61 protein-coding genes and 1 other annotated feature (1 of these 62 running past the window's edge) are annotated in these 57,671 nt (G+C 35.4%); of the genes, 15 read left to right on the top strand and 46 right to left on the bottom strand.

Features of this window, described 5'->3' with window-relative positions; all coding sequences use genetic code 11:
• Positions 1-479: the 3' portion of an ECF transporter S component gene (locus M2139_RS08615; RefSeq protein ID WP_280738369.1), read on the top strand. It extends 67 nt beyond the left edge of the window; 479 of the gene's 546 nt are visible here — the last part of the coding sequence; the start codon falls outside the window, past its left edge; the stop codon is at positions 477-479.
• 74 nt (positions 480-553) lie between these two features.
• On the opposite strand, the gene M2139_RS08610 is transcribed toward M2139_RS08615, so the two are convergent.
• From M2139_RS08610 to M2139_RS08590, 5 genes are all read right to left on the bottom strand, one after another.
• On the bottom strand, positions 554-2,308 hold the full coding sequence (locus tag M2139_RS08610) for an NADH-dependent [FeFe] hydrogenase, group A6 (protein ID WP_280738370.1): 1,755 nt from the start codon (positions 2,306-2,308) through the stop codon (positions 554-556).
• 13 nt (positions 2,309-2,321) lie between these two features.
• Positions 2,322-4,223, bottom strand: coding sequence for an NADH-quinone oxidoreductase subunit NuoF (gene nuoF / locus M2139_RS08605; RefSeq protein ID WP_280738371.1), 1,902 nt, complete (start codon positions 4,221-4,223; stop codon positions 2,322-2,324).
• A 57-nt stretch (positions 4,224-4,280) separates the two neighbouring features.
• Positions 4,281-4,790, bottom strand: coding sequence for an NAD(P)H-dependent oxidoreductase subunit E (locus tag M2139_RS08600; RefSeq protein WP_280738372.1), 510 nt, complete (start codon positions 4,788-4,790; stop codon positions 4,281-4,283).
• Positions 4,791-5,099: 309 nt separating this feature from the next.
• Positions 5,100-5,552: a hypothetical protein gene (locus tag M2139_RS08595; protein ID WP_280738373.1), complete on the bottom strand. Its 453-nt coding sequence runs from the start codon at positions 5,550-5,552 to the stop codon at positions 5,100-5,102.
• A gap of 283 nt (positions 5,553-5,835) precedes the next feature.
• Entirely contained in the window at positions 5,836-6,087 is a 252-nt protein-coding gene (locus tag M2139_RS08590) for a hypothetical protein (protein ID WP_280738374.1), read from the bottom strand.
• A gap of 332 nt (positions 6,088-6,419) precedes the next feature.
• On the opposite strand from M2139_RS08590, the gene M2139_RS08585 reads away from it, so the two are divergent.
• Positions 6,420-6,599: a hypothetical protein gene (locus M2139_RS08585; protein ID WP_280738375.1), complete on the top strand. Its 180-nt coding sequence runs from the start codon at positions 6,420-6,422 to the stop codon at positions 6,597-6,599.
• A 303-nt stretch (positions 6,600-6,902) separates the two neighbouring features.
• On the opposite strand, the gene M2139_RS08580 is transcribed toward M2139_RS08585, so the two are convergent.
• Positions 6,903-7,169 (bottom strand): terminase small subunit, encoded by a 267-nt coding sequence (locus M2139_RS08580; RefSeq protein ID WP_280738376.1) that lies wholly within the window; start codon positions 7,167-7,169, stop codon positions 6,903-6,905.
• A 266-nt stretch (positions 7,170-7,435) separates the two neighbouring features.
• Between M2139_RS08580 and M2139_RS08575 the strand changes: the two genes are divergently transcribed.
• On the top strand, positions 7,436-7,888 hold the full coding sequence (locus M2139_RS08575; RefSeq protein ID WP_280738377.1) for a type II toxin-antitoxin system HicB family antitoxin: 453 nt from the start codon (positions 7,436-7,438) through the stop codon (positions 7,886-7,888).
• Positions 7,889-7,931: 43 nt separating this feature from the next.
• Here the strand turns inward: M2139_RS08575 and M2139_RS08570 are convergent, their stop codons facing one another.
• The 14 genes from M2139_RS08570 to M2139_RS08505 form a co-directional block, all read right to left on the bottom strand.
• Positions 7,932-8,240: a hypothetical protein gene (locus tag M2139_RS08570; protein ID WP_280738378.1), complete on the bottom strand. Its 309-nt coding sequence runs from the start codon at positions 8,238-8,240 to the stop codon at positions 7,932-7,934.
• A 434-nt stretch (positions 8,241-8,674) separates the two neighbouring features.
• Positions 8,675-8,992: a hypothetical protein gene (locus tag M2139_RS08565; RefSeq protein ID WP_280738379.1), complete on the bottom strand. Its 318-nt coding sequence runs from the start codon at positions 8,990-8,992 to the stop codon at positions 8,675-8,677.
• Between the two features lie 139 nt (positions 8,993-9,131).
• Positions 9,132-9,452 carry a hypothetical protein gene (locus tag M2139_RS08560; RefSeq protein WP_280738380.1) on the bottom strand — a complete coding sequence of 107 codons (321 nt, stop codon included), beginning with the start codon at positions 9,450-9,452 and terminating at the stop codon, positions 9,132-9,134.
• Positions 9,453-10,213: 761 nt separating this feature from the next.
• A complete protein-coding gene (locus M2139_RS08555) occupies positions 10,214-11,044 on the bottom strand; it encodes an ATP-binding protein (RefSeq protein ID WP_280738381.1) in 831 nt (276 codons plus the stop codon).
• A 15-nt stretch (positions 11,045-11,059) separates the two neighbouring features.
• Positions 11,060-11,905 carry a phage replisome organizer N-terminal domain-containing protein gene (locus M2139_RS08550; protein WP_280738382.1) on the bottom strand — a complete coding sequence of 282 codons (846 nt, stop codon included), beginning with the start codon at positions 11,903-11,905 and terminating at the stop codon, positions 11,060-11,062.
• A 64-nt stretch (positions 11,906-11,969) separates the two neighbouring features.
• On the bottom strand, positions 11,970-12,263 hold the full coding sequence (locus tag M2139_RS08545) for a hypothetical protein (RefSeq protein WP_280738383.1): 294 nt from the start codon (positions 12,261-12,263) through the stop codon (positions 11,970-11,972).
• Positions 12,263-12,439, bottom strand: a complete 177-nt coding sequence (locus tag M2139_RS08540; RefSeq protein WP_280738384.1) for a hypothetical protein — start codon at positions 12,437-12,439, stop codon at positions 12,263-12,265. The genes M2139_RS08545 and M2139_RS08540 overlap by 1 nt, the downstream gene beginning before the upstream one ends.
• Positions 12,432-12,740 (bottom strand): hypothetical protein, encoded by a 309-nt coding sequence (locus tag M2139_RS08535; protein WP_280738385.1) that lies wholly within the window; start codon positions 12,738-12,740, stop codon positions 12,432-12,434. Before M2139_RS08535 ends, M2139_RS08540 begins: the two co-directional genes overlap by 8 nt.
• Positions 12,741-12,907: 167 nt before the next feature.
• The gene (locus M2139_RS08530) at positions 12,908-13,093 is read right to left on the bottom strand and encodes a CopG family transcriptional regulator (RefSeq protein ID WP_280738386.1); all 186 of its coding nucleotides are present in this window, start codon (positions 13,091-13,093) and stop codon (positions 12,908-12,910) included.
• A 232-nt stretch (positions 13,094-13,325) separates the two neighbouring features.
• The gene (locus M2139_RS08525; RefSeq protein ID WP_280738387.1) at positions 13,326-13,526 is read right to left on the bottom strand and encodes a hypothetical protein; all 201 of its coding nucleotides are present in this window, start codon (positions 13,524-13,526) and stop codon (positions 13,326-13,328) included.
• A gap of 1 nt (position 13,527) precedes the next feature.
• A complete protein-coding gene (locus M2139_RS08520; RefSeq protein ID WP_280738388.1) occupies positions 13,528-13,701 on the bottom strand; it encodes a hypothetical protein in 174 nt (57 codons plus the stop codon).
• Between the two features lie 101 nt (positions 13,702-13,802).
• Entirely contained in the window at positions 13,803-14,102 is a 300-nt protein-coding gene (locus M2139_RS08515; protein ID WP_280738389.1) for a DNA-binding protein, read from the bottom strand.
• A 12-nt stretch (positions 14,103-14,114) separates the two neighbouring features.
• Positions 14,115-14,822: a BRO family protein gene (locus M2139_RS08510; protein ID WP_280738390.1), complete on the bottom strand. Its 708-nt coding sequence runs from the start codon at positions 14,820-14,822 to the stop codon at positions 14,115-14,117.
• A 16-nt stretch (positions 14,823-14,838) separates the two neighbouring features.
• On the bottom strand, positions 14,839-15,027 hold the full coding sequence (locus M2139_RS08505; RefSeq protein ID WP_280738392.1) for a helix-turn-helix transcriptional regulator: 189 nt from the start codon (positions 15,025-15,027) through the stop codon (positions 14,839-14,841).
• A gap of 123 nt (positions 15,028-15,150) precedes the next feature.
• On the opposite strand from M2139_RS08505, the gene M2139_RS08500 reads away from it, so the two are divergent.
• The 3 genes from M2139_RS08500 to M2139_RS08490 all read left to right on the top strand — a co-directional run bounded on the left by M2139_RS08500 (position 15,151) and on the right by M2139_RS08490 (position 17,945).
• Positions 15,151-15,921, top strand: a complete 771-nt coding sequence (locus M2139_RS08500) for a helix-turn-helix transcriptional regulator (RefSeq protein ID WP_280738393.1) — start codon at positions 15,151-15,153, stop codon at positions 15,919-15,921.
• A gap of 121 nt (positions 15,922-16,042) precedes the next feature.
• The gene (locus M2139_RS08495; protein WP_280738394.1) at positions 16,043-16,711 is read left to right on the top strand and encodes a Fic family protein; all 669 of its coding nucleotides are present in this window, start codon (positions 16,043-16,045) and stop codon (positions 16,709-16,711) included.
• A gap of 85 nt (positions 16,712-16,796) precedes the next feature.
• Positions 16,797-17,945, top strand: a complete 1,149-nt coding sequence (locus M2139_RS08490) for a site-specific integrase (RefSeq protein ID WP_280738395.1) — start codon at positions 16,797-16,799, stop codon at positions 17,943-17,945.
• A gap of 86 nt (positions 17,946-18,031) precedes the next feature.
• On the opposite strand, the gene M2139_RS08485 is transcribed toward M2139_RS08490, so the two are convergent.
• The 4 genes from M2139_RS08485 to M2139_RS08470 form a co-directional block, all read right to left on the bottom strand.
• Positions 18,032-18,355 carry a DUF1292 domain-containing protein gene (locus tag M2139_RS08485; protein WP_280738396.1) on the bottom strand — a complete coding sequence of 108 codons (324 nt, stop codon included), beginning with the start codon at positions 18,353-18,355 and terminating at the stop codon, positions 18,032-18,034.
• 49 nt (positions 18,356-18,404) lie between these two features.
• Positions 18,405-18,827, bottom strand: a complete 423-nt coding sequence (gene ruvX / locus M2139_RS08480; protein WP_280738397.1) for a Holliday junction resolvase RuvX — start codon at positions 18,825-18,827, stop codon at positions 18,405-18,407.
• Positions 18,827-19,093: an IreB family regulatory phosphoprotein gene (locus tag M2139_RS08475; protein ID WP_280738398.1), complete on the bottom strand. Its 267-nt coding sequence runs from the start codon at positions 19,091-19,093 to the stop codon at positions 18,827-18,829. Before M2139_RS08475 ends, ruvX begins: the two co-directional genes overlap by 1 nt.
• A gap of 161 nt (positions 19,094-19,254) precedes the next feature.
• Entirely contained in the window at positions 19,255-20,019 is a 765-nt protein-coding gene (locus tag M2139_RS08470; RefSeq protein ID WP_280738399.1) for a DNA/RNA non-specific endonuclease, read from the bottom strand.
• Between the two features lie 291 nt (positions 20,020-20,310).
• Here M2139_RS08470 and M2139_RS08465 point away from each other — a divergent pair, with 291 nt between their 5' ends.
• Together M2139_RS08465 and M2139_RS08460 are read left to right on the top strand one after the other, a co-directional pair.
• On the top strand, positions 20,311-21,033 hold the full coding sequence (locus M2139_RS08465; RefSeq protein ID WP_280738400.1) for a GntR family transcriptional regulator: 723 nt from the start codon (positions 20,311-20,313) through the stop codon (positions 21,031-21,033).
• Positions 21,034-21,176: 143 nt separating this feature from the next.
• Complete coding sequence (locus M2139_RS08460; protein ID WP_280738430.1) at positions 21,177-21,533, top strand: thioredoxin family protein; 357 nt, start codon at positions 21,177-21,179, stop codon at positions 21,531-21,533.
• Positions 21,534-21,580: 47 nt separating this feature from the next.
• On the opposite strand, the gene M2139_RS08455 is transcribed toward M2139_RS08460, so the two are convergent.
• On the bottom strand, positions 21,581-22,207 hold the full coding sequence (locus tag M2139_RS08455) for a redox-sensing transcriptional repressor Rex (RefSeq protein ID WP_280738401.1): 627 nt from the start codon (positions 22,205-22,207) through the stop codon (positions 21,581-21,583).
• A 337-nt stretch (positions 22,208-22,544) separates the two neighbouring features.
• Here M2139_RS08455 and M2139_RS08450 point away from each other — a divergent pair, with 337 nt between their 5' ends.
• Together M2139_RS08450 and M2139_RS08445 are read left to right on the top strand one after the other, a co-directional pair.
• Positions 22,545-24,485: an ABC-F family ATP-binding cassette domain-containing protein gene (locus tag M2139_RS08450; protein WP_280738402.1), complete on the top strand. Its 1,941-nt coding sequence runs from the start codon at positions 22,545-22,547 to the stop codon at positions 24,483-24,485.
• Between the two features lie 109 nt (positions 24,486-24,594).
• Complete coding sequence (locus M2139_RS08445; protein ID WP_280738403.1) at positions 24,595-25,296, top strand: C39 family peptidase; 702 nt, start codon at positions 24,595-24,597, stop codon at positions 25,294-25,296.
• A gap of 187 nt (positions 25,297-25,483) precedes the next feature.
• Here M2139_RS08445 and sufB read toward each other — a convergent pair whose 3' ends face one another.
• The 7 genes from sufB to M2139_RS08410 form a co-directional block, all read right to left on the bottom strand.
• Positions 25,484-26,875, bottom strand: coding sequence for a Fe-S cluster assembly protein SufB (sufB, locus tag M2139_RS08440; protein WP_280738404.1), 1,392 nt, complete (start codon positions 26,873-26,875; stop codon positions 25,484-25,486).
• A gap of 193 nt (positions 26,876-27,068) precedes the next feature.
• Positions 27,069-27,710, bottom strand: a complete 642-nt coding sequence (gene lepB / locus M2139_RS08435) for a signal peptidase I (RefSeq protein ID WP_280738405.1) — start codon at positions 27,708-27,710, stop codon at positions 27,069-27,071.
• A gap of 166 nt (positions 27,711-27,876) precedes the next feature.
• On the bottom strand, positions 27,877-28,098 hold the full coding sequence (locus tag M2139_RS08430) for a YozE family protein (RefSeq protein ID WP_280738406.1): 222 nt from the start codon (positions 28,096-28,098) through the stop codon (positions 27,877-27,879).
• Positions 28,095-28,637, bottom strand: coding sequence for a peptide-methionine (S)-S-oxide reductase MsrA (msrA, locus tag M2139_RS08425; RefSeq protein ID WP_280738407.1), 543 nt, complete (start codon positions 28,635-28,637; stop codon positions 28,095-28,097). Before msrA ends, M2139_RS08430 begins: the two co-directional genes overlap by 4 nt.
• Before the next feature lie 33 nt (positions 28,638-28,670).
• Positions 28,671-29,348, bottom strand: coding sequence for a YpmS family protein (locus M2139_RS08420; RefSeq protein ID WP_280738431.1), 678 nt, complete (start codon positions 29,346-29,348; stop codon positions 28,671-28,673).
• A gap of 55 nt (positions 29,349-29,403) precedes the next feature.
• Positions 29,404-30,288, bottom strand: coding sequence for an SGNH/GDSL hydrolase family protein (locus tag M2139_RS08415; RefSeq protein ID WP_280738408.1), 885 nt, complete (start codon positions 30,286-30,288; stop codon positions 29,404-29,406).
• 205 nt (positions 30,289-30,493) lie between these two features.
• Positions 30,494-31,336 (bottom strand): DegV family protein, encoded by an 843-nt coding sequence (locus M2139_RS08410; protein WP_280738409.1) that lies wholly within the window; start codon positions 31,334-31,336, stop codon positions 30,494-30,496.
• A gap of 258 nt (positions 31,337-31,594) precedes the next feature.
• Here M2139_RS08410 and M2139_RS08405 point away from each other — a divergent pair, with 258 nt between their 5' ends.
• Positions 31,595-32,248, top strand: a complete 654-nt coding sequence (locus M2139_RS08405) for a hemolysin III family protein (protein WP_280738410.1) — start codon at positions 31,595-31,597, stop codon at positions 32,246-32,248.
• Between the two features lie 228 nt (positions 32,249-32,476).
• Here the strand turns inward: M2139_RS08405 and M2139_RS08400 are convergent, their stop codons facing one another.
• The 12 genes from M2139_RS08400 to M2139_RS08345 form a co-directional block, all read right to left on the bottom strand.
• Positions 32,477-32,968 carry a dihydrofolate reductase gene (locus tag M2139_RS08400; RefSeq protein WP_280738411.1) on the bottom strand — a complete coding sequence of 164 codons (492 nt, stop codon included), beginning with the start codon at positions 32,966-32,968 and terminating at the stop codon, positions 32,477-32,479.
• A gap of 61 nt (positions 32,969-33,029) precedes the next feature.
• A complete protein-coding gene (locus M2139_RS08395; protein ID WP_280738412.1) occupies positions 33,030-33,977 on the bottom strand; it encodes a thymidylate synthase in 948 nt (315 codons plus the stop codon).
• A 97-nt stretch (positions 33,978-34,074) separates the two neighbouring features.
• Positions 34,075-35,961, bottom strand: a complete 1,887-nt coding sequence (locus M2139_RS08390; protein WP_280738413.1) for an ABC-F family ATP-binding cassette domain-containing protein — start codon at positions 35,959-35,961, stop codon at positions 34,075-34,077.
• Positions 35,962-36,099: 138 nt separating this feature from the next.
• Positions 36,100-37,548 carry a cardiolipin synthase gene (cls, locus tag M2139_RS08385; RefSeq protein ID WP_280738415.1) on the bottom strand — a complete coding sequence of 483 codons (1,449 nt, stop codon included), beginning with the start codon at positions 37,546-37,548 and terminating at the stop codon, positions 36,100-36,102.
• Positions 37,549-37,776: 228 nt separating this feature from the next.
• Positions 37,777-38,661 carry a permease-like cell division protein FtsX gene (gene ftsX / locus M2139_RS08380; RefSeq protein ID WP_280738416.1) on the bottom strand — a complete coding sequence of 295 codons (885 nt, stop codon included), beginning with the start codon at positions 38,659-38,661 and terminating at the stop codon, positions 37,777-37,779.
• On the bottom strand, positions 38,654-39,340 hold the full coding sequence (gene ftsE, locus M2139_RS08375) for a cell division ATP-binding protein FtsE (protein WP_280738417.1): 687 nt from the start codon (positions 39,338-39,340) through the stop codon (positions 38,654-38,656). Before ftsE ends, ftsX begins: the two co-directional genes overlap by 8 nt.
• Before the next feature lie 158 nt (positions 39,341-39,498).
• A protein-coding gene (gene prfB, locus M2139_RS08370) for a peptide chain release factor 2 (protein WP_280738418.1) occupies positions 39,499-40,600 on the bottom strand; the annotation gives its coding sequence in 2 pieces (ribosomal slippage) (positions 39,499-40,527 and positions 40,529-40,600; 1,101 coding nt in all).
• Between the two features lie 140 nt (positions 40,601-40,740).
• Complete coding sequence (gene secA, locus M2139_RS08365) at positions 40,741-43,278, bottom strand: preprotein translocase subunit SecA (RefSeq protein ID WP_280738419.1); 2,538 nt, start codon at positions 43,276-43,278, stop codon at positions 40,741-40,743.
• A 379-nt stretch (positions 43,279-43,657) separates the two neighbouring features.
• On the bottom strand, positions 43,658-44,209 hold the full coding sequence (gene raiA, locus M2139_RS08360; RefSeq protein ID WP_280738420.1) for a ribosome-associated translation inhibitor RaiA: 552 nt from the start codon (positions 44,207-44,209) through the stop codon (positions 43,658-43,660).
• 162 nt (positions 44,210-44,371) lie between these two features.
• On the bottom strand, positions 44,372-45,070 hold the full coding sequence (locus tag M2139_RS08355; protein WP_280738421.1) for a ComF family protein: 699 nt from the start codon (positions 45,068-45,070) through the stop codon (positions 44,372-44,374).
• On the bottom strand, positions 45,067-46,377 hold the full coding sequence (locus M2139_RS08350) for a DEAD/DEAH box helicase (RefSeq protein ID WP_280738422.1): 1,311 nt from the start codon (positions 46,375-46,377) through the stop codon (positions 45,067-45,069). Before M2139_RS08350 ends, M2139_RS08355 begins: the two co-directional genes overlap by 4 nt.
• A 70-nt stretch (positions 46,378-46,447) precedes the next feature.
• Positions 46,448-46,765, bottom strand: a complete 318-nt coding sequence (locus M2139_RS08345; RefSeq protein ID WP_280738423.1) for a PTS sugar transporter subunit IIB — start codon at positions 46,763-46,765, stop codon at positions 46,448-46,450.
• A gap of 254 nt (positions 46,766-47,019) precedes the next feature.
• Positions 47,020-47,232: a binding site (T-box leader), on the top strand.
• Between the two features lie 62 nt (positions 47,233-47,294).
• On the opposite strand from M2139_RS08345, the gene proS reads away from it, so the two are divergent.
• From proS to M2139_RS08330, 3 genes are all read left to right on the top strand, one after another.
• Positions 47,295-48,734 carry a proline--tRNA ligase gene (gene proS, locus M2139_RS08340; RefSeq protein WP_280738424.1) on the top strand — a complete coding sequence of 480 codons (1,440 nt, stop codon included), beginning with the start codon at positions 47,295-47,297 and terminating at the stop codon, positions 48,732-48,734.
• A 423-nt stretch (positions 48,735-49,157) separates the two neighbouring features.
• Positions 49,158-49,799 (top strand): YigZ family protein, encoded by a 642-nt coding sequence (locus M2139_RS08335; protein WP_280738425.1) that lies wholly within the window; start codon positions 49,158-49,160, stop codon positions 49,797-49,799.
• Between the two features lie 209 nt (positions 49,800-50,008).
• On the top strand, positions 50,009-51,502 hold the full coding sequence (locus tag M2139_RS08330) for a helix-turn-helix domain-containing protein (protein ID WP_280738426.1): 1,494 nt from the start codon (positions 50,009-50,011) through the stop codon (positions 51,500-51,502).
• Positions 51,503-51,551: 49 nt separating this feature from the next.
• Here M2139_RS08330 and M2139_RS08325 read toward each other — a convergent pair whose 3' ends face one another.
• Together M2139_RS08325 and M2139_RS08320 are read right to left on the bottom strand one after the other, a co-directional pair.
• Positions 51,552-52,259: a GntR family transcriptional regulator gene (locus tag M2139_RS08325; protein WP_280738427.1), complete on the bottom strand. Its 708-nt coding sequence runs from the start codon at positions 52,257-52,259 to the stop codon at positions 51,552-51,554.
• A 209-nt stretch (positions 52,260-52,468) separates the two neighbouring features.
• Positions 52,469-56,713 carry a 2-hydroxyacyl-CoA dehydratase gene (locus M2139_RS08320; protein ID WP_280738428.1) on the bottom strand — a complete coding sequence of 1,415 codons (4,245 nt, stop codon included), beginning with the start codon at positions 56,711-56,713 and terminating at the stop codon, positions 52,469-52,471.
• A 252-nt stretch (positions 56,714-56,965) separates the two neighbouring features.
• Between M2139_RS08320 and M2139_RS08315 the strand changes: the two genes are divergently transcribed.
• On the top strand, positions 56,966-57,574 hold the full coding sequence (locus M2139_RS08315) for a TetR/AcrR family transcriptional regulator (RefSeq protein WP_280738429.1): 609 nt from the start codon (positions 56,966-56,968) through the stop codon (positions 57,572-57,574).
• The last annotated feature ends 97 nt before the right edge of the window (positions 57,575-57,671 follow it).

Below are 57,671 nucleotides of genomic sequence, written 5' to 3'. Positions count from 1 at the left end.
CAGTAACTTCAGGATTTGGAAATACTTTTATTACTGGGTCATTGGTAAATCTGATTTTGATTGTTTCTGTCTGTATCTCAGGCTTAACCAGCGGCTTAACAGTCGCTTTATTATCACCAATCTTCGCATTTTTCTTCGGGATTGGACCACAGATGTGGCAAATTATTATCTGTATTGCTTTAGGAAATGCTAGCTTATCGCTTGTTTGGTATTTAATTGCCGGCAAAACGAAAGAAAACAATGTTGTCAATACTGTTATTGCAGCGATTGTAGCAGCTGTTGTGAAATTCGGTGTACTTTACTTAAGTATCGTCAAATTTATGATTCCAGTTGTTTTAACAAAATTACCAGCGCCTCAAGCTGCTAAAATGTCAGCAATGTTTTCAACACCACAATTAATCACCGCTCTAATCGGTGGCGCCCTAGCTGTTGTGGTATTGCCAATCGTAAAAAGTGCCCTTCCTAAGCCAAAAGAATAAAAAAAATTCAGTTGAACAGCAAAAGAACCTTAAGCCCGTGGGCTTAGGGTTCTTTATTTTATCTTTACTATTTATTAAGAAACCGTTGAATATTGTGAACGAGCTTGATATGTGGTGTGTAAAATATGATGTGCTCTTTCACTACCTGGTTCTCCTAAATATTCTTGATAAACTTCTTTCACAATCGGACTTTCATTTGAACGTCTAATTTGGCGTTCTTGATCTTCTGCATAAAGAGCAGCCGCCCGTTTGGCACTTAAATTAACAAAATTTCGTACAGATGCAGGTTGAATTGGTTGGCCACCACCGTTAATACAACCGCCTGGGCAACCCATAATTTCAACAAAGTGATAGAAATCTTCACCTGCTTGAATTTTTTCAATTAAATGTTTAGCGTTGGTAATTCCTGAAGCGACTGCGACTTTAATAGTAGTCCCATTAATTTCATAAGTTGCTTCTTTAATACCTTTCATCCCACGAACTTCAGCAAATTCAATTTCAGCTAAAGGCTCACCAGCAATAATTTCGCCAGCTGTTCTTAATGCCGCTTCTGTTACTCCACCAGTTGCTCCAAAAATATAACCAGCACCAGTTGCGTCCCCTAAAGGATTATCAAAGATCTCATCTTCCAATTCAGTAAAGCGAATCCCAGCCTTATCAATCATGCGTGCTAATTCTCTGGTTGTTAAAACTACATCCACATCAGGAACACCAGCAGCTGCTTCATCTTCCCGTGTTACTTCGGCTTTTTTAGCTGTACATGGCATGATACTAACGACACAAATATCTTTCGGATCAATATTCATTTTTTCCGCATACCAAGTTTTTGTTAAAGCTCCGAACATTTGTTGTGGAGATTTACAACTTGAAAGGTTAGGAATTAATTCTGGATGATAAGCTTCACAATAATTAATCCAACCTGGTGAACAAGAAGTTAACAATGGGAATGGTCCATCATTTTGCACGCGAGATACAAACTCATTGGCTTCTTCCATAATAGTAAAGTCAGCAGCAACGTTTGTATCAAAGACTTGATCAAAACCTAAACGTCGTAAAGCCGCGACCATTTTTCCTTCAACATTTGTGCCAATTGGCATATTGAAAGATTCTCCTAAAGTCACCCGAATAGATGGTGCAGTTTGAACAACCACATGTTTAGTAGAATCTGCTAAAACTTGCCAAACTTCTTTCGTGTGGTCTTTTTCAGAAAGCGCGCCAGTTGGGCAGGCGACAATACATTGACCACAAGAAATACAAGCAGAACTACCTAATTCTTGCTCAAAAGCACAACCGATGTGGGTATTAAAACCACGGTCATTGGCGCCAATCACGCCGACAGCTTGAACTTTTGAACAAACTGCTACGCATCGCTTACATAAAATACATTTACTATTATCGCGGTACATGTGCGGTGCAGAATTATCAATTTCGTATTGACAATTTTCCCCTTCATAAAGGTTTTCATTTTCCACATCGAAATCCTTACAAAGTTTTTGCAACTCACAATTACCGTTTCGCACGCAAGATAAACATTTCTTATTATGAGTAGATAAAATTAACTCTAAGCTAGTTTTCCGTGATTTAAAGATTTTTTCTGAGTTAGTGACAATTTCCATGCCTTCGCTAATTGGATGCACACAAGCGGTTACTAAGTTCCGACTGCCTTTTACTTCCACCACACAAATCCGACATGCGCCGATTTCATTGATTTCTTTCAAATAACAAAGTGTCGGAATATCAATATTATTTCTTCTAACAGCATCTAAGATTGTTGAACCTTCAGGCGCTGTATAAGCTTTTCCATTAATAGTAATATTAAGTTCTTTCATTTACAGTCCCCCCCTATCCGACACTGATAGCATTGTAGCGGCAAGTATCCACACAAAGACCACACTTAATACAAATAGCTGGGTCGATGTGATGTGGTTCTTTTCTTTCTCCGCTAATCGCAGCAACAGGACATTTTTTCGCACAAGCTGTACAACCAGTACATTTGTCTTCCATAATTTCATAAGAAATCAAATCTTTACAAATACCAGCAGGACAACGTTTTTCAACAACATGGGCAATATATTCTTCTTTAAAATAGTGATAAGTTGAAAGAATTGGATTTGGTGCTGTTTGCCCTAAACCACATAGCGAATTTTCTTTAATATAGTGACATAAATCAACCATTTTATCTAAATCTTCCAAAGTTGCTTGGCCTCTAGTAATTTTTTCTAAAATTTCTAACAGACGCTTCGTACCTACTCGACAAGGCACACATTTTCCGCAACTTTCTTCCACGGTAAACTCTAAGAAGAATTTCGCAATATCAACCATACAGTTATCTTCGTCCATAACAATTAAACCGCCTGAACCCATCATTGAGCCAATTTCGATTAAATTATCATAGTCAATCGCAACATCATAATTTTCTACTGGGATACACCCACCAGAAGGACCACCAGTTTGAGCGGCTTTAAATTTCTTACCATTTGGAATACCGCCACCGATATCTTCAACAACTTCTCTTAAAGTTGTCCCCATCGGAATTTCAACCAAACCAGTATTTTGAATTTTACCACCTAAAGCGAAAACTTTGGTTCCTTTAGATTTTTCAGTCCCCATGCTCGCAAACCATTCAGGGCCACGTAAAATAATTTGTGGAATATTGGCATAAGTTTCAACATTATTCACAATCGTTGGTTTGCCAAACAAACCTTTTACCGCTGGGAACGGTGGACGTGGACGTGGTTCGCCACGGCGACCTTCAATACTTTCTAACAAGGCGGTTTCTTCACCACAAACAAAGGCGCCCGCACCTAAACGTAAATCTAAATCAAATTCGAAATCGCTGCCAAAAATATTTTTACCTAAAATGCCCGCTTCTCGCGCTTGCTTGATAGCAATTCTTAAACGCTTAACAGCAATCGGATATTCTGCCCGCACATAAATATAGCCTTGATTAGCACCAATCGTGTAGCCCGCAATCGCCATTGCTTCAATAATCGCATGTGGATCCCCTTCTAAAACAGAACGGTCCATAAAGGCACCTGGATCTCCTTCATCGGCATTACAAACAACATATTTTTGCGCACCTGGGCTTTCTTTAGCAAAAGACCATTTCATAAAAGTCGGGAAACCTGCTCCCCCACGTCCTCGTAAACCAGAAGCTTTTAAAATTTCTAAAACATCATCACGAGAATACTTGTTAACGACTTTCGCTAAGGCTTGATAACCATCAAAAGCGATATATTCTTCCATTTTTTCAGGATCAATTCGGCCACAGTTTCTTAAAGCAACCCGTTTTTGCTTTTGATAAAATGGCGTATCCATCAATTTATTAATAATTTCTTTTGAATCATTATCATGATACAATAATTTTTCAACTAATTTACCTTCAACTAAATGTTGCGCAACAATTTTTTTAGCATCTTTAGCCTGAACTTGATGATAGAAGACACCTTCAGGATAAATAATTACAATCGGCCCTTGGGCACATAAACCAAAACAACCGGTTGAAACGATATTAACTTTATCCGTCAATTCATGTTTCGCTAATTCTTCCTTCAAAGCTTCAGTAAATTCTCCACTTTTTGAAGAAATACAGCCAGTCCCAGCACAAATCATAATTTCTTTTTCAAATTGGCTTTTAGGCTGTTCAACGTCTTCATTATTTTCAGCTTGCTCTGCTTCTAAGCGCATGACAACTTGCTGCCGATAAACATTTCGCAATTTTTGTAATTGCTCCCAATTTTCCATATGCTCTTTTCTCCTCATTTCAATCTAGTTTTATAACCAATAGATAGTCATGCTATTTTACTCATCTTCCATTTTTTGATAAGTAACGAGAACTTTGTCGCCTTTTTTCTTGGTTAAACGGCCATAAACTTCTTCATTAACCGTTAAAACTGGCGCTAACCCACAGGCACCAATACAGCGACATGATTCTAAAGTGAACTTGCGATCTGCGGTTGTTTCACCTGGTTTAATATTTAATTCTTGCGCATAAGAATCTAAAATATCTCCGGCACCCTTAACATAGCAAGCTGTCCCCATACAAACGCTAATTGTAAATTTACCTTTAGGGACAAAAGAAAACTGGGAATAAAAAGTTGCCGTACTATAAAGTTCTTCTACTGGAATTTGCAACTTGCAAGAAATTCGCTCCAATATTTCTATTGGTAAATACCCATAAATCCTTTGTGCTTCTTGCAAAGCAGGCATCTGAGCACCTTCTTGCACCTCCAATAATGTTAAAGACTCTTCAAGCTCTTGCTTTTGGCTTTCCGTTTCAATGAATTCAAAAACCATTTCCTTAACACCCATTTGCTGTTTCACGCTCCTTTAATAATAATCATTATTAATAAGTACTAATTATCGCGACATCCGTAAATTCAAACGCTTCCATCCAACAAGTAGATTATAACAAATATTAATTGCTTTTTGTGAAAAATCCAACAAAAAAACTGATTTTTTCTAAAAAAAATAGAAAAAATCAGTTTCAATCCACTATTTAGCGCATTTCACTACTTTTTTTCAAGTCGTTCAATAAAAAACTTATTAAAAAAAACGCAAATTAGAATAATTATTATCAAGGAATCAAAAATCTAAACTCACTCTAAACAAAATTTGAAATTATTTTAAGTGGTTTTCTTCATATAAAGGAATTTCAGGTTGTACGTTTAAGGTAGTTACTATTGCTAGCTCTTTTTTATAATCAGCTTCACTGATTTGTTTTACTTTAGAACTAGCTTTATCATAGTAAAAATAAGTTTTTTCATAATTTTCTAAAGTACATTTAGCCACCCAAACTTCTCTATTCCTATAATCTTCACTGGTGAAGATTTCAATTTTCATTTGTTCGCGCTTGATTGACTGCAACTGACAAACTTGTAAAACAATGCTTTCCCAAATTTCAGAATCTATTTCATCAATATAAATCACATCAGCTTCCTCAACTATTTCAATGGAATCTGCTGTTTCAGATGATTCTGGTGAAAGATGCTTAGTCACTCGGAAATTGAAATGCACACAACCACTTAAAGTACATAAAACACCGATTAATAAAAGATAACACTTAAATTTCATCATAATCCCCCTCACCATTCATCTCTTTATATTATTTGCTTTGATTATAACATGAGGAGGAAGATTGAAAAATGGTGAATAAAAAAACTAAGCCCCTATTCATCAAGGGCTTAGCTCATTTTTTAAAATTATTCTTCTTCTGACATGAGTAAAGAATTGATTTCACTGTATCAATTAACACATCTAATTTGTATTTTATCCATAAAATATCAACATAATAGTTCATTGAATTTCATAAAATTAATATCATCCGGAGTCAAAATCGAGGTCAAAAAATTCTCGTCTAACGTGGGGCGTTATTTTCATTTGTATCATCTTCAAATTGATTCGTAAGTTTATAGTATTTTTCCAAATATATAATTGCATTGGCAATAAACACTGGAACAAAAATGAACTCAGCAGAATTTCTCAAAAGTTTTGTCATGAAGCTTTCTGGATTAGTATGTTCCATAAAAGTTATAATTATGACTAATAAAGTACTAATGGCTATCATAGCTAGAAAATCCTCTTTAGCAAATCTTCGGTTTTTTCTCACAATTCCCACCTCCTTTATAAAAAAACTATTGCAAGCCGATACTATCTATAGTATAATGAATATGTAAGCTAGAGAAGTGAGGTGGTGCTTATGAAAGTAAGTCATTATCCTAAAGAAAGGAGCGCCGAATGTGTCTGTTTTTGAAACGTTAAGCTTAATGATTGCTTTTGCAATGTTAGTCTTAACACTCAAAGACGATAACACAAAAAAATAACCATCTTATAAACTTTGGCCGGTTTAAGATGGTTATCATAACTAATTAATTCCTGCCACCGTCTTTAACGGCTCTGGCTTCACTTGTATTATAGCATAATTAAATCGAGGTGTTAAGTATGACCGAAAAAAATAGACAAACTGAAGCTAATAAACGTTGGCAAGAAAAGAATAAAGAACACGCTAAATATTTGCGTAATCGTTCAACTTCTCGCTCATTTATTAGAAAGCAAGCAACCTTAGATGACATCGCCGAATTAGAGGGATTAATTGCTGAACGTAAAAAGGAATTAGTATAGGTTATATTTTGCTAGCAGAGCGTTAATTTTTTCACACCCAATCTTTTTCCGAGTTTTTGAATACTCAACCGAGCCTATTTTGGATTCGTCAAATTATTCACTCATCACATTTTTGTGTTTAGCTAAAATATTCACTCAAGCCATTTTTGGCTCTAGTTAAAGTAAGACTGCGCAATTTTGCTCTCTCCTATTATGCTAGCATTTGTTACCATAATTTTTTTAACCAATGATTAGCAACTTCAAATTTCCGAACATTTCCAAACATCAAATACAAGGATTTACCATAGTCCGCTTAATCACTAACTATTTAATTAGCCTATGTATTTCTTTTTTTATGTTGGGTTTCGCAAGGTTCCTGCTCCCCTCTGACTTAGCCGTGTTGTAATCGCATTGGTAAGCTCTCTTGTAAGCCTTAGTTGCGTTGAAACCGTCTAGGAAGTACAGACAGAACAGCTTTTGCTTCTCTGTCAGCTCATCATTATCTGTAACTGGTTGCAACTTTTTTTTGTGTGCAACCTTTTCAATTTTGTGTGCAACCTTTTGCACCCTCTTATCGTAGCATTTAAGCATGATTACTAGGTTTAGAATGATAAGCGATGTACTTCGGTTATTGGATTTAAGCTAGGTTTTGCTAGGCTGTTGTAAGTAAATAATTACGGGCATCGCACACACAAATTATACTAGGTTTTACTAGGGTTCAATTTTGCTAACCATTGCTAACATCATACATTCTTTTTAAGTAAAATACTTCGGAAAAACTATTGACTAATACGTATCGCACGTGTACAATATAAAAATGTTTAATTTAACTAAATAGTGGAAAGGACTGATTTATTATGCTAGTGACGTATCCAGCATTATTCTATTATCAAGATATCGAAGATAAGGAAATTCCTTTTATCATTCATTTTCCTGATTTTGAGCATTCTGCAACTCAAGGAGAAAACCTTAATGACGCTATGGCAATGGCTTCCGATTGGTTAGGTTTGGTTATTTCTGGTTTGATTGAATCTAATAAGCCTATCCCTAAACCTTCGTTGATTTCATCGTTATCCTTAATAGAAAATAATCCATTTAAAGATGATGATGATGAACTAGTTTTCGACCCAGAAAAGTCGTTTATTTCAATGGTTAGCGTTGATGTGTCACAATATCTAGGTAGTCAGGAACCAATCAAGAAAACTTTAACAATTCCCAAATGGGCTGATTCATTAGGGAAAGAAATGCACCTTAATTTCTCTAAAACGCTGACTGAAGCTATTGCTGAAAAAAGGATAGATTCTATTTAGGAGTATGGCTATCATGCTCCTTTTTTTGTTATCAAAACTACCGTTATGATAAAGCGCCATTTTCATAAAACTTGCCAAACTCAATAACTGCTCGTTGCTTGTATCGTTCAATAGTCCGCCGAGAGCAATTTAACATAAATGTTATTTCTTTTACGCTATGGCTTTCTTTATCGAAGTACGAATAAAATAATACTGCTCTATCTATCTCGCTTTCTATGGCTTGCCACGCTTTTATAATCGCATCGCATTCTTGATTCACTTCTTTTTGGTTATCATTGATTTGTTCGGTCGTTACAGCATTCCCAGTTTCTGCGATGATTAATTCTTCTAAGCTATAAAATCTACCAGTCATACGCGCTAAGCTACGGTATACACTCAATATCTTTTTTAGATTCTTAATATTGCAATTCTTACATGAAGTTATAATAATCACTCCTAGTATGCTATAATTATTTGGCGGATAACTATAGTTAGGCGATTACTCGGCTTAAGGTACCTTTTAGAAGGTGCCTTTTTTATTTTAGCCAACTTGTAACTAGAATATTTAAAAGCCCATAATTAACTAACTAGGGGTTCGTTTATTACATTCAAAATCACCAACAAGCTTTTTACCTCCCCAAAACCTCACTAAGCTACCTCGTAATTTTTAGGACTCACCAATTTTGGCGTTAACTGCTTCTTCCACTTTTTTAAGACCTCTAAAATCTCTAAATAAGTTATATCGTATTTTTACTCACAAAAAAGCCGAAAGGAAGTATCCCCTCAGCTTCATCATCGCATAAAGTTCTAATTTTCTAAGTCAATCCCTAACATTTCTGCCAATAACTCAACCTTTAAATAAATCATTTCTTGAAAATCATCAACCGTAATAGAGTTGCCAGTTTCTTTACTGGTAATATTTGTAGCAGAAGCCAGTTCGTATAAATCTTTGATTAAACTTGCAACAGTAGCCGGCGATGTACCATAAACTTTTTCTTGTAATTCTTCTAAATCTGCCGAAGCTTCCGCAATCAACAATTTATTTTCTTCAAGTCCATTGTCAAAAGCTTTCTGTAAATTCTCAGTGATTCGATTTTTCATGTTATCTAGTTCTAAATTATTCATTTGTTTTTTCCTCTCTGTAAGCCCGTATAAGGCATTTTAATTCATTCGGGTATAATTACCCTAAAAAAATATTTCTTTTCGTTTGTGGCGCTATAGTCAGGCACTCACTAGCAAAAGAATCCACCTTTTTCCACCATTTTTAAGCTATGTGTTCATGCCAATGTTCAACGTCCGCATTTTCCAAGTATCCGATTGTTTCACTCATGCTTTGTTGTTGGCTCTTGAACGCTCGTAAACCATTGCTAAGCTCATCTTGGCTAATTGCGATGTATAAACCACTATTTACACCTCGTGAAGCTAAAACGGGGATACCTTTACTTCTAAGGCTTTGAATCACCGCAAAAACTTCTCGTTGAGATAAATCAACTAACTTACTAATTTCTGATGTTTTAGTTTTACGTTCAATTCCTTTTGGTAATAATTCCAATACCGATTGTTCAATAATTGTTAATTCAATCATTTTTTTCACCACCTTTTCAAATTTCTTATATACCCACAAATAATTAACGTCCACAAAACTGTGGCGGTTTAACTAAATCACCTTATCAAAACCTTATCTATTGTTTACCTAGTCATAATCTCATTTCTACAGGTTTAAATACCTTTCCAAAACCTTTCCAGTTTCTCTTTTACAAAAAAGTTGAAAAGCGATGTTTGTGTAAGAGAAGAATCACACCGTCAATTACTTGCTTTTTATCGTTAACACCTGCAGGTGACAACGAGGATTTTTGATTTCTTAATCTACGAACCTGCTTCTGCCCTGCTATTAACAGTTACATTTTTAGCTATAAAAGCATAAGGTTAACACGGGTTAACTTTTTAATGTCAACAATTCTATAATGCGTGCTAACCTTAGCATTTCTCAGCATTTTTGCAATACGTGCTTAACCACCACATCTTTGTGGGCGTTAACTTTTGAGCTCAGCGCAATTTTGCTCTCGGTTAAATTTTTAAGACTCGTCATTTTTAACGGCTCCTATTCGTTCTACGATTCAGCGGATATTCATTTTCTAAAAACATATCGTTCTGAACGACCTGTTTTAAATAGTTTTACTTTCATTGTTTAGCTTGCTTCTTAAACCCTGATTGCATTTAACCGCCCTAATTTGTCACTGTAGCCTTTTTAGCTTTCGTGTATATATTTTATCACAAACGAAAGAACATACGTTCTGAACGCTTACTGTTAGCCTAGAATCGCTATTAAATATATTTGCTCTAAAATTATTTACCTTTTCGCTTATCTGACACCTTATCAAAACTAATCAGCGTTAAGCGATGGCTCATTCTTGAAACAACTCTTGGGTCAAGCAGCTTTTGCAATTCTTCCCATGCGATGTTACTCGTTATAATCGTTGGCTTAGATTCTGCTCTAGCTTCCATTACCGCATACAAGATTCTTGCTGAAAAGTCGGATACCCTGCCTTGTAGGTTACTAGGGTTTACTTCGTTTGCGATGTCGTCTAATACTAATATGCTAGCCCCAACCATTTTGTTTATATAAACTGATTCCGAATCTTCCGCATACTTGTTATCATAGCTAGCTCTAATTCTTTGTTGCAAAGTAGGGAAGTTAACAAACAAGCAGCGATTGCCTTTAGAGAGCTGATTAGCATTCTTCAACATCGCCATGGCTAAATGGCTTTTACCTGTGCCGGCATTTCCTTGCAAATAAACGGTAACTGGTTCAAGGCTTGCTAAAGGCTGAATTAGTCGTTTGGATTTTTCTTTAAGCCCTTTTTCTAAATCTGACCTTTCTTCAAACTCTTTCAAGCCTTTGTCAAAGATTAGTTTGTTGGATACAATGCTTTCTTCATACAAATATTGCCGTTTTCCGTCCACCGTATTAGTGTAGTATTCTTTTGACTTCTCATTAGCAACAATCTTATCTCGTCTTTCCCTGTAGCAAACAGGGCAAACTGTTTCACCGTCCGGACGTAACATCTTTTTATATCTCGGGTGCAACTCGCAAAATTCATCAGTTTCAAGTATTCCATGAGATTTTTCAATAAGGCTGTTTGCTACTTCCTTTGGCAATCCGTCTAATAGATTCATAATTAGGCAACCTCCTTAATAAATTATTTGTGATTCGTCAATCTCTGGTAAATCGTCTAAAGTATTTTGATATTCTTCGGGTAAACTATAATCTTGTTCAATTCGGATTGGCTCAGATTCGTGCTCATCTTCCCAACGTCTTTGATTAAACCAAGTAGAACCATGCGCTATAAACTTCTGTTCTGTCTGTTTAAGGGCTAACTCTTTTTTATAAGCTTTTATGCCTTTGGAGATTTCTTCATCGGTTACACCGTCTTTAATTGCTTTTTGATAAGCAGTAAATGCTTTTGCTTTACCTTGTTTATTTGGGTATTCTTTCCAAAGGTTTTCAAAACGTTCTGTCAAAACTTTTTTTGACGGTTTATTATCTATCTCTTTCTCTAACTCTATATCTATCTCTAACTCTAACTCTATCTCTTCGTTACATGAGATTACATCGCTGTTACCATGTAACGCCTTTGTGTTACTTTGTAACTTTTTCTTTGCTCGATAATCCCTAACTCGTTCAGCACTATAGCTTTCAGAACCCACCATTTCTGGTACTTTGTTAAGAAAATATTCATCATTTTCTATTAGCTCAAGTAACCCTTTAGATTCGAGATAACTAATCGTCAATGATACATCTTCTGGATTCTCATTAATATCTAAAGCAATTTCTTCAGCAAAATTATCTCCCATCGCTTCATAAAATAATTTTCCATCGTTTTTAAGACTTCTTAATAACATTTTTAAATAGATAATAGTATAGGTATCCCCGCCAGCAATACGCCTTAATAATTTGATTTCTTTTTGGTCAAAAAAATCTGTTTTCAATTTCAACCAAAAATACCTTTTAGCTTTTGTATTATTCTTAAAGCTCATCTTCAACACCCCGTAATTAAATTTTTATTCATCGTAACAATTGGATTAGTTAAGAATCAACCAATTAAACATCGCATTTCTTGCCAAACAGATTACAACTTTCAAAACTCCTAACCAAATCCTCATCTATCGCATACAAATCCTTGTATGAGTAGAAAAGCACCGTTAGTAAGTTCTTAGCTTTAGCAAATTCTCTTCGTGTTTGGTCATCATCGAAATAAATGTCCTCAAACTTATCAATGGCAATTTCTAAAGAATCAAGAAGCTGTTCTCTTTCCAATAGTGAGTTGTTCGCTTGTTTTACAAAATGCTTAGTATTTTCAAATAAGTTAGTTTCGTTTGTTTTTAAATCGTTCATTATTTTTCACCGTCCATTTTCTCAAGATTTCTTTCAACAACAACCGTATAGCCTTGATTATCCAAACATAGAAAAATGCCAGTTTGTAGCTCCTGCAGGATTTCAACAAAAGAACCTGCACTGATAAATTTTGATTGCTTCACTCGGCAAACATCGCCTATTTTTAGTTTATTCATGGCTATTTACCTCCACGATTAAGATTTTGTGCTGTTCACTAAGCTGTTCATAACTATTTTCTAGTTTAATTATGCACTCTTGGCTTAAAACGCCCATTGGTTTTACATCTCGTATCGTTTGATACAAAAGCAACCCCTTCGCTTCTTGTTGGCTTTTTTCGTATCGCAATACTAATGTTTGAATCGCAACTATTTTATCGCTCAAAACTTTCATCAACTCTTTTACAACGTACAAATCTTTTGCTACATCGCCTACTTGTTCTATAGCTTCATCTATATTTTTAACTGATTTGTTATTCATAATTAAATCCCCATTTCATTCGATTTTAGGGTACAAAAAATACCCTTATACTTAGTTACAGCAAATAAGCTGAATTGACGTATAACGGCATGCAGTGGTATTATATTTACATGCCGTTTATACGGTGGTGGCTCTATAGTTGTTCAAACTTTCGACGGGGAGAACAATTATAGAGTTTCTTTTTTGTCTAATTCTTGATAAATCCTTTCAATCCCTTCACGTACTACATGAGAGCGACTACTGTCGTTTCTGGCTACGATGATGTCAAGCTTTGTTAACAACTCATCGTCAATCCTTACTCGTAACATATAATCTTTTGGCTTATCAGCTAAACGTTCTTTTTTAGCAATCAAAGTTATTCACCTCTTTCTATGTTGCTACATAAATAATAACTCATGTAGCAACATAGGTCAACACTTTTTCTAAAAAATAAACTGCATGCATTATATTCAGTTTTCAATCATCAATTTTTTGTGTTATAATGAGAACAAAGAAATGGCTATTTCAAGCCTTTTTGTGTGCCTTTAACGTTCGCTTTGGTCGGTGGAATCGTTAAGGCTTTTTCTTTGCTCTCATTCATCGAAATTACTCCTTTAAAGCTTGTTCTAGCGTTCCTAATGTATTTTCCAGTAAATACTCCGCTAATGTTTTAGCACGCTCTAACGCTGTTTCAATGCCATCTACACCATCAATTTTGCACCGATACATCTTGCCGTCTTCTAAACTACAAATAGCAGTTAAAACATCTTCTATATTGCCAATAGCTAGTATAATTTCCTTGTTCATTTTAGCGTCCTCCTAAAATTTTTGACTCAAACTTCTTGCTATCAAAATCCATTAATAGCACCAATGCTACAGGCACCACTAAGCTAACCTTAAATCCTAATGATAGATGATTCGATAATACTAAACCGCTCGTAAATGCGATGAGTAAGCCCCTGTACTGTTTTAAACGTTGCATGATTAATACCTCCAAATTAGACTTTATGCGACTGACAATTGACTTTAGCGACTTTGCTGTTATGTGCTCCATTACTGGAATATCCTGCCCCACGCTAGGAATTATTTTGCATTCTCTTTTAAAAATCTATCTGCTTCAGCTTTGCTAATTCGCTCATAGCCATCAATTAAAATGACCTTGATTAAACCTTTTTTCATGAGCTTTTTTGTCAAGGTGTTGTAACTTGTACCCAGATACTTAGCAGCTTGCGTATAATTCATCACTGCAGGCTGTTCTAGCTTCTTCTTGTATTCTTCAATAAAAGTTATTGCTTGCTGTCTTCCTTCTTGTGCGGCTGTTTCTTTTATAACCTCACGCAATGCAGGCGATAGGTCTAATTCATCAATGCTTAGTTTTGCCATGTTCTCACCGTCCTATCGAGCCATTTCTGGCAATTTAAGAGTTGTTTGATACAATACACCTTTTCTTTCAAAAATTTCTTTCATCTCATCGCGATTAAATCCCAATCCTAATAAAGTAATGACTTCTTTTTCTCGTTCTTCACAAGCTTTAAGTTCTTCGGTCGTCATAAAATCAGTCGCTACCGCTTTTGGTTTAGCATTTCTGGCTTTTCTTAACGAAACCGCAGTAAAACCGATGGCAGTTTGATAGATAAGATTATAAAAATTTGAATGATGATACGGTTTGGTATAACCAGCTTCTTTAATTGCTTCGCTTAATGTTTTATTCGTATTCTTTAGTTGTTCGCGATGACCTTTCCAAACAATTTGACCATCTATAAAAGCATTTAATACACTTCTTGCCCAAGCTCTAAATTCCCGTGCTTTTGGTTTTGGTGATAAAAAGCCAACTTCCATGATTCCGTCTTTCGTAAAAACAATGGTTTCTCGTTCTACAAATCTCTTACCCTCAACTACAGACAATTTGGCGGTAGTTGAAAATTCTTTATTTCTTAAATAAGGATTTCTTTTTAGCATTTTTTCGATGCCGTTTCTACTTTTGTACTCCAAAGCATTTGCTAATTGTTGGATTGTCATAAACGGATTTCGATTTTTATCAACCCACACATCGCAATGAATGCCTTGAAATAATTCTTCCTGTGCTAATACTAGATTTTGCATTTGCTACACCCCTTTCTTAATAGTCTTCAGCAAGCCAATTAGACATTTTTTCATAAATATCTCGATTTGCATTCCAATTACCAACTTCCAAGCGAGAATATGTTTTTGTTGAAATTTTCATTATTTTGCTAATTTCTTTTTTTGTAAAATTTAATCTAGCTCGTTTTACTCTTAACGCTTGGGCTTGATTCTCTGTAATCATCATTTCTATCTCTCCTTTCCGTATTAACATTTAACACGATTATAGTATTACTTTTTAACACTGTCAAGTTTTTGTGTCTTTTTTTAACACATCATGCTATACTTATTCTTGAAAGGAGAATATATAATGAATAGAGTAAAAGAATTGAGATTAGAAAGTGGTCTTTCCTTACAACGACTAAGCGACCTTACAAAAATACCAAAATCAACACTAAGTAATTATGAACATGACCGCTCAAAAATAACTATTCGCAACGCTCGTGAGCTATCAAAACATTTCGGGGTTACTTTATCCTATCTCATGGAAATCGACGATTACAAAACAAACGAAGAGCTAGAACGAGCCGTTTTAGAAGACTTAATAAAAGACGCTAATGTTCACTCTATGTCTGATATTGTTGAGAAAAATAATGATGATATTATAAAAGATGTACACGACATCTATTACCAGCGACAAAACGCTCAAAAAATTAAAGGTCGGTCTTTTTCTCATCAATTCAAAGCTGTTTTAGATGAAAAAATGAAACTAGGAAAACTAGGAGATAATAAACAACTTTCATTTGAAGAAATATCTCGAATGCTAGGCTTTGAGGTTAACGCATTGAAAGCGATGTGTGAGGGCTTAGCAGTTCCTACTCCCGAACAATTAGAAAAAATCATAAATGTTTTATCACATCAATTCGTTATTGATTATGCACCCGAGAATAACCGTCTTAAATCATTACTATTCAAACCATTAGCGTATGAATATTATCAAACAATCGCTAAAATCAAACCTGAACATAGCGAACTGTTATTTCTCTATAATGATTTAGACGATAAACATAAACAGCTTTTTCTTGAATATGGAAAGATGGTAAAAAAAGCTCAGTTATCTGATACACCAGCCAATGAATAAACAAACTAAGTATTATTAATTTTTTCCCCACTACATAAACTCCCCACGTTAGGTACTGGGTGAAGCATTATTTAGAGATATGTATATTTTGAATGATTTACAAATTGAAAGGAGGTACACAATGCCATACACAGACAAATACAATCTAACGCAAGAAGAAAACTTGTTTTTAGCTAAGAAGACACTAGTAGAAAACATTTATAGTCAAGCCAAGATGGAAAATATCAATATCACTTTCCCCGATACTAAGACAATCATTGATGGCATGAGCATATCAGGTCTAAAGGCTGATGATGTGCAAAAGGTGCTTAACTTACGCAACGCTTGGCAGTACACTTTAGCGAACATCAACGAGCCATTAACGCTTGATTATGCGAAGCAAGTTCATGCAATGGTGGCGTATGGTGAATTACCCCCTACAATGTTGAATACGCTTAGAAATGGCGATGTAGGCATTGGAGGGTCTTTCTATCAGCCGATTATCCCTAATGAGAAAGAATCATCGCAACAAATCAAAAACATACTACAAAGCGATGTTAGCATGACAGAAAAAGCACTAGATTATTTCCTATTCGCTTGTAGAAGTCAATTATTTTGGGACGGTAACAAACGGACAGCTTCCATTTGTGCTAATAAAATCTTAATTGGTGGCGGGGTTGGTGTGATGATTATAGATGAGAAACATCTTCGCCGTTTTAATAAATTAATGATTGATTTCTATGAAACAGCAGACAAGACGAAAATTAAGCAATTCCTATATACAAATTGTATTTTTGGCATTAACTACTAATATTCCCCTTACATACGCTTACCTTAGCTATCTAAGGAACCCACTACATAAACGCCCCACGTTAGGTACTGGGAGGAAAATCAACATGGCAACATTCAAGCAATACGAAAAGAAAGACGGTACTAAGGCATGGCAATTTAAGGCATACCTTGGCACTAACCCAATAAACGGTAAAGAAATTCGGACAACCCGTCGAGGTTTCCAAACAAAAAAAGAAGCCCAACTAGCATTATCACGTTTGCAAGTGGGCTTTGAGAATGAGGGTCTTAAGAAAGAAACTAAAGACACCTTTCAACAAGTTTATGAATTATGGTTAGAAATTTACAAGACTACCGTCAAAGAAGTAACGCTTATCAAAACAGAAATAAAATTTACTAAGTGGATTTTACCGGTCTATGGTGATTTACGAATTAAAGAAGTAACTGTACAACGTGCTCAACAAATCGTTAATACCTGGGCAAAAGAAACTGACCAATACAAAGTGCTGCATTCTACAGCTAAAAGGATTTTTGAGTATGCTATTAACTTAGGCTTAATTCAATACAACCCATTAGCTCATATCATGATGCCTAACAGAAATAAAACCATTATTTCTAAAAAGGTAATCAAAGTTTACAGCAAAGAAGAAGTAAAAACGTTAATTGATTATGTTAACGCAAAATTCCCTAGCTATAAGAATGATTTTAATAAAACTTTGCTAAGGTTCTTGTTCTACAGTGGTTGTCGTGTTAGTGAAGCTTTAGCTTTGAGTTGGTCAGACATTGATTTCGATAATAATCTTGTCTTGTTTGATAAGACTTTAACTCAAACAAAAAATGGTTATGAGATTTCTGAACCAAAAACAGATAGCAGCAAAGACACAGTAACGCTAGATGATAAAACTCTGGCCATTTTAAAGCATTGGCAAATCAATCAAAGAAAATATATGCTATCGGTTGGTATTACAGACCCAACAATGATATTTTGTGGAATATACAAAGAGTTGGTTACCCACCACGCAATCTATATTCGTATAAAAACTATGGCTGAAAAAACCAATCTACCATTTCTAGGCGTTCATGTTACCAGGCATACTCACGCAAGCTTATTGTTAGATGCTGGAGCAACCATGAAAGAAGTACAAGAACGTTTACGCCATGCTTCAATAAGTATGACTATGGACACATACGGTCATCTTAGTAAAGAAACCAAAGAAAAGACCGTTGAAAAGCTCGTAAAACACCTAAATTTTTAATCAACCGGAGTCAAAAGCGGAGTCAATGCAAAAATAAAAAAGGAGAAACCCTATTAAATCAAGGTTTCTCCTAATAATTTAGTTTACTATTCTTCTTCTGACATGAAAGTATTAAAAACTTCTTCAATCATATCCCATTCAGCATCAGATTCAACTGGTTCTAATTCGCCTTCTGTGCCGTCTTCGTTTTCTTTGTAAGCATAAGCTTGCAATTCAACTTCTTCGTCTTCTGGCGTGCCTGCTGGATAAAGCAAGACATAATTGCGGCCAAATTCTTCTTGTCCATCAATGGTTAAAAGAATTTCAAATAAAGTTTCATTGCCTTGATCATCCACCAAAGTGATTAATTCTTGTTCGTGGTCATGGTCGTGGTCATGATTGCAATCATGATCGTGATGGTGCTCTGACATAGTTAATTCCTCTTTTCTTATGATGTAGCTTCAGGAACACCTTTAGCTATTATTTATTATTACTATCTAAATAGTTTTGTAAAATCATTACAGCTGCTAATTTGTCGATGACTTTTTTGCGCTTGGCGCGAGAAGTATTGGCTTGTTCAACTAACATTCGTTCAGCTTGAACAGTTGTTAGACGCTCATCTTGATAAACAACTGGTAAATTAAACAGCTCTTGTACTTTTGCCCCATAAGCTTGTGAAGCTTCTGCCCGTGGACCAATCGTATTATTCATATTTTTTGGTAAACCAATGACAAACTGGGTAACTTCGTATTCAGTTACAAGTTCTTGCAAGCGTTCGAAACCAAATTCACCTAAATCTTCATTGATGCGAATCGTCTCGATTCCTTGAGCGGTCCAACCTAGTAAATCACTCACCGCAACGCCGACAGTTCTTGAACCAACATCTAATCCCATAGCCCGCATTAGAATTGAATCCCATAATCTGATAAATAATGTTTTACTAACACTTCCATAATTTCATCACGTTCATGGCGACGAATTAAATTACGAGCATCCCGATAACGAGGAATATAAGCTGGATCTCCTGAAAGTAGATAACCTACGATTTGGTTAATCGGATTATAACCTTTTTCTTCTAATGCTCGATACACAATTGATAGTGTTTCACTAACCGCTTTTTTATGACTATCATCAAAGTCAAAACGGACTGTCTCATCTGTAAAACCCATAAATCTACACCTCTTTCGTTTTAGAGATTTATTATACACTCCTTCATTCTACTAAAAGATAGGCTAAATAACAAATTAAATAATTGTGACAAACAAAAATTTTATGAATTTCTAATCATTTTTTGACAAAAGATAACCTTTTTTCGTTATAAAAGTAAAAATTAGGCAACTTTTTTGGCTACACCAGTTTGATAATTGATTTCAATGCCTTCTTGAATATTGTAAATAAAGACATTAAAAGAAATTACATCATCTTCAATGCTCTCAGCTTCTAATTGTACCCCTCTAGCAACTAATTCACGCTCTTTAAAATAAGGCGTTACGCGATAGCGGACATGATGACCAGTTTCTTTAATATAGTATATCAAATCATTTTCATAAGCTAACATATATGGTGTATTTAAACTGCGGGTTCCGGTCATTAAGTTTTCTTCATTATTATTTTCGCCAGTTAATTGAAAACCGATTAAATGACTGCGATTATACAGCCATTGATTTTCACCTAGCTGCAACTGATTCCAACCAGTCGGATCAATGGTTAATGGTTCTCTTTTTTCGGTGGGAAGGAGCTCTGTTCCTAACATGGCATTAGCTACACCTACCCTTCCAGATCTATCTAGCGGCGAATAACTTTCCCAGCTACCTTCTGCCAAAGATAATTCTTCTGCTGTAAAAACCGGGTGATTATTATTAATTTCAATTTCTTGCGGCCCAGCAACGTAATCTCCCACATCAGCTAATTGCTCATAACTTGGTTGTGGTTCAAATTTCTCTAAAAGCCAATCGAAAAATTGCGGTGAATTGCCATTGCCAAATTCACCATTCGTTAAATAAACACCTAAACTGACAGCAATTAATATTAATAAGCTGCTAAAAGTTAGCTTACTGCTTTGTTTTCTAGTTGTTTTTTTCTTAGCGATTTTCATCCCATCCTTATTTATTTTCTTTATTTATCTATTTTAGCTTATTTTCCTGTAAAAATAATAGTTAAGATTGAAAAAAATTCCTATTATTGAAGTTTTTCGTTTTTCTATAAGTTTTTTTACTAAAATAGAAAAAATCAAACCCGCGAAAAAAAACAACGGAAAACGTTGATATTTCAACAAGTTGACTTATCTTTTTCCAAAAACTTAACATTTTTGTTCAAAAGTTGAAACTTTTGAATATTGTTATCTTTTAAACATCCCTGTATACTGCTTTTTAGAGGGGGAACGTTTATGACAAAATATGAAGAAATCGCACAAACCATCCGTGAAAGAATTACCGGTGGTACTTATCAACCTGAAACTTTGCTGCCAAACCAAACTGACTTTGTTGATGAATTTGGAGTTAGTCGTATGACGATTAAAAAAGCGCTGAACTTACTGACTAAAGAAGGTTTAATTAACTCACAACGGGGCGCTGGTACTAAAGTGATGAGCCCTTCTTTATGGGGATTTATTACCAATGCTACCAACAAGTTTGAGCTGGAAAAACTCCAAATTACGGAAATGGAGCAGCAACGTCTTAGTTGTGAAATTCTGAGTTTTGAAGTTACTTTTCCTAAGCCACATATTCAGGAATTATTATCCATCACTAAAGAACAACCCGTTTATCACATTAAACGTTTATTTTCATTAGATGATGAGCAGCCTTATGTTTTAGAAGACTTATCCATTCCTGTTTTTCTAGTTCCCGGTTTGACACAAGAAGTCATTTCAAAATCAATTTATAACTATTTAATTTCAGAATTAAACCTTCATTTTGCTGGAACTTATCGTAATATTTATGCCGAACAACATCCCGAAACAGCTGGCTATTTCGGTTGTGATGAAGATGAAGCAATGTTAGTGACCGAGCAAGTTGCTTATTTAAAAGACGGTCGTCCCGTTGAATTTTCACTTTGCCGCAGTATTAATAAAGCACGAGTGATTACTTTAGTAAACACGCTAAATACCTAATCGCAACTACCAAGATAAAATTTTTACTCGTTGAAAATTTTATCTTTTTTGTGTCTATTATTAAAATCAAGATTTTTGACTTATCACTTGAAAAAAGTTTACAATTATAATAGAAAGAACGCGTGAAAGGTGGCGATTAAATGATGGAAAAAATTTCTGATATGCCAAAACTCCAAAACTTACTATCGCAACAAAAAGTTAGCTTACTTTATATTTCGATGCCTAACTGTAGTGTCTGTACCGCTGTTAAACCTCGTCTGGAAAAGTTAGCTGTTGAAAAAACAATTCCCCTTTATCAGATGGATGCCGCAGAAACACCTTTAGTCGCTAGTGTATTTCAAGTTTTAACCGCACCGGCTGTTTTGCTTTTTTCCTATGGTAAAGAACAACAGCGACAAGCACGCTTTATTGATTTTAATAAATTATCCCAGTTAATTGACGCTTTACAAAAAGCTGATGCTACTCTTGATTATGAAGATTTATTCAATTCCCACAGTTAAAGAGGATGAAAGCCCAGCAAAAATCGGCTTTCATCCTCTTTTTTATTTCAATCGTTATGCAAAAAGTAAATCAGTGTTTGCAATTCATTAGTTAAATCAACATTTTGCACTAAGATATCTTTTGGCGCTGATAAACGAGCAGACGTAAAGTTTAAAATCCCTTTAATTCCCGCTTCAGCTAAACGTTTCATCACATCTTGAGCTTTAGCTGCTGGTAAAGTTAAGATAGCAATTTCAATTTGTTGAATTTTAATTTGTTCAATCATATCACTCATAGGATAAACTGGCACACCATCAACGATTCTGCCGATAATTTCTTCATTAATATCGAAGGCACAACTAATCCGAATACTATTGCTTTGATGGAATTTATATTTCAGTAAAGCACTACCTAAATTCCCCACCCCGATTAAAGCCACATTAGTTAACTGGTCATCATTTAGCGTGCGGGCAAAGAAATTCATTAGGCTTTCAACGTCGTAGCCATAGCCTCTTTTACCTAATTCTCCAAAATAAGAAAAATCTCGGCGAATAGTCGCACTATCCACTTGAACCGCTTCACTTAATTCAGTTGAAGAAACTTTCTTTTTGCCAGCGTTATGCAAAATTCTTAAATAGCGATAATATAAAGGCAAACGTTTGACAGTTGCCTTTGGAATAACCTGATCTTTCATACTTTTACCCCTGTCTTCATTTATTTCACAAATCTCACTCCTCCATAATATCAGTAATCAGTAGTAAAAAGCAATGTATTCTGCAATAAATTGTGAATTTTTCCAAATCAATTCACAAACATTTAAAAGTTACTTCACTTGCCAGAAAAAAGTGGCTTTTCCATATAAAAATCACTGCCTGCTCACCTACTTCTGACCTGTAAAAATCAGATAGAGAACTACCTGCCTTAAGGAAAATATGTTACACTGACAAAAGAGATTAATTTAACAAAAGCTGTCTGAGCGGATTCATCTTTACTTAAAAAATGCCTCTCAGCAAGCTAGATTAGGAGATATTATGCTTTTATTACAAGCGAATCAAGTTGCACGTTTTTTCGGAGCAGATTGCTTGTTTCAAAATATTCATTTAGAAATTAGCAGCGGCGCAAGAATCGCCTTAGTTGGCCGAAATGGTGCTGGTAAATCAACTTTTTTAAAAATAATTGCGGGCTTAGAAGCTCCCGATGAAGGTAGTGTTACTAAAGCTAAAACTGCTACTTTAGGCTATTTAGCCCAAGATACTGGTTTAGTTTCTGAAGAAACCGTTTGGCAAGAAATGCTAAAAGCCTTTGAAGCTGTCCGTAAAATGGAAGCTCGAATGCGAGAATTAGAGCTATTAATTAGTCAAACACCACCGACTGGACCAAAATACGATAGCTTTTTAAAAGAATATGACCGTTTGCAACATGAATTTTCGGAAAAAAATGGTTACGGCTATGCAAATGAAATTCGTTCAGTTTTACATGGTTTTCATTTTGATAGTAGTTTTTATGAACAACCTATTAGTAGCCTTTCTGGAGGACAAAAAACCCGTTTGGCTTTAGCGCGAATGCTTTTACAACGTCCGGATATTTTAATTTTGGATGAGCCCACCAACCATTTAGATATTGATACGTTAAGCTGGTTGGAAAATTATTTACAAGGCTACACTGGCGCTTTATTAATCGTCTCTCATGACCGCTACTTTTTAGATAAAGTCGCTAGTGAAGTTTACGAATTAAGTCGGCAAAAAATGCGTCATTATCATGGAAACTATTCCCAATATTTAGATAAAAAAGCTGAACAACTAATGACTGAACGCAAAGCTTTTGAAAAGCAACAAACAGAAATTGCTAAATTAGAAGATTTTGTCGCCCGGAATTTAGTGCGCGCTTCTACAACGAAACGAGCGCAAAGTCGCCGCAAAAAACTTGAGAAAATGGATCGCCTAGATCGCCCTGAAGGAGATGAAAAGTCTGTTCATTTTCTTTTTGAAATTGAAAAAACTTCTGGTAATGTGGTTTTGCAATTGGAAGATGCGGCAATCGGTTATCAAGATATCATTTTATCTGAGCCGATTGATTTAGATATCCGTCGGCAAGAAGCCATTGCTTTAGTTGGCCCCAACGGAATTGGCAAATCAACTTTACTGAAATCTTTGATTAAACAGATTCCCTTTATTAAAGGAGAAGCCCGTTTTGGTACCAACGTTACAATTGGTTATTACGATCAAGGACAGGCTCATTTAAGTGGCAATAAAACAGTTTTAGCTGAATTGTGGGATGAACATCCAACCACCCCTGAAAAAGATATTCGCAATGTTTTAGGTGGCTTTCTTTTTAGTGGTAATGACGTTGAAAAGACGATTCCTTTATTAAGTGGTGGCGAAAAAGCCCGGGTTGCTTTAGCAAAACTTGCTATGAATAAAGAAAATTTCTTAATTCTCGATGAACCCACCAACCATTTAGATATTGATAATAAAGAAGTCTTAGAAAATGCCTTGATTGATTATGAAGGCACCCTGCTTTTCGTTTCTCACGACCGCTATTTTATCAACCGCTTAGCAACAAAAGTGATTGAGCTATCAGAAACTGGCAGCAAACTTTATTTAGGGGATTATGATTATTATTTAGAGAAGAAAAAAGAAGAAGCTGAATTAGCTGCCCTTGCTGCAGAAGAACAAAAAGCTTCCACCCCTGCTGCTACAACTAATAAAAATCAGTTCCAGTTAAATAAAGAGCAACAAAAAATCTTGCGTTCTTTAACTCGTAAAGTTCAGCAATTTGAAACAGAATTAAGTGAATTAGATGAAAAAATTGCTCACTTACAAACTAAAATGAGTAAACCTGAATACGCCGATAATCATGTGGAATTGATGAATTTGAATCGGGAATTAGAAGAATTGCAAACACAACAAGAAGAAATCATGCTGGCTTGGGAAGAAGCCAGTCTGGAGTTAGAAGCATTTGAAGAAAATTAATAATTTCCAAAAAGTTTAAAGAAAACGTTAGCCTTTGTTGCCAGCAATTGACGAAAGACTAACTTTTTTTGTATAACTGAAGAAAGATAAGAAAGTAGGTTGATTGATTTTGCTGAAAAAGAAAAATAATAGTCGCAGTAAAAATATTTTCCCGCGTGTTTTAATGGTAGCATTACTAAGCATTATTTTATTTGTTTTCTTTTTACAAAGAGATAATCTCGCAGCAATTCCGAGTTTTAGCAATAATAATCAACAAACAGCTTTTGCTCAAGAAGCCAATCAACAAATTCAAACAGAAAATGCTGATTTAAAATTAGCCCGTTTAATTTTGCAGACTGATGAACGCTGGCAAGAAGTTGCTTACGGCAGTGGCGAAAGTGAAAATAATCTCGCCAAAAACGGTTGTGGCATCGCCTCTTTAGCAATGGTACTGTCCTATTGGGAAAAACGTGAAGTCTTACCTACCGAAATTCTTGGTTGGGCACAAAATGATTATTATGTAGAAAATGAAGGCACCGCTTGGCAGATTTTTGAAGATTTTGCTATTCAATATGGCTTAAATTTTTACAATTTAGAAAATGATTTATATGCAGCTCAAGCTTATCTGAGTCAAGGTATCCCTGTTATCGTTTCCGTTCAAAGTGGCACTTTTACCGACGGTGGACATATTATGGTTTTACGAAACTGGGATGAAACTGGCATTTACGTGAACGACCCCAATGATACAGCGGAAAAATCCCATTATTTACAAGGTTATGATGCGGAAGTATTTTTACAGGACGGGGTTAATTATTGGGTTTATCAGAAATAAGAAATTTATATAAAGCCACTAAAAAGATTAAAGGTTAGTCTTTTTAGTGGCTTTATATGTTGCGTGGCTAGATATTATTGAAGAAATTTCTGCTAAAGGGACAAAATTAGGGATAACTTTTTCAAAAATCACAAAAAATAGTGCTAAAATCGCTAATATATAGCGGTTTTAGCACTTAATAAACATCTTAACCTACAGAACCTTCCATTGACATCGTAATCAATTGGTTTAATTCCACGGCGTATTCCATCGGTAGTTCTTTGGTGATTGGATTCATAAAACCGTTGATAATCATGGCAGTGGCTTCTTCTTCACTTAACCCACGACTCATCAAATAGAATAATTGGTCTTCAGAAACTTTTGAAACACTTGCTTCATGCTCTAAAGTTACGTTGCCATTTAAAATTTTGTTATAAGGAATTGTATCAGCTTTCGATTCATTATCCATTAAAATAGTATCACACTCAATATGAGATTTTGAACCAGAACTATCTCTGCCAAAATAAATTGAACCGCGATAATCTGTCCGACCACCATCTTTAGCCACTGATTTTGAAACAATCGTGCTAGAAGTTTGTGATGCATTATGATAAACTTTACAACCAGCATCTAAATGTTGTCCGTAATTAGCGAAAGCCATTGATAAAACAGAAGTTTTCGCATTGCGTCCATTTAAATGAGTACAAGGATATTTCATATTGACTTTACTACCTAAATTGCCGTCAATCCATTCCAACATACCGTTTTCTTCAACACTGCCCCGTTCAGTAACTAAATTATAAACGTTATCTGACCAGTTTTGCATCGTAGTATAGCGACAAAAAGCATCTTTTTTCACGATAATTTCGACAGTCGCCGCATGCAAACTGTTAGTTGTATAGCTTGGTGCGGTACAGCCTTCAATATAATGAACAGAAGCTCCTTCATCAACAATAATTAAAGAGCGTTCAAACTGCCCAGCATTTTCGCCGTTGATTCGGAAATAAGTTTGAATCGGAATATCACACTGCACGCCTTTAGGAACATAGATAAAAGTTCCACCAGACCAAATCGCTGCATTTAAAGCCGCAAATTTATGTTCCGAAGCTTTTACTAAAGAGCCGAAGTATTCTTTCACCAAACCAGGATATTCTTTCAAGGCACTATCGGTATCTAAAAAGACAATTCCTAGATTTTCAAATTCTTCTTTCATATTATGATAAACAACTTCAGATTCATATTGAGCCGCCGCGCCTGCTAAAAATTTTCTTTCAGCTTCGGGAATCCCTAAGCGTTCAAAAGTATCCTTAATTTTATCAGGAACATCCTCCCAGTCACGACTAGGTTCATTGTTTAATTTTTGATAATAAATAACATCTTCAAAACGGATTTCTGATAAATCAGGCCCCCATTTTGGCAACGGTAATTTTTCAAAAAGTTCAAAAGCTTTTAAGCGATAATCTAACATCCATTGTGGCTCTTGCTTCATTTCAGAAATTTCTTGAACCAATTCACGAGTTAAACCACCTTGTCCACTAGTAAATAACGGTTCTACTTCATCATGAAAACCATATTGATAATCTCTTGCTTTAACAGTCATCTATTTCCACCAGACCTTTCTTCAATGCCATTTATTCACTAAATCTATTTAAAGTGCTTCATTATTTGAATGATAATAATTCTCAGACTTCTCTTTTGACTATATCATTTATTCAAATTTTTTCAAGTTTTGTGCTTACTTCAAAAAGTGGAAGTGGCTCGTTCAGCATTTTCCTATTTTTAAAATAAGCCATTTAATCATCAATCAACTTGATATGGTCAAGGGGATAATAAACAAAACGAACTTTCCCTAAAATCATATCTTCATTAATCGCTCCAAATGTACGACTATCTTTAGAGCTACCGCGATTATCTCCTAACACAAAATAATTATTTTCGGGTAAAGTGCTGCTATTTATCAAACCTTCTAATGTCAGATTGGTAGTATAAGGAAACGGTCTGTCCTTCACTTTATTTCTCTGCTTCAAAAATGACTCTTCAATCGCTTCGCCATTAATGTATAGCTGATCGTCTTGATAAACGACATTTTCGCCAGGTAAACCAATCACTCGTTTAATATAAATTTTACCATCACTTTGTTGAAAAACAATAATATCAAAACGGCTGATACTGGTGAATTTCTCCATCACCACCATATCATCTTGATATAAAGTGGTTTCCATTGAATTACCAGTTACCGGCACCGGAATTAACAAAAATCCCCGTACAACTACAGCAATCGCTACCGCCACAATTAAATATTTAATCGTTAACCAAAAACGATCAATTTTCACTTGACGTTTGCGGCGTTCTTCCGGCGAAACATCATTTTTTGAAAATAACAAATGTAGCCGATTATTCAGTCTTTTTTGAAATCTTTTTATTTTCGGAAACATCGCAAACTTCCTTACTAAATTGAAGTTGAATAAAGAGCTTTAAAACTCACTAACCCCGCTCTTAACTACCCTTAATAGTAACATGAAAACAATAAAAGCGGAAGTCCAGACCACATTAGCCAGCAATTTTTATTTTTTATAAAAATAAAGAGAGCTTTCGCTCTCTTTATTGATTATTCTCGATATATTTCTCCCAAATTTCATCAAATAAAGCCATGGTATCTACATAATTAGCTTCCATTTCTAAGTAAGAAGATAATTCATGATAGTCTTCTGACTGCTTAGGAAATTGAATGTCGACAGCAACATGGTTAGCGAAATTCATTTCTTTATTTTTTAAATTTGGTCCTTTTAACGTCATTACATAGTGATAAAAACTCCGCCTCATTCATGCACTTCCTTGCTAGTTTCCCAATGATTATTGATAAATTTCGCCCGTCTTTCGTGATTGCGAGCAAAGTTCATAGGATGCTTTTTATAATATTCTTGATGCTCTAGTTCCGCCACATAAAAAGGTTTAGCGGCTTCAATAGTGGTCACGATTGGCTCGTTAAATTTGCCACTGTCAGCTAAAGCTTGTTTGCTGGCTTCAGCTAATTTTTGCTGTTCTTGATTAGTAAAAAAAATAATCGGACGATAATTATCTCCACGATCTTCAAATTGACCAAAAGCATCAGTGGGATCTGTTTGTTGCCAATAAATCGCTAATAATTCTTGATAACTAATCAAAGCTGGTTCAAAAATAATTTCTACCGCTTCCGTATGACCGATATTCCCCTGCTTCACCTCAGCATAAGTTGGATTTTCGGTATGCCCACCGGTGTAGCCAGAAAGAACGGAATGAATCCCTGGTAAAGTATCAAAAGGTTGGACCATACACCAAAAACAACCACCAGCAAAAATAGCTTGCTCTAACTTTTCTGTCATTACGCTCCTCCTTATAGATTATAAAGTAACTTTTTACTCTTCAATATTACTTTCATTTGTTGCATCTGTCTCTTCATTTGTTTCTGATAAGTATAAACTAAACCGAATTTCATCATCAACCAAATTGATTTTTTCAGCTTTGATAAATAAACCACTCGGAATTTCAAATTTATCTAAGTGTAGCAAAATCATTTTTTCTTCTTCATTTACTTCCACCCATTCAGGAAAATCAAAAGCTCGTTTAACCATTCCTAATAAATCGGTAACAGGTAAATTTAAACTACCTAAAGATAAACTTTTTGTTCGCAACTGTACATTGCCATCTTCCATGACATAAGGTTCAAAATACAAATAAAATTGCGTAGCAAAACCAAATAACTCAAACTCGCCAGTCAATAAGGCTTCATTTTTCAAATAGAAATGATATTGTACATCTGAATCTTTCAGAAAAGATTGCAAATAGTGATCAATCAATTGGTTCACTTGGTCTTTGGTGCTGTTAATTGTTAAAATTGGTTCACTAGCGATTAAAGTGGTGCTAGGCATATCTTCTTTTGCTTCTCTCGGCAAATAAATCCGTCCTACAATCAAGATGGTCGCCCCTAATAAGATTCCTGCTAAACTAAGAAAAGCAACTTTCCAAATATTTAAGGGTTGCTTCGGCGTTTTCTCTTTTGAAACTTTTCTTTTTTTGACTTTTTGTTCTTCCACTTGCAAAATGTTTCTGCCTCCTCTTTGGCTGACTACTATGTTTAAGCTTAAATGCTTATTCTTTTCCTTTTAAAACCCATTGATTTTCAGTTTCAATCAATTTTTCTTTGACCGCATTGGCCATAATTTGATAGCCTAAATTATTAGGATGAAAGCTATCTCCATCATATAACGCATCATTTAAAGTAAAAGAACCATCTTTACCTTCTGGAGTTTCTTGCACATCAATCCCCATATTGCCATCAATTCCTTGATATAGTAATTCATTAATCGGAATGAAATAACTATTTTTTACATCTCTAACAACTTCTTGGGTAGCAATATTCCAATTATCAAAAATTGTTTGTAAATCAGTAATTTCAGGGAAATTAACATAATAAGGATTATAAATCCCTAACACATAAATTGGCGCTTGCGGATTTTCATTACGAATTAATTCAAACAGTTCAACTAAATTTTCTTGATATTGCTCCATCGGCTTATCAAAGGTTTCCACCGTCAAATTAAAAAAGTTACTTTGAAAAGCTTTCATTAAATCATTACCACCAACTGTAACTGTGATAAAATCAGCTTTTGCTAAACATTTAGTTAACTCTTCATCTTTTTTTAGACGTTTAATTATTTGATCGCTACGATCGCCAGATACGCCATAATTATCTTCAGTAATGGCATTAAAATTATATTTTTCTTGTAAATCACTAGCTAATAGGTGAACGAAGCCCCCTTGCTGGGTGACATCGCCAATTCCTTCAGTTAAAGAATCACCAACAGCTGTGTAATGAATAATTTCTTTATTCTCGCTACTTTCAACTTTAGGTGCCGCTTGATTCCAGCGAGGGGTAGCTTTTGGAAATAATGCTGTCGCAGCTAAATAACTTACCCCAGTTACACTAAGAAAAAAAAGTAGTCCTACCAAAAATTTTTGAAACTTCTTTGGCACGCTCTTCACTCCTCTATTTTTACAATCAATGCTTGCAAAAAAACAACAAACACTCATCTATTAAGCTCTCTTTTAAGAAACGGTGTACAAATATCATACATTTTTCTTACTAAAAATACCATCAAAAATTATTTATTTTAGCTTCTTTTATACTTTTTTATATAAAAACAGCACTAAAAATTTCAGTGCTGTTTTAAAAGCTCTATTATTCTGTATAAAACATGATGGCAAAAGCGCCTTCACCGGTGTGAGTGGCAATTACGGGATTGGTATGCAAAACAGGAATCTTAATTTCAGGAAAAAGCCCTTGAAGACTCTGTTTAAAAGTTTCAGCTAAACCAGGCTCGCCAGCATAAGAAATACCGATGCTTTTTACATTGGTTAATTTGCTCATTTCTTCTTTCAAACCATCAAACCATTTCATAATGGTCTTGTTGCCACGACCTTTAGCGATTGTGATTAATTCCGCATCTTTTAAATCCATCACAACTTTGATATTTAAAAAATTAGAAATCATCCCAGTCACACGGCTGATTCGACCACCTTTAACTAAATTATCTAAGCTAGCTACGCCAATATATAATTTTGTATGTTGATGAATTTTTTCGACTGCTGCTAAAATTTCTTCCACACTAGCACCAGCTTCAGCTAATTTTGCCGCTTCAATTACTTGGAAAGATAAGCCTTGGTCAGTAAAATCACTATCAATTACAGTAACTTTACTATTAGTTAATTGACTCGCTTGGCGAGCAGACTCAACAGTTCCGCTTAGCATTTTTGTCATATGGATGGAAATAATTTCGCTGCCATCTTTGCCTAATTCATCATATAAATCCACAAATTCACCAATTGGTGGTTGACTAGTTTTTGGTAAATTTTGGGCTACTAGCATCATATCGACAAATTGCTTACCATCCAAATTATCATCATCACGATAAACGACACCATCAATCATCACGGAAAGGGGCGCAACGTGAATATTTAATTCATCTCTCAAAGATTTTTCCATGGTACAAGAAGAATCTGTTACAATTTTTACTTTTTTCATAATTTTTCTCTCTTTCTTCAACAAAAGCTCACTATTCATGATAGAATACTATTAAGGATTGATTCTACTGAAATATTTAGTATAGTTTTTTCTTTAATATAGAATATCTTGTTAATATCTAGTATAACAAAAACACGTACATTTTTCATCATTTAAATCTATTAATCTAGCTGCGGGAATTTAAAAAGTTAGAAATTAGCGAACTATCGCGTGTTAGCTTAAATTCTCTCCGCTCTAAAAATTAAGGAAGTTGATGCTATGAATTCATTAAAATTTACCAAAAAATATTTTATTGTCAATGAAGTTTTAAATGCAGTCACTCACGGAATCGGCGCTGGTTTAAGTATTGTTGGCTTAGTGATTCTTTTAGTTAAAGGGGCTCGTTTAGGCTCAGCTTTACATGTTGTATCCTATGCTTTATTTGGTGCGACGATGATTTTACTATTTTTATCTTCAACCCTTTTCCATAGTTTAATTTTTACTAAAGCAAAAAAAGTTTTTCAAGTTTTTGACCACAGCTCGATTTTTCTTTTAATTGCCGGTAGTTATACGCCTTTTTGTTTATTAAGCATTAAAAGCTGGTTAGGCTGGACTTTATTTGGTTTGATTTGGGCGCTAGCAATTAGCGGCGTGATTTATAAATCCCTGACACTTCATAAACAGGACAATGTTTCAAAGGTTTCTACTATCATTTATGTTGTGATGGGTTGGCTTTGTTTAATCGCTGCTAAGCCATTATGTACTTCCCTAGGTTTAACCGGAACCATCTTATTGGTTGGTGGCGGTTTAGCTTATACAATTGGTGCCGCTTTTTATAGCTTAAAGAGCGTTCGTTTTATGCACGTGGTCTGGCATTTATTCGTTATGTTAGGTGCTGGCTTAATGTATTTCTCAGTTTTATTTTATACTTAATCAGAAAAGCAAAGAAACTTGACTTGCACCCAAGTAAAGTTTTGTAGCTAGACAATCAGAAAAGCGGAAGTCACTTGTTCAGCTCCCGAGCAAAATGCAGAATCAAATTATAGTGGTGTTTTCTGCCACGAATTTTATTCTCATTTTGCCGAGAGGAGCTAGTGCCTGTAGCTAGACAATCACAAAAAAAGGACTTTTCAGTCCTTTTTTTATGGTCATTTTTTAGTTTTAGTCTACTCTTTGATAAGTTTCAAAAGAATGGGGATAAAGATTTTTTTCATCCACTTCTCCATCACTAACGCTCACCAAATGCCACTGGTCCCAATCAATTGTCGGAAAATAAGCATCGCCTTCAAACTCGCCAGTAATCACCGTTCGGTATAAAACTTTACAATAAGGTAATAATTCTTTATAAATTAAAGAACCCCCTGCCACAAAAGTAATGCCCTCATTGGCTTCACTATAGCTAATAACCGATGAAATATCGTGAAGAACAGTTGCTCCTGCCACTTGATAATTTAAATCAGTTGTTAAAATAATCGTTTCACGATTAGGCAATAAGCGACTGCCCATGCCTTCAAAGGTTTTTCGCCCCATGATAATCGTATTATTTTCTGTCATTTGCTTAAAGAATTTTAAATCATTTGGCAAATGCCATGGTAAATGATTCTCTTTTCCAATTAAGCCTTCTTCATTTTGTGCCCAAATAACAGCTAACATAATATGACTCCTTCAGTTTGCTTCTTAGTAAGTTAAAATTCCTTCAATTTAAAGATTTAAATTAAACCGCAATCGGTGCTTTGATTGTTGGATGGGGATTATAGTTTTCAATTTTAATATCTTCCATTTCAAAATCAAATACAGACTGCTTCTCTGAATTTAAAATCAATGTAGGCGCAGGCCGAACTTCCCGACTGATTTGTTCTTCCATTTGCGTTACATGATTACTATATAAATGAGCATCCCCTAAAGTATGCACAAATTCACCTACCGCTAAACCTGTTTCATGAGCGATTAAATGCGTCAATAAAGCATAACTAGCAATATTAAATGGTACGCCTAAAAAGACATCGGCACTTCTTTGATAAAGCTGACAGCTTAATTTACCGTCATTAACATAAAATTGAAACAGCGCATGACAAGGTGGTAATGCCATCGATGGTATATCTGCTGGGTTCCAAGCTGAAACCATTAAACGACGAGAATCAGGATTGGTACGAATCATTTCAATGACTTCTTTAATTTGATCAATAAAAGAACCATCTTGAGCTTCCCAATGACGCCATTGGTAGCCGTAAATATGCCCCAAATCACCATATTGCTCAGCAAAAGCTTCATCATTAACTATTTTATCACAAAAAGTGGTTAGTTCATGTTGATAAACTTCATTGAAAGCTTCATCAACTAAACATCTTCTACCAAAATCAGTCATATCAGGACCGGTATAGTCAGCACTTTTTACAAAGCGCTCAAAAGCCCACTCATCCCAAATATGATTATTATTTTGCAAAAGATAGCGAATATTTGTATCACCTTTTAAAAACCACAATAACTCACTTTTAATTAAGCTAAAAGGAATTCTTTTCGTAGTCAATAAAGGAAAACCTTGCTGCAAATCAAAACGCATTTGATGACCGAATAAACTATAAGTTCCGGTACCCGTGCGATCGCTTTTGTAATTTCCTTCAGCTAATAATTTTTTTCCTAAATCAAGATAAGCTTGCTCCAAGATGATTCCCCCTAGTTCATTAATCAAACATACTTTTAATACTATAACACTCTAAAATGAAATCGAAAACCTTTTTTTGTAACTGAGTTGCCAAGAGTTAAACAAATTCGCTTAAATACTCCCAACGAGCCATTTTTTCTTCTAAGGCTGTTTCACTATCAGATAATTCTTTTTGTAGCTCTTGCAGACGAACAAAATCATCCCCTTGATGATTCATCATTTCGCTAATTTCGGCGATTTTCTCTTCTAACTGGCTGATTTCATCTTCAATGGTTTGCCATTCCTTTTGCTCCATATAAGATAATTTTTTCTTCACCGTAGTTGCGGCTGGTGCAGGTGCTACCACTTTTTTCTCTTTAGCTACGGTTACTTCTTTTGTTTCTTGAAGTGTTGCTAAATATTCACTCATATTGCCAAAATAACTAGTGATTTCCCCGTTACCATTAAAAACTAACAACTTTTCAACTACTTTATCGAGAAAATAGCGGTCGTGGGAAACAGTAATGACTGCACCCGGAAAAGATTGCAGATAATCTTCTAAAATCGTTAATGTATCAATATCTAAATCATTGGTTGGTTCATCTAATAATAAAACATTCGGCTGTTGAATTAATAATTTTAATAAATACAAACGCCGTTTCTCACCACCGGAAAGTTTAGCGATTTTGGTGCCGTGCATAAAGCGTGGGAATAAAAAGCGTTCCAACAGTTCGGCTACCCCAATTTGACTACCATCAGCTTGTTTGGCTTCTTCCGCTGCCTCTTGTAGATAAGCAATCATGCGTTGTTCCGTATTCATTTTTTCATTTTCTTGCGTGTAATAAGCTAAATGAACGGTTTCGCCAATTTGATAATTACCTGAAGTTAACGCCAAGCGTCCTGCTAAAATATTCAGTAAAGTCGACTTACCAGCACCATTTTTCCCAGTAATTCCTAAACGCTCTCGAGCTTGAATTAATAAATCAAAATCTTTCAACAATACTTGCTGCTCAATTTGAAAATTGCCGGCATCAATTTCTAAAACTTTTTTCCCTAAACGCTGTGTGGCTAAGTTCATTTCCACTTTATCATTAGTTTTCACTTGATGAAGATTTTCTTTTAAATCTTCAAAACGGTTAATTCGGGCTTGTTGCTTCGTTCCGCGAGCTTGAACCCCGGCCCGAATCCATGCCAACTCTTGTTTGAAAAGCTGTTTACGTTTGCCCTCTTGCTCTTGTGCCACTCTTTCCCGATCACTTTTCGCTAACAAGTAAGCTTCGTAATTGCCTTTATATTCATGAAGTTTACCAAAGCTTAATTCAAAAATTCGATTGGTTACTCGATCTAAGAAGTAGCGATCGTGAGTTACCATTAATAATGCGCCACGATATTGATTTAAAAAGTTCTCTAACCATTGAATTGCTTGATAATCCAAGTGGTTGGTTGGTTCATCTAATAATAATAAATCTGGCTCATCAATTAAAACTTGCGCTAAACCTACCCGCTTTTTTTGGCCACCAGACAATTCACCAATTTTTTTGCCTAACTCTTGAATCCCTAATTTTTGCAAAATAATTTTCGCGTTAGTATCGGTTAACCAAGCGTCTTTTTCATTCATAGCCTCTTCCGCTTTAGTGTAGCGTTTTTGATTAGCTTCATTGCCTCCAGCTTTTTCCAAAGCTAACAGGGCGGCTTCATATTCACGAACCGTTCGAATTAAATCATTTTCGCCTTGAAAAACCGCTTCTAAAACAGTTTGTGTTTCATCAAAAACCGTAGCTTGTGATAAATAACCAATCCGATAATCATTGGCCACTTGTAGTGCTGAAGTATCGCCGTCACCACTATCCTTGCCCGCTAAAATATTTAATAAACTTGTTTTACCAGTTCCATTGACACCGATTAAGCCGATGCGGTCTTTTTCATGTATTAAAAAAGAAATTTTATCAAAAAGCGTTTTTTCGCCATAAGTTTTTGTTAAGTCAGTTACTATTAATTCTTTCATTATTTTGTTCTCCTTAGCTGCCAAAGCAGTTTACTCACTTCAATTATTATAACAGAAAACCAGCAATCTAGCTTTAATGGTTTTCTGTTATCAAAAAACACCGCAGAAAATTGTTTTCTGTGGTGTTTTTATTGATGATTATAACAATGGTGAAATTAAGCGAGCTAAACCTTCTTTTAATTTAATGAAGAAGCTACGTTTTTGATATTTTTCCATCGTTAATTTCTCTGAAACTTTACTATCTTGATAAAAAGCCTGACGAACTTCTTGCGCCATCTCTTCATCGTAAATAATACAATTGGCTTCAAAATCTAAGCGGAAAGAGCGCACGTCAATATTCGCTGAACCAACTGAAACAATGCCACTATCAATAATCATCGTTTTAGCGTGCATAAAGCCATTTTCATAAGTTTCAATTACTGCGCCATACTCTAACAGCTCAGCTGCAAAAGAGTAGGTTGCCCAATAAACTAAAATATGATCTGGTTTGTTAGGAATCTGCAAATGAACTTTAACCCCTGATAATAATGCCATTTTTAAAGCTTCATGAATGGATTCATCAGGAATATAATAAGGCGTTTGAATCAAAATTTCTTCTTTAGCCATAGTAATCATTTTTAAATAAGTCATACGAATTTGTTCATGCTCTGAATCGGGACCACTAGTTACCATTTGAATCGCCCGACTGCCTTGTGATTGAATAAAAGGAAACAAATCAGGTTGATAGCGAATCTCTTGGGTATTTTGTGAGTTCCAATCCATAATAAAACGGTTTTGTAGAGAATAAACACTTTCTCCATGAATCCTTAAATGATTATCCCGCCAATAGCCGAATTTTTTAACTAATCCTAGATATTCATTCCCGATATTAAAGCCACCAGTATAACCCACTTGACCATCAATCACGACAATTTTCCTGTGATTACGGTAGTTAATGCGTGGATTAACAAAAGGCAAAAATAAAGGAAAGAAAAAAGCCACTTCGCCTTTAGTAGCAATTAATGGGGCAAAAAATTTCTCATTAACTTGCGTTGAACCCCACGCATCTAACAAAACACGGACTTTGACCCCTCGTTTAGCAGCCGCAACTAAAGCATCTCGAACTTCAATCCCTAAATCATCATTCCGATAAATATAATATTCCATATGAATATGATTTTCAGCTTTAGCAATATCGCGAATTAGCGCATCAAATTTTTCCCGACCATCAGTAAAAAGTCGCACATCATTTCTTGTTGTATATAAAGAACTCTCATAAAAAGTTAACATATAAATCAATTGACGTGGATCAACTTGACCGGTACTAGGATGTGGAAATAGCCCTCTATTCAAGGCTTCTTTCTGTGTCTCCATCTCGACATTCATCCCAATTTTCTCTTGCATCTTCAAATCAAAAATTTTATCTTTGGAAATCCCCCGACCAAAGAAAATATACAAAACAAAGCCTAAAATTGGAATAAAAAATAAAACCAACAGCCACGCCCAAGTTTGAGCGGTTTCTCTGCGTTCTCGAAAAACAATGACTAGGGAAAATAAAATATTCCCTGCAATGATAATCCAAGTTAAATTTTCAACAACAAAACTCATCATTCACCTCACCCAACAACTTTTTCCTAATTAAAGCATACCCAAACCCTTTAGGAAAGTAAAGAAAAGCGAGTGGCACAATCAAGCTTTAACTTCCGTTTAAATCAAACCTTACAAGTAATCCGGTCAAATTTCCGACGAGACCCTACTAAACCACAAAAGCGATTTTTGGTAATGTTTGATTTATAACGGAGTCGGCTTTTGTCCCACTCACTAAATTGTCACAAATTAAATTTTTAAGAATCTTCGCATTGAAATGACTGAACCAATTGAACCAATTAGCATACCAATTACTACTAAAAAGCCACTAATCATCAATAAAAATTCAGCTGGTGCTAACATTTCATATTTCAACATTACTAAGTTAGGATTAATCACGTCATAAGCTACCCGATAACCAAAAATCATGATTAACACTGGAATAATTGCGCCAAACAAGCCAATCCAACCACCTTCAAGGAAAAATGGCCAACGAATATAACCGTTTTTCGCCCCAACAAGTCGCATGATTTGAATTTCTCGTTGACGAGATAAAATCGTAATCCGAATCGTGTTTGAGATTAAGAAAATCGCTACAAAAATTAGTAAAGCAGCAGCGGCTAATCCCCACGTTTTCACACCGTTTGATAAAGATAAGATTCTTTCAGAGCTGACACCACCATAATCGGCTTTAAAGACATGTTGCAACTTAGCAGCTTCTTCAGCAATTTCAACTGTTAAAGCCGGATCATTGGCACTGACTACAAAAACATCATATAAAGGATTACTATCCCCGTCAAATAAATTGAAGGCATCGCCAAATTTACTTTGTAGTTTTTGTAACTCATCTTCTTTGCTTGAAAAAATAACAGTTTCAACATTTTTAAGGTTGCGTAGTTCATACTCTAAATTATCAATTTCATTTTGTTCTGTTCCTACATCAATAAAAACTGAAACATCAACATTACTTTTAACATCGTCAGCTAATTTAGTTGTATTCATAATAATAGCTAAAAAGATACCTACTAAGGTTAAAGTAATTGTTACCGCACTGACTGAAGCAATCGTCATCCAGCCGTTACGTTTTAAACTTTTCATACTCTCTAATAAATGACGAAAAAATGTACTAATCATCGTATCCGTATTCTCCTTCCGCCTGGTCACGTATAATCCGACCATTTTCAATTGCGATTACGCGGTGGCGAATTGTATTTACAATTGTACTATTATGTGTTGCCATAACAATTGTAGTTCCTTGCGCATTAATGCGATCTAACAACTTCATGATTTCCCAAGAATTTTCAGGATCTAAGTTTCCGGTTGGTTCATCGGCAATCAACACTTTAGGGGTATTTACAATCGCTCGTGCAATTGAAACCCGTTGTTGTTCCCCACCAGAAAGTTCACTTGGAAAAACGCGAACTTTATGTTTTAAACCAACTAAATCTAAAACTTCCATTACCCGTTTTTTAATTTCTCGCGGTTTACGACCAATAACTTGCATTGCATACGCAACATTTTCATAAACAGTTTTCTTAGGTAATAGTTTGTAATCTTGGAAGACAATCCCAATCTCACGACGTAAAAGTGGTACTTCTCGGTTTTTAATTCTTATTAAATCATGGCCCGCAACATTTAAGCGGCCTTTTGTCGCCTTTTCTTCACGATACATTAATTTGATAAATGTAGATTTACCAGCTCCAGAAGGTCCTACTACATAAACAAATTCACCTGGTTCAATTTTAACCGAGATATTACGGATGGCTGTCGTACCATTAGAGTACTTTTTCATTACATCCTTCATTTCAATCATATGTTATCTCTCCATACTCTAGTAGCAAATGCAAAACGCATCTACTCCATTATTATAGCAATTCATTGCTCAATATTTGCATTATAGCATGTAAATATTGCATAGGGCTTTCAATATATTACATTTTTATATCATTTTCCTTCAAAAAATGACACACTTTATTTTAAAGTCATTTTTAAATAGGCATCAATAAAGCCATCCAAGTCCCCATCCATAACCGCTTGCACGTTTCCTGTTTCATAGTTAGTGCGATGATCTTTCACCATGGAATAAGGATGAAAAACGTAAGAACGAATTTGTGAACCCCAGCCGATTTCCATTTGTTCCCCTCGTAAAGCAGCTGCTTCTTGTTCTTTTTTCTCAATTTCTAGTTGATAAAGTTTGGCTTTAAGCATCCCCATGGCTTGTTCACGGTTTTTTAACTGTGAACGTTGCGCTTGGCTCGCTACCACCACGCCGGTTGGTAAATGGGTGATTCGCACCGCTGATTCCGTTTTATTAATATGCTGACCACCAGCACCACTAGCTCGATAAGTATCAATTTTCAAATCATCTGAATTAATTTCCACTTCAACCGTACCATCTAACTCAGGCATCACATCTAAGGAACAAAAAGAAGTATGTCGCCGACTGGCAGAATCAAAAGGTGAAATCCGTACTAAACGGTGAACGCCCTTTTCAGAACGTAAATAACCATAGGCATTGTGACCTTTAATTAGTAAAGTAACACTTTTAATGCCTGCTTCATCACCATCTTGATAATCTAAAGTTTCTACTTGAAAACCATGTTTATCAGCCCAACGCGTATACATTCTTAAAAGCATACTGCCCCAGTCCTGTGACTCAGTACCACCAGCCCCTGGATGCAACTCAATAATTGCATTATGACTATCATAAGGTTGATCTAGCAATAAAGATAGCTCATAGCTAGCAATTCGCTCTTGCAGCTGTAACAAGCGCTCCTCTAGCTCTATTTGTAAATCTTCATCAAACTCTTCTTGTTGCATCTCTGCCATTACTGCTAACTCATCAACTTCTTCTTCCAATTGATGAAATTGATCATAAGTTGCTTTATTGGCATTATTTTGATCGATGACTTTTTGGGCCGCCGCAGTATCATCCCAAAAAGTTGGATCAGCCATTTGACTTTCGGCTTCAGCAATTGCTTCTTCTAAACCTTCTAAGTCAAAGAGACCTCCTAAAACTTATCATCTGTGTTGCCATGGTTTCTAATGAATTACGAATTTCTGAAACTTCCATCTTGAAAACCACCTTTCTTTTTACTTGCTTTCACTATTTTACAGAAAAAAGAGAGAATGAAATATTATTAAACTACTTAACATCCCATCCTCCCCTTTAAATTCAGCTATTAAATTATTAATCTAAAACACGTTTATCGTCTATTCGTTACGACCGTGACAGTTTTTGTATTTTTTACCACTACCACATGGACATAAATCATTGCGACCGACTTTTTCAACTTTAACTGGTTTTGATTTGGTGTTGACGTGACTGTTAGCAGCAGCGTCTTCACTAGCTATCGGTTGAACTGGTTGACCTGTAGCGACTTGTTCCCGTTGAACATTTTGACGTAACTCAGCCTTCATAAACAAGCGAGTAACTTCATACTCAATGGCACCAACCATATCTTCAAACATTTGGAAACCTTCTGTTTGATATTCAACTAATGGGTTATTTTGTCCGTAAGAACGTAAACCTACTGATTGACGTAATTGATCCATCGCATCAATATGATCAGTCCATTTCGCATCAACTACTCGTAAAATAACAACTTTTTGGAACTCAAGCAATTGCTCTGGACCATTTAATTGCGCAATTTTAGCATCATAAGTTGTTTGAGCTAAATCATTAATATATTGTTTGATTTCAGCAGCAGTTTTACCAGCTAAATCTTCTTGTTTGATCTTATCTTCATGAACTAAAGCATTACTAGTAAAATCAACAATGCCTTTAATGTTCCAATCTTCTGGTTTTTCGTTTTGAGTATGGCTGTCAACAACCCGCTCAATCGTACGATTAATCATGTTGATAACCGCATCAGATAGACTGTTTTCTTCCATGATTACTGATTGACGCTGACGGTAAATAACTTCCCGTTGTTCCCGCATAACATCATCGTATTGTAAGACGTTTTTACGAGTATCGTAATTATTACCTTCAACTCGTTTTTGAGCGCCTTCAACTTGACGAGTAATCATGCGACTTTGAATTACAGCATCTTCTTCATCAATCTTCATACGTTCTAAGAAAGATTTAATTCGATCTGAACCAAAACGTTTCATCAAATCATCTTCTAAAGACAAGTAAAATTGAGAAACACCTGGATCTCCTTGACGACCAGAACGGCCTCGTAACTGGTTATCAATCCGACGTGATTCATGACGTTCAGTACCAATAACAGCTAAACCGCCTAATTCAACCACACCTAAGCCCAATTTAATATCGGTACCACGACCAGCCATGTTAGTGGCAATCGTTACTGCCCCTTTTTGACCAGCGTTCATGATGATTTCAGCTTCTTTAAAGTGGTTTTTCGCATTTAACACTTCATGAGGAATTTTTTCTTTATTTAGCATGTTAGAAATTAATTCAGAAGTTTCAACTGCTACAGTACCAACTAAAACTGGTTGGCCTTTACGATAGCGTTCTTTAATATCTTGAACTACCGCTTCAAATTTACTTTTCAGTGTTGGATAAAGTAAATCTTGACGGTCATCCCGCATAATCGGACGGTTGGTTGGAATTTGAATAACTTGCATATTATAGATTTCACGGAATTCTTCTTCTTCCGTTTTAGCAGTACCAGTCATCCCAGATAGTTTTTTATACATCCGGAAGAAGTTTTGGTAAGTTACTGTCGCCATTGTTTTTGTTTCATCTTCAATTTCAACAGCTTCTTTAGCTTCAATCGCTTGGTGTAAACCATCAGAATAACGACGGCCATCCATAATCCGACCAGTAAATTGGTCAACGATTAAGACTTTACCTTCTTGAACCACATAGTCAATATCTAATAACATAATGTAGTTAGCTCGCAAAGCTTGTTCTAAATGGTGAGTTAACGCTGTATTTTGAATATCATATAAGTTTGGTAAGCCAAAGTTTTCTTCCGCTTTTTCAATACCAGCTTCTGTTAAAGCAATTGTTTTAGACTGTAAATCAATATTATAGTCTTCTTCGTCTTTCAAGCGTTTCACAAAATTATCAACTCGTGTATAAAGCGCTGTTGATTTTTCAGCTTGACCTGAAATGATTAATGGTGTTCTTGCTTCATCAATTAAAATTGAGTCAACTTCATCGACAATTGCATAGTTTAACGGACGTTGAACCATTTGATGACGATAAACAACCATGTTATCACGTAAATAGTCAAAACCTAATTCACTATTTGTACTATAAGTAATGTCGCAGTTGTAAGCTTCTCGTTTTTCTTCAGGACTTTTAGAGTTGATGTTTAACCCAACTGTTAAGCCTAAGAAATTGTATAACTCACCCATTTCATTTGAGTCACGAGTTGCTAAGTATTCATTAACAGTAACAACGTGAACCCCTTCACCAGTAATAGCATTTAAATACACTGGCATTGTCGCTGTTAAAGTTTTACCTTCACCAGTTCTCATTTCAGGAATATTACCATCGTGTAAAACGATACCACCCATTAACTGAACATGGTAAGGATATAAACCTAAAACACGCTTCGCTCCTTCACGAACAACCGCAAAAGCTTCAGGTAATAAACTATCTAATGTTTCACCGTTTTTATAACGGCCTCTAAATTCGTCAGCTTTGCCTCTGATTTCTTCATCACTTAAAGCTTCCATTTCACTTGCGTGACTTTCAACCTTATTGGCAATCCCATCCAAACGCTTTAATTCTTTTTTATCATTTTCAATCATCTTTCGAAGAAAATTCGCCATGTCTTTTATTCTACTCCTTACTGTCTAATACAAACTATTAATTTTTCCGTATCTGAAAACAGAATCTCCAAACTATTCTATCATTACTTTCGGAGAAATGAAACATTTTTAAGCTATCTAATTGCTATATATTAAGAAAAAATCAAAAAAACGACTAAAATACTGCTAGTTTTGAAGTAAATAGCCACACTTTAGGCTAACTACAACTAAACTTTGCTAGAAAAATAACTATGTAGGTGGTGATTAACTGTTATCATACCTGAATCATGAATAGACTAACTAATCCCACAAAAAAGAAAAATGATTATCCAAATAAAATAGAATAATCATCTCTCTTTTAAATTAAACTTTAATCAACTGAATTAAATATAGTTAACTATTAGTTAGTTTCAATTAAACCATATTTACCATCTTTACGACGATAAACAATGCTGGTGCCATTTGTTTCAACATCTTCAAAGATAAAGAAATTATGGCCTAACATATTCATTTGCAAAACAGCTTCTTCGCTATCCATTGGTTTCAAAGATAAACGTTTTGTACGAACGATATCTAATTCTGAAGAAGCATCTTCTTCCACTTCATCATCAATAGAAAATGAAACTGGTGGTACTTCTAAAGCCGTTTCGCGAGATTTACGATTAATTTTTGTTTTAAATTTACGAATTTGGCGTTCTAATTTATCAACTACCAAATCGATACTTGCATATAAATCTGGTGATGTTTCTTCTGCACGAAGCACTAGGTAAGGAAGTGGAATTGTTACTTCTACTTTTGCAGTTTTTTCGGTATAAACCTTCAAATTAATATGGGCTGTTGCTTCTGGTGCATCAGAGAAGTAGCGCTCCAATTTACCAACTTTTTTCTCCACATATTCACGAATTGCTTGAGTAACTTCGATATTTTCTCCGCGGACATTGTATTTAAACATAACAATTTCCCCTTTCTGCTCTGCCAATAAAGAAAATTAAGGACCACTCTTAGTTTTCTTCTTAATTCTATTATATCGAACTATCAGTTTTTTGCAATTAAATCGTTACCAATTTTAACAATTTTTTCTTTTTTTATAACATTATTTGCAAATTTTCGATTTTCAGCGAGCAAGGGAAAAAGTTCGTAAGATTTGTGGCTGAGCGGCAAGGAGACAACTCGCTCCGTGAAACATCGTCCGCCCTGTTGTATAAACATCATCTACTAATAAAATTTTCTGATTTTTTAATGTTTCTGGCAAAGCAGCTAGCTCAAATGGCTGGGGCATTAACAGGCGTTCTTGACGATTTTTTTCTGCTTGCGCGGGTAAATGTTTTTTTCTTTTCAATAAGGGCTGAGTAGGAATATTAGCAGCTTGTAAAAAAGCTAAAACTTGATTAAATCTTCTTTGGCGATAACGCTTTTCTGATAGTGGTAAATAGGCAATTAAATAACCAGCTTTTAAATAAGGCTGCAAAGACTTCCTGACTTCTTTGTTAAAAGTCGTGCGCAAGCGATAATCGCCCGCAATTTTATATTGATGAATCCAATTTTTGAAGGCTTCATCATAACAAAATAGGGCTTGATGATGAAAATCATAATCTGGATAACACCGCTGCCAAGTTAAGCAGTCCTGACAATACTTTTCTTCACCAGCTAATAATTGCTTTTGACAGCCTACACAAGCATTGCTGGTTTCTACAAAACGAAATTGTTGCAAGCAAGCGGAGCATAGCTCTTCTTCAATACTGGCAATAGGCAGAAAAATTTCTTTTAAAGTTAAGGAGCGCGTAATTGTTTTTTGACAGTAACTGCATTTCATAAAAATCCCTTCTTGCTTCCTCGTTGGTTCATTTCGCGAATTTCACGACAAGCTTGACGAATGGCGGCGGTCATTTCATCATAGACATAATAGACCTCTCCACAAGCTTTACTACCAGTACGGTCCACCCGACCAGCAATTTGAATCAAAGCTTTTTTCGTATAAACACGATGATTGGCGCCTAAAACAATCACGGAAATCTTTTCAAAAGTTACTCCCCGTTCAAGAATGGTGGTACAAAGTAATAGTTGATATTCCTGTTGTCGCATTTTCAAGATAATCGCTTCTCTAGTTGATGTTTCCGCTGAAACGGCTGTCAAGTCAACTTCTGCTAGTTGTTGCTGGAGCTGTTTAGTCAATTTTGTCATTAAATCAATACTTGGGCAAAACAGCAAAATATGACTCTTCTTTAATAATTGTTGAATTAGCTTGATTAACGGTTTTAATTTTTTTCCTTGTAAACTTTTACGTTGCCACTGATTCCACCAAAATAATTTAGGTTCTGGCAACGGCCGCCCGTGATAGCGAACAGGAATTTTATGAACGACAAAATCAGTAGGTAGCTCCTTAAAAAACTGTTTAGTTGGCGTGGCAGTTAAATAAATCACCGACGCCAAAGGTTTTACCACATTTTTGGCAGCGTAAGCTAAACGCTCATCAACATCAAAAGGAAAAGCATCAATCTCATCAATAATCAAAACATCAAACGCTTGATAAAAATGTAACAACTGATGGGTGGTGCAAATCAAGAAATTCGTTTCACGATAAGCCCCTTGCGTTTCTCCGTATAAAAGTAAAAGGTCAACATCAGGGAAAACAGCCTGAAAACGCGGCAATAATTCGCGACAAACATCAATTCGCGGACTCGCAATCGCCACCCGCTTACCAGCTCGTAAAGCTTGCAAAAGACCAGCAAATAGCATTTCTGTCTTGCCAGCGCCAGTAACAGCCCACAATAATAAATTTTTATGTTCTTGAATGGCTTTCACAACTAAACGAGAAGCTTGTTGCTGCGCTTGCGTTAACTGTCCTCGCCATTTAAAAGTAATTTCTTGCCTTTTTAAAGACTGAAAACGCTCTGAAATCAAAGCATCGCGACTAGTAATCCGTCCAAATTGAATACAACCTGGGCAATAATAGTTTTTATTAGGTAGCATCACTTCTTGACAAAGATAGCGACGATTACAGCGCTGACAGCAAATATATTTGCCTGATTTTTTCATAGCGACTTGATAAAACAAATTTTTATTTTCTTGATATTGCTGTTTTTTAGCAACAACTTTTCTGCGACCTGCTAGCTCACTCATCTCCTCACCTCATATTAAACTACGCAAAAAAACCTCCAGCTTACGCCAGAGGTTAACATTTTTTTAATTTTTAGCCGATTAATTCTAAAGCTTGTTGTAAAACTTTTTCACCGTTCATCATGCCGTAATCTGCCATATTAATAACATCTAACGGAATGCCTTTTGGTGCTAAACGTTTTTCAAAATCGCCTTTCATAAAGCGAACTTGAGGGCCTAATAATAGCACATCAACTGGTTTATTAGCGATATGGTTATCGGCATCTGATGCTGATACAGCAAAAATATCTGTTTCAAGTCCTTGAGCGTCAGCGGCTTTCTGCATTTTTGTTACTAATAAACTAGTACTCATACCTGCTGAGCAGACTAGCATAATTGTTTTTTTAGACATATTGATTACCCCTATTCATTTTTATTTAGTTATTTTCATTTCTACCTTAATTATAACGTACTTGTTATAGATGTCAACGCTTTCCTTTTCAACTTTTAGATTGCTTTATTCCTTAATAAATTAGCAGAAAAATAACAACTATTTTACTTTTTTTGCCAATTTTTCTGCTTAGCCAGCAACAGCCTGCAACTTAAAGCTTTCAAGAAATTAAAATTCTTGTTTGACAAAGTTCCTTTTTCTTTATATCATCTATGTTGAAGCTTAGCATTTGGATTAGTAGCAATTTAATGGTTGTTAGAGAATTTGCCCATTGGCTGAAAGGCAAATAGCCCGCTATTTTGTGAACCTACCAGAGAAGATTACTGTGAAAACAGTACGCTTTTTCAGCGTTAACGAAATTAAGAGAATCTTAACTGTTTAAGATTAATTAAGGTGGTACCACGGAAACTCACTGTTTCGTCCTTTTGTGACGAAGCAGTTTTTTTATTTTCATTTAAAGAAATTTATTTACAGGAGGCTTTATTACAAGATGTCAAATTTACAAAAAGAAGATTTTTCAAAATGGTATTTACAAACCATTCAAAAAGCTGATTTAATGGCTTATTCCCCTGTTCGCGGCTGTATCATTTTCAAACCAGATGGCTATGAATTATGGGAAAGAATTCAAGGAGAATTTAATAAATTTTTACAAAAAGAAGGCATTCGCAATGCTTACTTTCCTTTATTAATTCCCCAAAGTTTCTTTTTAAAAGAAGAAGAACACATTGAAGGCTTTGCCCCTGAACTTCCTTGGGTAACTGAAGTCGGCAACGAAAAATTAGAAGAACCACTAGCGCTACGACCAACTTCTGAAACTATGATTGGTTCGGCTTTTAGCGATTGGATTAACTCTTATCGTGATTTACCTTATGAAATTAACCAATGGGCCAATGTTTTTCGCTGGGAAAAGAAAACTTTACCTTTCCTAAGAACTTCAGAATTTTTATGGCAAGAAGGTCATACCGCTCATGAAAATGAAGCCGATGCTCGCAAACGAACTATGAGTGTTTTAGAAGCATACGCGGATATGATTGAAAACTTCTTAGCCATTCCCGTTTACCGCGGTCAAAAAACACCATCTGAGCGTTTTGCGGGAGCTGTTGACACTTATTCAGTAGAAGCAATGATGCGCGATGGTAAAGCCGTACAAGCAGGTACTTCTCACTATTTAGGTACAAAATTTGCGGAAGCCTTTGATATTAAATATTTAACCAAAGAAAACAAACATGAATATACTCATACAACTTCATGGGGAGTTTCAACCCGTTTAATCGGTTCATTAATTATGGCTCATGGCGACGAGCAAGGCTTAGTTTTCCCACCTGCGATTGCGCCAACCCAAGTTGTCCTACTACCAATGGGTCCTTGGAAGAAAAATCCAGCAGTTATGGAAAAATTAACAGCCGTCGCTGAAGAATTAAAAGCCAAAAACATTCGTGTTAAAATTGATGATTCTGCTAACTCACCAGGTTTCAAATTTAACGAATGGGAACTGCGAGGTATCCCATTACGAGTAGAATGCGGACCAAAAGATTTAGAAAACAATCAAGTAATGGTTAAAATGCGAGATTTAGCCGATAAAGAAGCGGTTAGCTTAGAAAACTTAATTGCTTATGTCGAAGAACAATTAACAATCATGCAAACGCGCTTATTAACTTCTGCTCAAAAACGCAACGCTGAAAATGAATATTTTGATATTGAAACGTTAGATGATTTAAAAGCTCATATTGAAGCGAAAAAAACCGCTAACGAAATCCCAGGCTTTGTTTTAATCGGTTGGGACGGCTCTGAAGAAACCGAAGCCAAAATCAAAGAAGAAACAGGTTTCACGACCCGAAATATTCCATTTAATCCACCAATGGAAAAAACTGTCGACATCGTCAGCGGCAAACCAGCCAAACACACCGTCTGGATCGCCAGAGCCTATTAATAGAAAAGCGAAGTGGCTTGTCTTGCACCCGAGCAAAGTACATAAAAAAATTATAGCGGTGTTTTGTACCGCGAATTTATTTATCACTTTGCCGAGTGGTGCAAAGCCACGTAGCTAGATCATCAGAAAAGCGGAGAAACTTGGTCTGCACCCGAGTAAAGTGCAAGAATAAATGATAGTGGCGTTTTGTTGCTACGAATTTCTTCTTCACTTTATCGAGTGGTGCAAAGTTTCGCAGCTAGATTATTAGAAAATTCAAGCGGCTTGTCTTGCACCCTACGGTAAAATTTTGTAACTACCTTAATAAGATAATATTTATTCTAGCTAAGCTGAATTTTTTCAGTTTAGCTAGAATTTTTTAGTTTTAGCAGATTTTTGGTATAATGAAGATAATATTGTTAGCCCTAACGAAAGGAACATTCCATGATTGATAGCTATTTTACGATTAAAGAAAATCACACTGCTGAAATTGAAATAAAAAAATCGCGTTTTATTTGTTCTTTAAAACGGGTAACTACCGAAGAAGAAGCCAAAGCTTTTATTCAAGAAATCAAAAAAGAACACTGGAAAGCTTCTCATAATTGTAATACTTTTATAATTGGTGAACATAGCGAAATTCAGCGCAGCAGCGATGACGGCGAGCCAAGTGGCACAGCCGGTGTTCCTATGCTAGAAGTTTTGAAAAAAAATCAACTGATCAATGTTGTGGCTGTTGTTACTCGCTATTTTGGTGGCACAAAGCTAGGCGCTGGCGGTTTAATTCGTGCTTATTCACAAGCCGTGGCTCACGCGATTCAAGAAGTCGGCATTGTGGAAGGTAAATTGCAGAAAGAAATGACCGTAACTATCCCCTACCCGCTGTTAGGTAAAGTTCAAAATTTTATTGAAAATCAAGAAATTAACTTAGTAACAACAAATTTTTCCGAAAATGTAAGTTTAATTTGCTTGGTTGACGAAACAGCTCTCGCTGATTTTCAAGAAAAGCTGATTGATTTATTAAATAATCAAGTCACTTTTACAGAAGGCAACACCCAATATGCAGAAACTTTAGTTGTAAAAAAATAAATGATTACAAAAGACTATGCAGTTCTAGCTAGTACTAGAATTGCATAGTCTTTTCTTTTTTTAAATATTTTTATATCATTAAGCATTCATTATCTTAATAATTTTGAGAAAATCAAAAATAAGAAAAATATACATTAGTTATTGAAAATCAATATTATTGAATTATAATAACAAATCAAGTATTCTTTGAATGAACGGAGGAATATTTTATGTTAAAACGTGCCTTTATTGAAAAGCCTTATGACATCATGAATGATATCTTGCTTTTCTTATATAACAATGATGGTTGCGGTTCAAAAACAGAGTTAACAAAGATTTTTAATATTAGTATGAATACTTTAAATGAATATATTATTCTATTAAACAGCTTCATAAGAGAACAAAACTTTCAAAATGATTTAGTTATTACTGCCGATAGTGATAAGCTGACTTTTTCTAAATCAGCAGATTTTTCAATTAATCGTTGTCATCTTTTCTTTTTGAAAAAATCAATTAAATATCAAATTCTACGGGAACTATTTGAAAATGCTAAAATTGATAGCGAGACTTTTCAAAAACAACACAGCATCAGCCCAGCTACTTATTATCGTAAAATTAGTGAACTTAATGAGCTACTAAGTGTCTTTGATTTAAGTATTAAAAGAAATCAAATCGTTGGTGATGAACCGCAGATTCGCTATTTTTTCTTTTCAGTCTTTTGGGCTGTTGATGAAAATACCCCACCAGAAGCTTATCCTTTGCATGACTATAGCGAATTTTATAGAAATCTTGAAAAGATTTTACAAACGCAGCTGGATAGTTCAGAATGTTATCAACAATCTTTGTGGCTAGATATCGCTGTTAAACGCATGGTTTGTCAAAAACAATTTGTTTTTCCCGCAAACTATGAAAAAATGGACCGTCCGCTTTTATCGGAAATTACAAAAGCTTTTGAAGATTCTTGGTTAAATGAAGATACGAATCACCACGAGCAAATGATGTTTTACGACTTCTTTGTTTCGATGCGGAATTACTCGCCAGTTTCTTCTTTTGCAGTACGGCTGACGAAAGCTCACGAAAAAAATCAAACAACGTTAAATCAAATTAATCAGAGTGTTTTTCAATATTTAATTGATAAAAATTATATTTCTGAAAATATAACTGAAGTCCGTCAAAATTATATTGAAAATCTCTTATTTCAAATTCATGCTAAAAATTACTATTTTAAAGGTTTTATTTTAAGCACCGACAGTTGGGGTATTGATAAATTACTTCAGCAAATGCAAACTTCCTTTACCCGTAAAGATGTTACTGATTTAATGGAGTTTTGCCAACTATTTTTCAATCGATTACCTTATAAAAATGGTTTCAATGATTTACAAGCAGAATTTAACTACACGACTCTTTTTTATCAGTTGACCGAAGTCAATCAACGACAAGTAACAATTGCTGTCTATCACTCGCAAAATACCTATTTACGCGGCTTAACGATGCAGTTTATCCAAACCGCCTTAGGCACGAAATACAGCTGCGAAATTGTTCCTTATGAAGAGAACAACAATTATGATATTTTATTAACTAATCGCGAAATTGATACGAAACAGTCCATGATTAATTATATCTACACCTATACAGATTGCACGAATGCTTACGATATTAAACAAATCGAAAAAATTATTCAGTCTTTCTTCGCCTTGAAAAAATATTTAGATACTGAAAATTAAAACAAAAAAACTGATGACCGCTTCTAAAAAAAGAGGTCATCAGTTTTTGTCATTTTTCTAAATAAAATTCAAAGCGATTGCCAACATATTGGGTTCGCACATATTCAAAAGGCTCGCCATTTTGTAAATAAGAAACTTGTCGCAAACGTAAAACCGCATCGCCTCTTTTAATATCTAAATAATCAGCAATTTGTTCAGAAGCTAACATCGCTGAAACGGTTTGATTGGCATTTCCGATTTTATAACCGCCTTTATTTTCTAAGGCTCGATAAAAAGAGTCGCTAATTTCTTTTTTACTAAAATTTTGAACTAAATGACTAGGAATACTGGCTATCTCAAAACAAATCGGTAGGCCGTCCGCATAACGAATCCGTTCCATACGAATAATGCTTTCATTTTCCGCCAGCTGCAACCTTTTCATTTCGCTAGAGCTTGGTGTTGTTGTAAAATAAGAAACTGTTTTGCTTGAAGGAACTCGATTTTGAGCTTCCATGATTTCAGTAAAACTAGTGGTGCCACTCATTTTTTCCTGCACTTTTTCTCGGGCTACATAGGTTCCAGAACCAATTTTTCTCTCTAAAATTCCTTCATCAGCCAAAGTTTGAATCGCTTGTCGCAAAGTCATGCGACTCACCCCAAAGCGGACAGATAGCTCACGTTCTGAAGGCAGACGATCGCCAATTTTCCAAACACCAGCTTCTATTTCTTCTTTCACTTTATCGTGAATTTGTATATAGATTGGTAAACTTGTTGCCATCGCTTTTTCCCCCTACCTTTTCATTTTATTCACTCATTTTTATAATATTTAAACTTATTGTAAAGTTAATAACCATAATTAATTATAACTGGTCTACACCAAATTAACAAGGCTTTGTTAGTCTTCTACCATTAACCAAAGAAATTGGTTTAGATAAAAAAGCATGAATGCGCTATTGGTAAAATAGCTAGCATTCATGCTTTTATTTTTTAAACCTTTTGTTTTTCTTCTTCTAACATCTTATTAGCGGTCGCTAACATTAAACGAATCCGGTTTAACTGGTTAACAACAGAAACACCTGGATCGTAATCAATCGCTGCAATGTTAGCTTTTGGATATTGGTGACGTAATTCTTTGACTACCCCTTTACCTACAACATGGTTTGGTAAACAGCCAAAAGGTTGCATACAAACAATATTATTAACGCCCTCTTTCAGCAACTCAATCATTTCACCTGTTAAGAACCATCCTTCACCGGTGTGATTCCCAATTGATAAAATTTTACTAGCGTCTTCAGCTAAATCATAAATTGAAGCAATGCCGTCAAAGCGTTGTGAATTTCTTAACGCTTTATCCATTGGTTTTTCAACCATTTCAATTAAGCGAATTGCAAATTGTGCGATAATTTTGCTTTGTTTAGACATTCCCATATTATCGTATTTCCAAATTTGGTTGTATAAAGAATAGTTCATAAAGCCAACAATATCAGGTACTACGGCTTCTGCCCCTTCTTCTTCTAATAAACGCACAATGTCATTATTAGCAGTTGGCGCATATTTCACTAAAATTTCCCCTACTACCCCAACTCTTGGTTTCTTTTCATCAGAAATTGGAATCGTGTCGAAATCTTTAACAATTTTCTTCATATTACTATTAAATTGAGTTAAAGAGCCGTTACGGACATTTTTTTCAACTCTCTTAATCCATTCGCTATGCAAAGCATCAACAGCACCTTTTTCTAACTCATAAGGACGTGTGCGATAAACCACCCGTTCAAAGAGATCCCCATAAAGAAAAGCTACCGCGACTTTTTTCATTAACGGAATTGTTAATTTGAAACCGGGATTTGATTCTACCCCCTTGTTCCCCATTGAAATGGAAACGACCGGAACTTGTGGGAAACCAGCATCATTTAAGGCTTTTCGCAATAATGGAATATAGTTAGTCGCCCGACAGCCACCACCAGTTTGCGTCATCATCACGCTGGTATTATTAACATCATACTCACCACTTTGCAAAGCTTCCACCAATTGACCAATGGAAATAATCGCTGGGTAACAAGAATCATTATTCACATATTTCAAACCAACATTGACCGCTTCACGATCGTCAGCTGGTAAACAAACCACATTATACCCAGAAGATTCCAAAGCCACATCAACTAAACCAGTTTGGTGAATTGGGCTTAACATTGGCAATAATAAAGTATGTGTTTTCTTCATTTCTTTTGTAAAGACAATTTTTTCAGGCTCTTCAAAACGTCTAGTTGGTACAAATTTCATTTTTTCCCGTTCGTTAACGGCTGCTTTCAATGAACGCAGACGAATTCTTACCGCCCCTAAGTTAGAACCTTCATCAATTTTCAATACTGTATAAATTTTACCATATTGATTCATAATTTCTTCTACTTGGTCGGTAGTTACAGCATCTAAACCACAACCAAAAGAATTTAATTGAACTAGCTCTAAGTTTTGTGATTTAGCAACCACACGAGCTGCTGCATATAGGCGTGAATGGTAAACCCACTGATTCACTACCCGTAGGCCACCAACATCGCCTAAATGGGAAATGCTGTCTTCTGTCAATACGTGGAACCCTTCTTGCGTGATGACATCAGCGATACCGTGATTAATTTCTGGATCCAAATGATAAGGCCGGCCAGAAAGAACTACACCGCGTTCGCCTTTCATATTTAACATTCGTAAAGTTTCTTCCCCTTTTTCACGAATATCATTTTTGAAAGCATCAAGTTCTTCATAAGCGTGTTTGACAGCCGCGGCTACTTCATCTTTGGTAATCCCTAAATCCGCAAAGGTTTCACTTAAAACTTTAACCATAGCTTCTTCATTGGCTAAATTGACAAAAGGATTGCGATAATCAACTTTTCCTTCACGAATATCATCCACATTATTACGAATTACATCTGGGTAACTTTGAACGATTGGACAGTTAAAATGATTATCTGCTTTATCAGATTCTTCTCGTTCAAAAACAACACCGGGATAAAAAATCATATCGACTTCATCTTCAATTAAAGTTTGAATATGACCGTGAGTGATTTTCGCTGGATAACAAGCAGTATCACTAGGAATTGTGTCCATCCCTTTTTCATAAACATCTTTATTAGAACGGGGTGAAAGTTGCACACGGAAACCTAAATCGGTAAAGAAAGTATGCCATAAAGGATAATTTTCATAGAGATTTAAAACCCGTGGAATGCCCACGGTTCCCCGTTTAGCATCTTTTTTCCGTAAAGAACGGTATTTAAATAAACGTTTATATTTATAATCAATTAAATTAACTTTACGTTCTTCTTTAGTAACTTTAATGCGGGCACCACGTTCACAACGATTCCCTGTGACAAAACGACGACCATCAGAGAAAATTGTCACTGTCATCATACAGTTATTTTCACATAAACCACAGTGGGTAAATTCTTTTTCAGAAGTGAAATTTGTTAACTCTTCAGATGATAATAAAGTTGTTTCTTCACCAATTTCATAATTTTCTAAAGCAATCAAGGCTGCCCCGAAAGCGCCCATTAATCCGGCAATTGATGGCCGCACTACTTCACGACCACTAATTTTTTCAAAAGCTCGTAAAACAGCTTCGTTATAGAAAGTTCCCCCTTGGCAGACGATTTTTTCGCCAAGTTCTTCAGGACGACGGATTTTGATTACTTTATAAATGGCATTTTTGATAACTGAATAAGATAACCCCGCTGAAATATCACCAACAGAAGCCCCTTCTTTTTGCACTTGTTTTACTTTTGAGTTCATAAATACCGTACAACGCGAACCTAAGTCTACTGGTTTTTGTGATTTCAAAGCTTCTAAGGCAAAGTTTTTAACATCATAATTTAAAGATTTTGCAAAAGTTTCGATAAACGAACCACAACCTGATGAACAAGCTTCGTTTAACTGAATGGAAGATAAGGCACCATCTTTAATAGTCATGGCCTTCATATCTTGACCACCAATATCCAAAATAAAATCTACGCCTGGTTGAAAGAAATTAGATGCTTTGTAATGAGCCATCGTTTCTACTTCACCAAGGTCAATTTTTAAAGCATTTTTGATTAAGTGTTCCCCGTAACCAGTCACACAAGCTTTACCAATGAAAACATCTTCAGGTAATCGTTGATATAACTCTTGTAAAACTTCCATCGTTGTTTCAAGGGGCTGCCCTTGGTTATTGCCATAATGGCTAAACATTAAGCGCCCTTCTTCATCGATTAAAATAACTTTTGTTGTCGTTGAGCCTGCATCAATTCCTAAGAAAGCCACACCATGATGGCTAGCTAAATCTTTTTCAGGAGCTTGCGCTTGCGCGTGTCTGTGACGAAAAGCCGTTAAATCTTCTTCATCGGAAAATAAAGGCTCTAAGGTATCACTAGGACTTAATTGTTCTTGATTACCATTCACTAAGCGATCTAATAAAGCCGCTAAAGTTGTCGTTTCATTACCATCAGAATAAATAGCCGCCCCCATCGCTACAAACAGCTGTGGGTTTTCTGGAAAAATTACATCTTCCGGTTGTACATCTAACGTTTCAATAAAACGCTGACGCAACTCTGACATAAAATAAAGCGGGCCACCTAAAAAGGCGATTTTCCCTTTAATTTTACGACCAGCTGCTAAACCAGCAATTGTTTGATTAACTACCGCTTGAAAAATACTGGCAGCAATATCTTCTTTAGCTGCCCCTTCATTAATTAAGGGTTGCACATCCGTTTTAGCAAACACCCCACAACGAGAAGCAATCGGATAAATTGTTTGATAGTTTTTCGCTAATTCATTTACACCATTGGCATCAGTTTTTAATAAAACCGCCATTTGGTCGATAAAGGCGCCAGTACCGCCAGCACAACTACCATTCATTCGCTGTTCTAAAGCACCTTCAAAGAAAGTGATTTTGGCATCTTCCCCACCTAACTCAATAGCGACATCTGTTTCAGGAATAATTTCTTCCACAGTTTTCGTACAAGCAATTACTTCTTGAACAAAAGGAATCTCTAAAACATCAGCTAAGCCCATGCCCCCTGAACCAGTAATCGACATGGTTATCTCTTGATTGTGAATAATTTCCTGAGCTTCTTGCAAAACTTTTTCAGTCGCAGTTTTCACATCAGAAAAATGTCTTTCATATTTTGAGAAAATCGTTTCATTTGTTTCATTCAAAATTACTAATTTTACAGTAGTTGAACCTACGTCAATCCCTGCTCGTAAAGTCATTTGTTCACCTATTTTCTTATTTTCAAAGTTGTTTTCATAATTAACGACAAAAACAGTTAATCACTTTGGAAAGAAACACTTACGTCATTTCCAAACTTAAAAGCGACAAACTGTTGATTATCCTACAAAGTATTTGTTATACTAATATTGTCTATTTTAGTGATACTTCGACTATTTTTCAACAATCAATTTACCTTTCGTTGTATGTTAAACAACAAAACAGACTAATTTGTCGGAAAAAGGAGCTTTTTTATGGCAAAAAAAAACGATTTACGCGTCAAAAGAACGCAAAAAATGATCGTGGAAGCTTTTATTCGTTTGGTTAACGAAAAAGGTTATGATAATCTAACCATTCAAGATATCGCCGATGAAGCGATGATTAACCGAGCAACTTTTTATGCCCATTTTAAAGATAAACCTGATTTATATGATCATATTTTTAATTTTGCATTAACAGCTTTCACTTCCGTTTTAAATCCTGAACAACTGGTACAAGGTAACCGCATTAAAGTTAAAAATATTGAATTTGTTTTAACTAAAATTTATACAGAAATTCAAAAGAATAAAAATTTCTTCTTAATGATTATGGATACCTCTTCCAACGAGCGCTTACGACAACGTTTAGCAGAAATTCTTTACGACACTTATGATGATTTATTCCAGAAACTACGGATCACTGAAAATGATATTGAAGTGCCGATTGATTTTATTGTGGAATATATGACTTCCATCTTCACTGGTACTTTGCATTGGTGGTTAACAAGCGAGACGGAAATGTCCGCTAATCATTTAGCCCGCTTAGTGATTAAATTAATTGGTAATGGGCATTTGACCGTTTTAGGCATCGAAATCGAGAAATAAAAAGGCTCTTTGTCAACTGGTGTTGGTGAAGAGAAAATCCAATAGAATAATTTGATTTTTGCAGTCAAGCAGCTTTCATTGCTTGACTGCTTTTTTC

This window comes from Enterococcus sp. PF1-24 (assembly GCF_029893325.1).
GTDB lineage: Bacteria > Bacillota > Bacilli > Lactobacillales > Enterococcaceae > HY326.
Note: the sequence above shows the minus strand (reverse complement) of the source record. Positions and strands in the feature narration are given on the sequence as shown.

What these genes read in the sequence shown, in the direction of transcription:
- M2139_RS08335 (WP_280738425.1), top strand. Translation starts at nt 49,158, where the DNA reads ATGATTGATAGCTATTTTACGATTAAAGAAAATCACACTGCTGAAATT.
- secA (WP_280738419.1), bottom strand. Translation starts at nt 43,278, where the DNA reads ATGGCGAATTTTCTTCGAAAGATGATTGAAAATGATAAAAAAGAATTA.
- M2139_RS08485 (WP_280738396.1), bottom strand. Translation starts at nt 18,355, where the DNA reads ATGTCAGAGCACCATCACGATCATGATTGCAATCATGACCACGACCAT.
- M2139_RS08465 (WP_280738400.1), top strand. Translation starts at nt 20,311, where the DNA reads ATGACAAAATATGAAGAAATCGCACAAACCATCCGTGAAAGAATTACC.
- M2139_RS08355 (WP_280738421.1), bottom strand. Translation starts at nt 45,070, where the DNA reads ATGAAATGCAGTTACTGTCAAAAAACAATTACGCGCTCCTTAACTTTA.
- M2139_RS08600 (WP_280738372.1), bottom strand. Translation starts at nt 4,790, where the DNA reads ATGGGTGTTAAGGAAATGGTTTTTGAATTCATTGAAACGGAAAGCCAA.
- M2139_RS08455 (WP_280738401.1), bottom strand. Translation starts at nt 22,207, where the DNA reads ATGAAAGATCAGGTTATTCCAAAGGCAACTGTCAAACGTTTGCCTTTA.
- M2139_RS08475 (WP_280738398.1), bottom strand. Translation starts at nt 19,093, where the DNA reads ATGGGTTTTACAGATGAGACAGTCCGTTTTGACTTTGATGATAGTCAT.
- M2139_RS08560 (WP_280738380.1), bottom strand. Translation starts at nt 9,452, where the DNA reads ATGATTGAATTAACAATTATTGAACAATCGGTATTGGAATTATTACCA.
- raiA (WP_280738420.1), bottom strand. Translation starts at nt 44,209, where the DNA reads ATGTTTAAATACAATGTCCGCGGAGAAAATATCGAAGTTACTCAAGCA.
- M2139_RS08320 (WP_280738428.1), bottom strand. Translation starts at nt 56,713, where the DNA reads ATGACTTTACGAGCAGGGATTGACGTAGGTTCAACTACTGTAAAATTA.
- M2139_RS08510 (WP_280738390.1), bottom strand. Translation starts at nt 14,822, where the DNA reads ATGCAAAATCTAGTATTAGCACAGGAAGAATTATTTCAAGGCATTCAT.
- M2139_RS08500 (WP_280738393.1), top strand. Translation starts at nt 15,151, where the DNA reads ATGAATAGAGTAAAAGAATTGAGATTAGAAAGTGGTCTTTCCTTACAA.
- M2139_RS08505 (WP_280738392.1), bottom strand. Translation starts at nt 15,027, where the DNA reads ATGATGATTACAGAGAATCAAGCCCAAGCGTTAAGAGTAAAACGAGCT.
- M2139_RS08350 (WP_280738422.1), bottom strand. Translation starts at nt 46,377, where the DNA reads ATGAGTGAGCTAGCAGGTCGCAGAAAAGTTGTTGCTAAAAAACAGCAA.
- M2139_RS08535 (WP_280738385.1), bottom strand. Translation starts at nt 12,740, where the DNA reads ATGAATAACAAATCAGTTAAAAATATAGATGAAGCTATAGAACAAGTA.
- M2139_RS08325 (WP_280738427.1), bottom strand. Translation starts at nt 52,259, where the DNA reads ATGGCAACAAGTTTACCAATCTATATACAAATTCACGATAAAGTGAAA.
- ftsX (WP_280738416.1), bottom strand. Translation starts at nt 38,661, where the DNA reads ATGATTAGTACATTTTTTCGTCATTTATTAGAGAGTATGAAAAGTTTA.
- M2139_RS08595 (WP_280738373.1), bottom strand. Translation starts at nt 5,552, where the DNA reads ATGAAATTTAAGTGTTATCTTTTATTAATCGGTGTTTTATGTACTTTA.
- M2139_RS08575 (WP_280738377.1), top strand. Translation starts at nt 7,436, where the DNA reads ATGCTAGTGACGTATCCAGCATTATTCTATTATCAAGATATCGAAGAT.
- sufB (WP_280738404.1), bottom strand. Translation starts at nt 26,875, where the DNA reads ATGACTGTTAAAGCAAGAGATTATCAATATGGTTTTCATGATGAAGTA.
- msrA (WP_280738407.1), bottom strand. Translation starts at nt 28,637, where the DNA reads ATGACAGAAAAGTTAGAGCAAGCTATTTTTGCTGGTGGTTGTTTTTGG.
- M2139_RS08405 (WP_280738410.1), top strand. Translation starts at nt 31,595, where the DNA reads ATGAATTCATTAAAATTTACCAAAAAATATTTTATTGTCAATGAAGTT.
- M2139_RS08470 (WP_280738399.1), bottom strand. Translation starts at nt 20,019, where the DNA reads ATGAAAATCGCTAAGAAAAAAACAACTAGAAAACAAAGCAGTAAGCTA.
- lepB (WP_280738405.1), bottom strand. Translation starts at nt 27,710, where the DNA reads ATGTTTCCGAAAATAAAAAGATTTCAAAAAAGACTGAATAATCGGCTA.
- M2139_RS08570 (WP_280738378.1), bottom strand. Translation starts at nt 8,240, where the DNA reads ATGACTGGTAGATTTTATAGCTTAGAAGAATTAATCATCGCAGAAACT.
- M2139_RS08330 (WP_280738426.1), top strand. Translation starts at nt 50,009, where the DNA reads ATGTTAAAACGTGCCTTTATTGAAAAGCCTTATGACATCATGAATGAT.
- M2139_RS08495 (WP_280738394.1), top strand. Translation starts at nt 16,043, where the DNA reads ATGCCATACACAGACAAATACAATCTAACGCAAGAAGAAAACTTGTTT.
- M2139_RS08345 (WP_280738423.1), bottom strand. Translation starts at nt 46,765, where the DNA reads ATGTCTAAAAAAACAATTATGCTAGTCTGCTCAGCAGGTATGAGTACT.
- M2139_RS08565 (WP_280738379.1), bottom strand. Translation starts at nt 8,992, where the DNA reads ATGAATAATTTAGAACTAGATAACATGAAAAATCGAATCACTGAGAAT.
- M2139_RS08555 (WP_280738381.1), bottom strand. Translation starts at nt 11,044, where the DNA reads ATGAATCTATTAGACGGATTGCCAAAGGAAGTAGCAAACAGCCTTATT.
- M2139_RS08390 (WP_280738413.1), bottom strand. Translation starts at nt 35,961, where the DNA reads ATGAAAGAATTAATAGTAACTGACTTAACAAAAACTTATGGCGAAAAA.
- cls (WP_280738415.1), bottom strand. Translation starts at nt 37,548, where the DNA reads ATGAGTTTTGTTGTTGAAAATTTAACTTGGATTATCATTGCAGGGAAT.
- M2139_RS08550 (WP_280738382.1), bottom strand. Translation starts at nt 11,905, where the DNA reads ATGAGCTTTAAGAATAATACAAAAGCTAAAAGGTATTTTTGGTTGAAA.
- proS (WP_280738424.1), top strand. Translation starts at nt 47,295, where the DNA reads ATGTCAAATTTACAAAAAGAAGATTTTTCAAAATGGTATTTACAAACC.
- M2139_RS08520 (WP_280738388.1), bottom strand. Translation starts at nt 13,701, where the DNA reads ATGCAACGTTTAAAACAGTACAGGGGCTTACTCATCGCATTTACGAGC.
- M2139_RS08515 (WP_280738389.1), bottom strand. Translation starts at nt 14,102, where the DNA reads ATGGCAAAACTAAGCATTGATGAATTAGACCTATCGCCTGCATTGCGT.
- M2139_RS08450 (WP_280738402.1), top strand. Translation starts at nt 22,545, where the DNA reads ATGCTTTTATTACAAGCGAATCAAGTTGCACGTTTTTTCGGAGCAGAT.
- nuoF (WP_280738371.1), bottom strand. Translation starts at nt 4,223, where the DNA reads ATGGAAAATTGGGAGCAATTACAAAAATTGCGAAATGTTTATCGGCAG.
- ruvX (WP_280738397.1), bottom strand. Translation starts at nt 18,827, where the DNA reads ATGCGGGCTATGGGATTAGATGTTGGTTCAAGAACTGTCGGCGTTGCG.
- M2139_RS08580 (WP_280738376.1), bottom strand. Translation starts at nt 7,169, where the DNA reads ATGCTTAAATGCTACGATAAGAGGGTGCAAAAGGTTGCACACAAAATT.
- M2139_RS08490 (WP_280738395.1), top strand. Translation starts at nt 16,797, where the DNA reads ATGGCAACATTCAAGCAATACGAAAAGAAAGACGGTACTAAGGCATGG.
- M2139_RS08540 (WP_280738384.1), bottom strand. Translation starts at nt 12,439, where the DNA reads ATGAATAAACTAAAAATAGGCGATGTTTGCCGAGTGAAGCAATCAAAA.
- M2139_RS08410 (WP_280738409.1), bottom strand. Translation starts at nt 31,336, where the DNA reads ATGAAAAAAGTAAAAATTGTAACAGATTCTTCTTGTACCATGGAAAAA.
- M2139_RS08460 (WP_280738430.1), top strand. Translation starts at nt 21,177, where the DNA reads ATGGAAAAAATTTCTGATATGCCAAAACTCCAAAACTTACTATCGCAA.
- ftsE (WP_280738417.1), bottom strand. Translation starts at nt 39,340, where the DNA reads ATGATTGAAATGAAGGATGTAATGAAAAAGTACTCTAATGGTACGACA.
- M2139_RS08585 (WP_280738375.1), top strand. Translation starts at nt 6,420, where the DNA reads ATGACCGAAAAAAATAGACAAACTGAAGCTAATAAACGTTGGCAAGAA.
- M2139_RS08400 (WP_280738411.1), bottom strand. Translation starts at nt 32,968, where the DNA reads ATGTTAGCTGTTATTTGGGCACAAAATGAAGAAGGCTTAATTGGAAAA.
- M2139_RS08430 (WP_280738406.1), bottom strand. Translation starts at nt 28,098, where the DNA reads ATGAGGCGGAGTTTTTATCACTATGTAATGACGTTAAAAGGACCAAAT.
- M2139_RS08545 (WP_280738383.1), bottom strand. Translation starts at nt 12,263, where the DNA reads ATGAACGATTTAAAAACAAACGAAACTAACTTATTTGAAAATACTAAG.
- M2139_RS08610 (WP_280738370.1), bottom strand. Translation starts at nt 2,308, where the DNA reads ATGAAAGAACTTAATATTACTATTAATGGAAAAGCTTATACAGCGCCT.
- M2139_RS08525 (WP_280738387.1), bottom strand. Translation starts at nt 13,526, where the DNA reads ATGAACAAGGAAATTATACTAGCTATTGGCAATATAGAAGATGTTTTA.
- M2139_RS08315 (WP_280738429.1), top strand. Translation starts at nt 56,966, where the DNA reads ATGGCAAAAAAAAACGATTTACGCGTCAAAAGAACGCAAAAAATGATC.